At 66.1% G+C, this 44,982-nt stretch carries 31 protein-coding genes (1 of these 31 only partly in view); 17 read left to right on the plus strand and 14 right to left on the minus strand.

Annotated features, from left to right (window positions below):
- Both JNG39_RS18750 and JNG39_RS18755 read left to right on the plus strand, forming a co-directional pair.
- Window positions 1-1,423 carry the 3' portion of a TonB-dependent receptor gene (locus JNG39_RS18750; RefSeq protein WP_368313491.1) on the plus strand. The gene continues 1,070 nt to the left of window position 1, outside the view, so 1,423 of the gene's 2,493 nt are visible here — the last part of the coding sequence; its start codon lies off the left edge, out of view; its stop codon occupies window positions 1,421-1,423.
- Window positions 1,423-2,898 carry a CehA/McbA family metallohydrolase gene (locus JNG39_RS18755; RefSeq protein WP_368313492.1) on the plus strand — a complete coding sequence of 492 codons (1,476 nt, stop codon included), beginning with the start codon at window positions 1,423-1,425 and terminating at the stop codon, window positions 2,896-2,898. The genes JNG39_RS18750 and JNG39_RS18755 overlap by 1 nt, the downstream gene beginning before the upstream one ends.
- A gap of 57 nt (window positions 2,899-2,955) precedes the next feature.
- Here the strand turns inward: JNG39_RS18755 and JNG39_RS18760 are convergent, their stop codons facing one another.
- The gene (locus tag JNG39_RS18760; protein WP_368313493.1) at window positions 2,956-3,669 is read right to left on the minus strand and encodes a ComF family protein; all 714 of its coding nucleotides are present in this window, start codon (window positions 3,667-3,669) and stop codon (window positions 2,956-2,958) included.
- A gap of 15 nt (window positions 3,670-3,684) precedes the next feature.
- On the minus strand, window positions 3,685-3,891 hold the full coding sequence (locus tag JNG39_RS18765; protein WP_144916619.1) for a hypothetical protein: 207 nt from the start codon (window positions 3,889-3,891) through the stop codon (window positions 3,685-3,687).
- A gap of 135 nt (window positions 3,892-4,026) precedes the next feature.
- Here JNG39_RS18765 and bioB point away from each other — a divergent pair, with 135 nt between their 5' ends.
- The 5 genes from bioB to bioC are packed head-to-tail and all read left to right on the plus strand — an operon-like array spanning window position 4,027 to window position 8,659.
- Window positions 4,027-5,031, plus strand: a complete 1,005-nt coding sequence (gene bioB, locus JNG39_RS18770; protein ID WP_368313494.1) for a biotin synthase BioB — start codon at window positions 4,027-4,029, stop codon at window positions 5,029-5,031.
- Complete coding sequence (locus tag JNG39_RS18775; RefSeq protein WP_368313495.1) at window positions 5,028-6,239, plus strand: aminotransferase class I/II-fold pyridoxal phosphate-dependent enzyme; 1,212 nt, start codon at window positions 5,028-5,030, stop codon at window positions 6,237-6,239. Before bioB ends, JNG39_RS18775 begins: the two co-directional genes overlap by 4 nt.
- A 22-nt stretch (window positions 6,240-6,261) precedes the next feature.
- Entirely contained in the window at window positions 6,262-7,005 is a 744-nt protein-coding gene (locus JNG39_RS18780) for a sulfurtransferase (protein ID WP_368313496.1), read from the plus strand.
- The gene (gene bioH / locus JNG39_RS18785; RefSeq protein WP_368313497.1) at window positions 7,002-7,772 is read left to right on the plus strand and encodes a pimeloyl-ACP methyl ester esterase BioH; all 771 of its coding nucleotides are present in this window, start codon (window positions 7,002-7,004) and stop codon (window positions 7,770-7,772) included. Before JNG39_RS18780 ends, bioH begins: the two co-directional genes overlap by 4 nt.
- Complete coding sequence (gene bioC, locus JNG39_RS18790) at window positions 7,769-8,659, plus strand: malonyl-ACP O-methyltransferase BioC (RefSeq protein WP_368313498.1); 891 nt, start codon at window positions 7,769-7,771, stop codon at window positions 8,657-8,659. Before bioH ends, bioC begins: the two co-directional genes overlap by 4 nt.
- 104 nt (window positions 8,660-8,763) lie before the next feature.
- On the opposite strand, the gene JNG39_RS18795 is transcribed toward bioC, so the two are convergent.
- Both JNG39_RS18795 and JNG39_RS18800 read right to left on the minus strand, forming a co-directional pair.
- Window positions 8,764-9,648, minus strand: coding sequence for a DUF72 domain-containing protein (locus JNG39_RS18795; protein WP_368313499.1), 885 nt, complete (start codon window positions 9,646-9,648; stop codon window positions 8,764-8,766).
- Window positions 9,649-9,695: 47 nt separating this feature from the next.
- A complete protein-coding gene (locus JNG39_RS18800; RefSeq protein WP_368313500.1) occupies window positions 9,696-10,250 on the minus strand; it encodes a DNA-3-methyladenine glycosylase I in 555 nt (184 codons plus the stop codon).
- A 92-nt stretch (window positions 10,251-10,342) separates the two neighbouring features.
- Here JNG39_RS18800 and JNG39_RS18805 point away from each other — a divergent pair, with 92 nt between their 5' ends.
- Window positions 10,343-11,230 (plus strand): DMT family transporter, encoded by an 888-nt coding sequence (locus tag JNG39_RS18805; protein ID WP_368313501.1) that lies wholly within the window; start codon window positions 10,343-10,345, stop codon window positions 11,228-11,230.
- On the opposite strand, the gene JNG39_RS18810 is transcribed toward JNG39_RS18805, so the two are convergent.
- Complete coding sequence (locus JNG39_RS18810) at window positions 11,219-12,166, minus strand: threonine/serine dehydratase (protein WP_368313502.1); 948 nt, start codon at window positions 12,164-12,166, stop codon at window positions 11,219-11,221. The genes JNG39_RS18805 and JNG39_RS18810 overlap by 12 nt on opposite strands.
- Window positions 12,163-13,155 carry an aldose 1-epimerase gene (locus JNG39_RS18815; protein WP_368313503.1) on the minus strand — a complete coding sequence of 331 codons (993 nt, stop codon included), beginning with the start codon at window positions 13,153-13,155 and terminating at the stop codon, window positions 12,163-12,165. Before JNG39_RS18815 ends, JNG39_RS18810 begins: the two co-directional genes overlap by 4 nt.
- Window positions 13,156-13,228: 73 nt before the next feature.
- On the opposite strand from JNG39_RS18815, the gene pepN reads away from it, so the two are divergent.
- The 5 genes from pepN (at window position 13,229) to JNG39_RS18840 (ending at window position 23,595) form a co-directional block, all read left to right on the plus strand.
- Window positions 13,229-15,877: an aminopeptidase N gene (gene pepN / locus JNG39_RS18820; RefSeq protein WP_368313504.1), complete on the plus strand. Its 2,649-nt coding sequence runs from the start codon at window positions 13,229-13,231 to the stop codon at window positions 15,875-15,877.
- 496 nt (window positions 15,878-16,373) lie between these two features.
- Window positions 16,374-18,248, plus strand: a complete 1,875-nt coding sequence (mnmG, locus tag JNG39_RS18825; protein ID WP_368313505.1) for a tRNA uridine-5-carboxymethylaminomethyl(34) synthesis enzyme MnmG — start codon at window positions 16,374-16,376, stop codon at window positions 18,246-18,248.
- 168 nt (window positions 18,249-18,416) lie between these two features.
- Complete coding sequence (locus tag JNG39_RS18830; RefSeq protein WP_368313506.1) at window positions 18,417-19,169, plus strand: RDD family protein; 753 nt, start codon at window positions 18,417-18,419, stop codon at window positions 19,167-19,169.
- Between the two features lie 101 nt (window positions 19,170-19,270).
- Entirely contained in the window at window positions 19,271-21,601 is a 2,331-nt protein-coding gene (locus JNG39_RS18835) for a Tex family protein (protein ID WP_368313507.1), read from the plus strand.
- Window positions 21,602-21,783: 182 nt separating this feature from the next.
- On the plus strand, window positions 21,784-23,595 hold the full coding sequence (locus tag JNG39_RS18840) for an autotransporter domain-containing protein (protein WP_368313508.1): 1,812 nt from the start codon (window positions 21,784-21,786) through the stop codon (window positions 23,593-23,595).
- A 93-nt stretch (window positions 23,596-23,688) separates the two neighbouring features.
- Here the strand turns inward: JNG39_RS18840 and JNG39_RS18845 are convergent, their stop codons facing one another.
- On the minus strand, window positions 23,689-24,537 hold the full coding sequence (locus tag JNG39_RS18845) for a DUF1481 domain-containing protein (RefSeq protein ID WP_368313509.1): 849 nt from the start codon (window positions 24,535-24,537) through the stop codon (window positions 23,689-23,691).
- Between the two features lie 371 nt (window positions 24,538-24,908).
- Between JNG39_RS18845 and JNG39_RS18850 the strand changes: the two genes are divergently transcribed.
- Complete coding sequence (locus JNG39_RS18850) at window positions 24,909-25,328, plus strand: hypothetical protein (RefSeq protein WP_368313510.1); 420 nt, start codon at window positions 24,909-24,911, stop codon at window positions 25,326-25,328.
- A gap of 88 nt (window positions 25,329-25,416) precedes the next feature.
- Here JNG39_RS18850 and JNG39_RS18855 read toward each other — a convergent pair whose 3' ends face one another.
- From JNG39_RS18855 to JNG39_RS18865, 3 genes are all read right to left on the minus strand, one after another.
- Window positions 25,417-28,449: a TonB-dependent receptor gene (locus JNG39_RS18855; protein WP_368313511.1), complete on the minus strand. Its 3,033-nt coding sequence runs from the start codon at window positions 28,447-28,449 to the stop codon at window positions 25,417-25,419.
- Between the two features lie 450 nt (window positions 28,450-28,899).
- Window positions 28,900-31,956 carry a TonB-dependent receptor gene (locus JNG39_RS18860; protein WP_368313512.1) on the minus strand — a complete coding sequence of 1,019 codons (3,057 nt, stop codon included), beginning with the start codon at window positions 31,954-31,956 and terminating at the stop codon, window positions 28,900-28,902.
- 522 nt (window positions 31,957-32,478) lie between these two features.
- A complete protein-coding gene (locus tag JNG39_RS18865; RefSeq protein WP_368313513.1) occupies window positions 32,479-35,487 on the minus strand; it encodes a TonB-dependent receptor plug domain-containing protein in 3,009 nt (1,002 codons plus the stop codon).
- 517 nt (window positions 35,488-36,004) lie between these two features.
- Between JNG39_RS18865 and JNG39_RS18870 the strand changes: the two genes are divergently transcribed.
- Window positions 36,005-36,607 carry a helix-turn-helix domain-containing protein gene (locus JNG39_RS18870; RefSeq protein ID WP_368313514.1) on the plus strand — a complete coding sequence of 201 codons (603 nt, stop codon included), beginning with the start codon at window positions 36,005-36,007 and terminating at the stop codon, window positions 36,605-36,607.
- Window positions 36,608-36,667: 60 nt separating this feature from the next.
- Here the strand turns inward: JNG39_RS18870 and glyS are convergent, their stop codons facing one another.
- Together glyS and glyQ are read right to left on the minus strand one after the other, a co-directional pair.
- The gene (gene glyS, locus JNG39_RS18875; protein WP_368313515.1) at window positions 36,668-38,812 is read right to left on the minus strand and encodes a glycine--tRNA ligase subunit beta; all 2,145 of its coding nucleotides are present in this window, start codon (window positions 38,810-38,812) and stop codon (window positions 36,668-36,670) included.
- Window positions 38,802-39,716 carry a glycine--tRNA ligase subunit alpha gene (gene glyQ, locus JNG39_RS18880; protein WP_368313516.1) on the minus strand — a complete coding sequence of 305 codons (915 nt, stop codon included), beginning with the start codon at window positions 39,714-39,716 and terminating at the stop codon, window positions 38,802-38,804. The genes glyS and glyQ overlap by 11 nt, the downstream gene beginning before the upstream one ends.
- A gap of 67 nt (window positions 39,717-39,783) precedes the next feature.
- Here glyQ and JNG39_RS18885 point away from each other — a divergent pair, with 67 nt between their 5' ends.
- Together JNG39_RS18885 and JNG39_RS18890 are read left to right on the plus strand one after the other, a co-directional pair.
- Window positions 39,784-41,598: a GspE/PulE family protein gene (locus JNG39_RS18885; RefSeq protein ID WP_368313517.1), complete on the plus strand. Its 1,815-nt coding sequence runs from the start codon at window positions 39,784-39,786 to the stop codon at window positions 41,596-41,598.
- The gene (locus tag JNG39_RS18890) at window positions 41,595-42,332 is read left to right on the plus strand and encodes a glutamine amidotransferase (RefSeq protein WP_368313518.1); all 738 of its coding nucleotides are present in this window, start codon (window positions 41,595-41,597) and stop codon (window positions 42,330-42,332) included. The genes JNG39_RS18885 and JNG39_RS18890 overlap by 4 nt, the downstream gene beginning before the upstream one ends.
- Here the strand turns inward: JNG39_RS18890 and JNG39_RS18895 are convergent.
- Together JNG39_RS18895 and JNG39_RS18900 are read right to left on the minus strand one after the other, a co-directional pair.
- On the minus strand, window positions 42,321-42,953 hold the full coding sequence (locus JNG39_RS18895; RefSeq protein WP_368313519.1) for a rhomboid family intramembrane serine protease: 633 nt from the start codon (window positions 42,951-42,953) through the stop codon (window positions 42,321-42,323). The genes JNG39_RS18890 and JNG39_RS18895 overlap by 12 nt on opposite strands.
- Window positions 42,954-43,007: 54 nt before the next feature.
- Window positions 43,008-44,609, minus strand: a complete 1,602-nt coding sequence (locus JNG39_RS18900; RefSeq protein ID WP_368313520.1) for an AAA family ATPase — start codon at window positions 44,607-44,609, stop codon at window positions 43,008-43,010.
- Window positions 44,610-44,982 lie beyond the last annotated feature (373 nt).

The following is a 44,982-nucleotide window of genomic DNA, read 5'->3' on the forward strand; positions in this document are numbered from 1 at the left end:
CTCGCTCATCGCGCAGGACAGCGCCAAGCGCCTCGGCCTCATTCCCGGCGCCACCGCGTTGCAGTTGCGCTACGTCGACAACCCCTCGCAGGTGTTCGACGTCGCCAACCAGAACGGCAACGGGCTGGTCGTCACCGGCGGCATCCGCGGCGTGACGGCGCCGGTGAACGAGTTCGACAACGATACGCGCCTGCTGCGCAAGTTCGAGATCGGCGACCAGACCCACGACGTGACGCTGGGCTACTACCACGCCAACTTCACCCAGCGCTTCGACCGCTATTCGTCGACCGTGCTGCTCGACGTGCGCGACAACGCACGCCTGCTCGACCTCGTGGGCGTGGACGCCAACGGCCAGGTCCTCGGCTCGCTGACCGACCACGGCTACTACCGTTATGGCTACGAGTGGGAAAACGCCAGCGGCAAGTCGGATACCAACGCGTTCTATCTCTCCGATGAATGGCAGGTCACACCGCAGCTTCGCATCGACGGCGGCGCGCGCTACGAACACGTGAACGTGCAGGGCTATACCGAAGGCAAGGCCACCGTGGACATCGGTGGCTCGCCGGCGGCGTCGCAGGTACTGACCGGCAACGGGCAGTTCGCCCACTACGACCAGTCGTTCGACAAGACCGGCTGGACGCTCGGCGCCAACTGGCAGTTCTCGCCACGCCAGGGCCTGTTCGCCCGCTGGACGTCGACCTTCCGCCTGCCCAACCTCAGCACGTACATCACCAGCCCGACGGCCACGCCGGTGCTGCAGACGATGGACCTGGGGGAAACCGGCTGGAAATACAGCGACCGCCACCTCGACCTGTACGCAACCGCGTTCTATACCAAGTACGACAACGTGGCCTTCAGCAACTACGTGTTCGATCGCAACGGCAACACCTCGACGGCCCAGACCGGCTACGCGGACACCAAGACCTACGGCCTCGAACTGGAAGGCACGATCTACCCCACGTCGTGGTTCGACGTGCAGTTCAACGCGACCTATCAGGATCCGAAATACAAGGGCCTGCGCTACACCGAGCTGGTGAACAATGCTCCCGTGCTGCGCGACTACGAGGACGATCAGCTCATCCGTGTGCCCAAGGTGAGCTACCGCATCGTGCCGGGCGTGAACCTGTTCGACAACCGCCTGCGCCTGCAGGTGACGTACGAATTCGAAGGACGCCGTTACGTCGACACGGCCAACTCGGTGGTGCTGCCGTCCTACCATGTATGGGGCGCCAGCGCCCGCTACGACGCCACGCAGCAACTGTCGTTCTACCTCTATGCGGACAACATCAACAACTCGCTGGGCCTTACTGAAGGCAACCCGCGAGCCGGTGAGCTGGCCAGCGCCGATGCCGGCGCCAACACGTTCATCGCGCGACCGCTGCTGGGCCGCTCGTACCGCGCCGCCGTGATGTACCGTTTCTGATGCGCGCGCTGACCGCTATCGCCCTCGCCTGCTTCGCCGCCACCGCGGCGGCGGAGCGGGCACCGGATCTCGTGCTGCGTGGCGAGCTGACCGGCAAGGACCATCACACGTATCGCGAAGCGCCCTTCGACGTGCCCAAGGGCACCTCGCGGATCACCATCGACGTGGACTACACCGGTCGCGACGAACACACCACCATCGACCTGGGCCTGCTCGGCCCGGGCGGATTCGTCGAACAGGACGGCTTTCGCGGGTGGAGCGGCGGCAACAAGCATCGCTTCACCGTGTCGGCCACCGATGCCACGCCCTCTTACCTGCCGGGCGCCATCGAGCCGGGCCGCTGGCGACTGGAACTGGGCATTCCCAACATCCGTCCGTCGTCGACATCCACCTACACCGCGAAGGTGTGGTTCTCGCGCGACGACGAAGGCTTCGGCCCCGAGCACGGGCTGACCGAGCAACCGCTCGACACGCGTGACCGCTGGTACCGTGGCGACCTGCACATGCACAGCGTGCACAGCGACGGCGGCTGCCTCAACGCGTCGGGCACGAAGAAGGTGCCCTGCCCGCTGTTCCTCACCGTCGACAACGCGTCCAAGCGCGGCCTGGATTTCATCGCCCTCTCCGAACACAACACCATGTCGCAGGTGTCGGAGATGCGCGCCATGCAGCCCTATTTCGACACGATGCTGCTGATCCCCGCCCGCGAGATCACCACGTTCGAAGGGCATGCCAACCTGTTCGGCGTGTCCGAGCCGATCGACTTTCGCCTGGGCACGAAAGACGTACCCGACTGGAACGCGCTGCTCGCCGCCGTGGCGAAGGCCCATGGCGTGATCTCGATCAACCACCCGATGCGGCCCAACGACGAGACCTGCATGGGCTGCGGCTTCACCCCGGCCGGACCGGTGGACATGCGCGGTTTCCAGGCGATCGAGGCGGTGAACGGTACCGACACCGAGCGCAAGGACAGCGGCATTCCATTCTGGGAAAAGCAACTCGACGCCGGTCTGCGCATCACCGCCATCGGCGGCAGCGACAGCCACGACGGCAGCAGACCCGGTATCGGCACGCCGACCACGGTGGTGCATGCGCGTGCACTGTCGATCGAGGGCATCCTCGACGGCATCCGCGCGGGGCACGTGTTCGTGGATATCGAAGGCACGAGGGAACGCATGCTCGAGGTGCGTGCGCGTGCGGGAACGCACGAGGCGGGGATGGGCGATGCGATCGCCGTCGCTCGGGGCGAGGCGATGCACGTGGAGGTGCGCACGGCCGCGCTGTCGGGCCAGAAAATGGTGGTGACCGTGGATGGACGGCGTGTCGAACTGCGCGGCAGTGATGTGATCGGTGCCGATGGCTCGCAGTCGTTCGATTGGACCGGCGACGGCAAGGCGCACTGGCTGCGCGTGGACGTGCGCGATGCGCAAGGGCATCTGCTCGTGCTGGGCAATCCGGTGTACGTCAATCGCTAAAACCGAACACTCCGCCGTGGGCACCGGCCTGCGCCGGTGCCTACGGCGAGGCACGGATCAATGCGATAGCGCCCCCAGCCCGGTCCGGGCCAGGGCCCAAACGTCCACCCGCTCGACTCCGGCATCTCGTAGCGCGCGAACACAAGCACCCAACGTCGCCCCGGTCGTCATGACATCGTCCACCACCGCGACATGCCGAACATACGGCAACCGCCTCACCGCGAACGCACCACGCACGTTGCGCGCCCGCTCCACCGCATCCAGCTCGCTCTGCGCCTCCGTCATCCGCACGCGTTCGAGCGCATCGGCGCACACGGAAATACCGAAACGCCGCGCCAGCGGCTTCACCAGTTCCAGGGCCTGGTTGAATCCTCGCGCGCGCAACCGCGACACATGCAGCGGCACGGGCACGATGGCCTGCGGTAACTCATCCGGGGGATCCGCGCGCAACCAGCACTGCGACAGCGTCCGTCCGGCGGCGAGTTGTCCATGGAACTTGAACCGGCTCTCCAGCCGATCCACGGGCTGGGCGTAGCGAAACGGCACCCAGATAGCGTGCCAGGGAGGCGGGTTGCGCTGGCATGGCCCACAGATGGCCGTCTCGCGCGGCAGCGGCAAGGCACAGCGAAGGCATCGCGTGGTGTTCAGGGGGAGGGACGCCAGACAGCCGGCACACAGCTCGGTGCCGTCGATGCCCCGATCGCCACAGGCCATGCAACGCGGCGGGAGGACGAAACGCCCCACCGCCGCCAGCCAGTCACGCGCATCCATGCGTCGGAAAGCGCCTCAGTCGCGCCGACGGAACATCGCCGCGTCGACGATCGACCACAGGTGGATGATCCAGCCCAGCCAGATCACCCACAGCACCGCCGCCAGCACGAACATGATGAGCGCCTTGAAGACCCGGCCCTGCACCAGTTGGCCCAGGCCCGGGATGAAAAAGCTGCAGATCGCCGCGAGCACGTTGCCGCCGCTGCCCTGACCCTCGCTCATGGAAATGCCTCCGTCGGTAGGTAGCCCGATGGTAGGGCGGCGGCGGCCGGTCTGATGTAAACCATAGAAACGTCATTCAGGTTGACAACAGCGTGTCCCCTGCCGACACTTCGCGCCTTCGACCCGGGAGTCCCCATGACCGCAGCCATCCGCCACGACTGGTCCCGCGAGGAGGTCGAGCACCTTTTCGCCCTGCCCTTCAACGACCTGCTGTTCCAGGCGCAGACCGTTCACCGGCAGTACCACGATCCGAACGCCGTGCAGGTATCGACCCTGTTGTCGATCAAGACCGGCGGTTGTCCCGAGGATTGCGCCTACTGCCCGCAGGCGGCCCGCTACGCCACCGGCGTGAAGGCCGAGAAGCTGATGAGCGTGGAAGCCGTGCTCGCCAAGGCACAGGCTGCCAAGGATGCGGGCGCCAGCCGCTTCTGCATGGGCGCCGCCTGGCGCTCGCCGAAGGACCGCGACGTGGCCAAGGTGGCCGAGATCGTCGGCGCGGTGAAGGCGCTGGGCCTGCAGACCTGCGCCACGCTGGGCATGCTCACCGGCCCGCAGGCCGAGACGCTCAAAAGCGCCGGCCTGGATTACTACAACCACAACATCGACACGGCGCCGGACTACTACGGCGAGATCATCCACACCCGCGACATGCAGGACCGCCTGGACACGCTCGAACACGTGCGTGCCGCGGGCATGAAGACCTGCTGCGGCGGCATCGTGGGCATGGGCGAGTCGCGCGCGCAGCGCGCCGGCCTGCTGCAGACCCTCGCCAACCTGCCCGAGCACCCCGAATCGGTGCCGATCAACCGCCTCGTGCAGGTGGCCGGCACGCCGCTGGCGGGCACGGATGAACTCGATCCCTTCGAATTCGTGCGCAGCATCGCCGTGGCCCGCATCCTCATGCCCGCCTCGGTGGTTCGGCTGTCGGCGGGGCGGGAATCGATGGACGACGCCCTGCAGGCGCTGTGCTTCGCCGCGGGCGCCAACTCGATCTTCTACGGCGAAAAGCTGCTCACGACGGGCAATCCCGACGTGGAGCACGACCGTCGCCTGTTCGGGCGCCTCGGCCTGAAGCCGATGGAAGTGGCCTTCGAACCCGGCACCGTGCACGCGGATATCGTCGAACCCGCCGTCGCATGAGCCGTCCCGGTCTCCGCGCCCGCGTGGAGGCCGCACGCGCGCTTCGCCAACACGAAGGGCTGTTGCGCCGCACGCGCATCTGCGACGTGCTACCCGGCGGGCGACGGGTCGTGGAAGGCCGCATCCTGTCGGATTTCTGTGGCAACGACTACCTGGGTATCGCCGGCCACCGCGATCTCGTCGCCGCGCTGACCCGCTCGGCCAGCGTCGAGGGCGTGGGCACCGGCGCGGCGCACCTGGTCAGCGGCCATCGTGGCGAACACGCCGCGCTGGAAGAAGAGCTGGCCGAGTGGACCGGGCGTGAGCGCGCCTTGCTCTTCTCCACTGGCGTGATGGCCAACCTCGGCACGCTGCAGGCGTTGCTCGGTTCCGCGGTACACGGTCGCGAGGAGGCGCTCTGCGTGCAGGATCGCCTCAACCACGCCAGCCTGATCGACGGCGCGACACTCGCCCGCGCCGAGTTGCGGCGTTATCCCCACGCTGATGCCGAGGCCGCGGCCCGCCAGCTGGACGCCCGCCCCGGGCTGCCCGCGTTGCTGGCCACCGACGGCGTGTTCAGCATGGACGGCGACGTGGCGCCCCTGGCCGCACTGGCCCGGGCCTGCGCCGAACGCGATGCCCTGCTCTACGTGGACGATGCCCATGGCCTGGGCGTATTGGGCCCGCAGGGCGCCGGCTCGGTCGCCGCGGCGGGCCTCAGTCCGCGCGAAGTGCCCGTGCTCATGGGGACGCTGGGCAAGGCCCTGGGCTGCGCCGGCGCCTTCGTGGCGGGCGACGCCGACCTCATCGAGGCCGTGACGCAGTTTGCCCGCGCCTACGTCTATACCACCGCCATGCCCGCCGCGCTGGCGGCCGCCACGCGCACGGCCCTGCACCTGGTGCGCACCGACCGCGAGGGGCGGCGGGAGCGCCTGCGCGCCAACGTCATCCGCTTTCGCGCCGGGGCCGCGCAACTGGGCCTGGCCCTGACGCCCTCGGACACGGCGATCCAGCCACTGGTGATGGGCTCCGCCGAGGCGGCCACCGAGGCCGCGAGGCAGTTGGAAGCGGCGGGATTCCTCGTGGTGGCGATTCGCCCGCCCACCGTGCCACGCGGTTCCGCCCGCCTGCGCATCACGCTCTCGGCATCCCACACGCCCGATCGTATCGACGCCCTGCTCGACGCCCTGGAACGGCTCCCGGTGCCCCGCGGGGCCGCGGCCGTATAATGGGCGGCCGCAGGCCCCACGCATGTCCATGTCGATCCTCAACATTTCCGCCTACAAGTTCGTCGCCCTCGACGAACCCGCCACGCTGCGCGAGGCCATCGCGGCCCGCTGCGAGGCATGGGCACTCAAGGGCACCATCCTGCTCGCGCCGGAGGGCATCAACCTGTTCCTCGCCGGCCCGCGCGAGGCGGTGGATGCCTTCATGGCGTGGTTGCGCGGCGACGCCCGCTTCGCCGACATCGTGCCGAAGGAGAGCTGGTCCGACGAGGTGCCCTTCGGTCGCATGCGCGTGCGCCTGAAGAAGGAAATCATCACCATGCACGCGCCGGCGATCCGCCCCGAGGCGGGCCGCGCGCCCCACGTGCTGCCCCGCGACCTTCGCCGCTGGCTCGATGCCGGCCGCGACGACGAGGGTCGCGAGGTGGTACTGCTCGATACGCGCAACGATTACGAAGTGGCCGCCGGCACGTTCGAGAACACCGTCGACTACGGTCTGTCGAGCTTCACCGGATTCCCCGATGCCGTCGCCGCCGACCGCGCGCGCTTCGACGGCAAGACGGTGGTGTCGTTCTGCACCGGCGGCATCCGCTGCGAGAAGGCGGCCATCCACATGCGCGAGATCGGCATCGAACACGTCTTCCAGCTGGAAGGCGGCATCCTGAAGTATTTCGAAGAGGTCGGCGGCGCGCATTGGCGCGGCGACTGCTTCGTCTTCGACGGACGCGGCGCCGTGGATCCTTCGCTCGCACCGAGCACCGCGCCATGAGCGGGCTGTACATCGAGCGGCGCGGCCGGGGCGATATCCCGCTGGTGATGCTCCACGGCTGGGCCATGCACGGCGGCATCCTGGCGCCGCTGGCCGACGCCCTCGACGCACGCTTCGACATGTACGTGGTCGACCTGCCCGGCCACGGCCATTCGCGCGACTCGAAGGTTCCGCTCGATCCGCTCGCCTGTGCCCGGGCCATCGCCGACGACGTGCCGCCCGCCGCTTGGCTGGGCTGGTCGATGGGCGGCCTGGTCGCCCTGGTGGCCGCGCTCGAACTGGGGAACCACGTACGTGCCGTCGTGCCCGTCTGTTCCACGCCGCGCTTCGTGCGCGCGGACGATTGGCCGCAGGGCAACGACATCGCCATGGTGCAAAAGCTCGCCGCCGATCTCGACGCCGACTACAAGGCCACCGTCGATCGCTTCATCGCCCTCGAGGCACTGGGCAGCGCCGATCCCAAGACCGAAACGCGCAAGCTCAAGGACGAAGCCTACGCGCGCGGCGAACCCGATCCGCGCGTGCTCATGGAAGGCCTGCGCCTGCTCGAGGCGACCGACCTGCGTCCCCGTCTGGGCGAACTGCGCCAGCCCAACCTGTGGATCGCCGGACGCCGCGACCGCATCGTGCACCCCGAGGCCATGCGCTGGTCGGCGCAGGCCGCCGACGGCCGTTTCGAGGAAATCAACGCCGGGCACGCGCCCTTCATCGGACACGCCGACGACCTCGCGCGCGTCATCACGCTTTTCACCGAACCCCACGCATGAGCGATTTCCATTTCGACCGCCGCCAGGTCCGCCGCAACTTCGGCCGCGCCGCGGGCACCTACGAAAAGCACGACGCGCTCCAGCGTGAGGTGCAATCCACGCTGATCGACCGTCTCGAGGTCTACACGCCGGCGCCCGAGGTGGTGCTCGACGTGGGTGCCGGCACCGGGCGCGGCAGCGCGGCGCTGAAGAAGCGCTACCCCAAGGCGCAGGTCATCGCCATGGACCTCGCCCTGCCGATGCTCCGCCAGGCGAAGCACAACGCGGGCTGGCTCAAGCCGTTCTCGCGCGTGGCCGCCGATGCGTACACGCTGCCGGTGCACGACCGCAGCGTCGACATCCTCTTTTCCAACCTCTGCTTCCAGTGGTGCGAAGACCTGCCGCGCCTGTTCGCCGAGTGCGCGCGCGTCCTCAAGCCCGGCGGTCTGCTGACGTTCTCCACGTTCGGCCCCGATACGCTCACCGAGCTGCGCAGTGCATGGGCGGCGGCCGACGAGCATGCGCACGTGGCACGCTTCCTCGACATGCACGACGTGGGCGATGCGATGCTGGCCCAAGGCCTGCGCGATCCGGTGCTGTTCGCCGAACGCTATACGCTCACCTATCCGACACCACGCGCCTTGCTCGACGAGTTGCGCGGGCTGGGAGCGAACAACGCCGATGCCGACCGCTCGCGCGGGCTGACCGGCAAGCAGCATTACCGTCGCATGATCGAGGCATATGAGGCGATACGTAGCGACGGGACGATTCCTTCCACGTGGGAAGTGGTGACGGCTTACGCGTGGGGTGCGCCGGAGGGACAGTCGCGCCGGGAGGGGAGCGGCGAGGTCGCCAGCTTCCCGATCGACAAGTTGCGTGGATCGCGTCGGAAGACGCCGTTCGGCTGAGTCGGCGTCGCTCACCCTGAGCTGGCGCTCAGAATCCCCGCGTACGCAGGGACGACGGTGAGGCCATCCGTCGCTCCTGCGCACGCAGGAGCCCAGGGCCTCGGTCATCCCGAAGCACGATGCCTCGCCACGAGCTTTTCCAACGCCTCGGCATCGCCCGGCGCCTTCACCTTCGCATCGTTGTCGAAGTACACGTAGACATCCCGCGACGCCCGCTTCGGCGGCGCCTTGCGCGAGATGCGTGGATCGCCGGCGGCCTGCGCGCCGCGCGCCCACGCACTCGCTCGCCGTGCCCACGCCTTCAACGCTTTCTCCCCATACCCGCTGGCATACAGCTGGATGTCGCCGTGCAGCCGCACGTAGACGAAAGCCGCCGTCACGTCGAAATACCGCGGAAACTTGCCCGCCGCATCGGCCACCACGAACCCGATGCCGTGCTTGCGCAATAGCTCGACGAAGGCTGGGTCGACGAAGCTCTCGTGACGAATCTCCACCGCATGGCGCAACCGCCGCGACCGATCCACCGCCAGCCAGGCACGCTTCTTCAGTTTCGCGTCGTGGCGACGCCCCAGTGCCGCCGCATCCCTCGTGGTACGCGGCAGTTGCGCGAAAAAGGCATCCATGAGATCCGCGTCGAAGCGGAAGTTCGGCGGGAACTGCCACAGGATCGGCCCCAGCTTTTCCCTCAGCGCCAAGACGCCGGACGCGAAGAAGTTCGCCAGCGGGGCGTCCACATCGCGCAGCCGCTTCACGTGGGTGATGAACCGTGGCCCCTTTACCGCGAAAACGAAACCTCGAGGCGTATCGTCATACCACTGGCGGTAACTGTCCGGGCTCTGCAACGAATAGAACGATCCGTTGATCTCGATCGTCCGGAAACGGCGCGAGGCAAACTTCAGCTCATCGCGTTGCACGAGATCCTTCGGATAGAACACACCACGCCAAGGGGCATAGCGCCAGCCGGAAATGCCGATGCGAACGGTAGCCATGAGGCCATGGCATCGCGCGAGCCGTGCATGCACGGTGAACGCTTCCGTCAACCGCGTTCACGACGGAAACAGCCGTCCACGTGATCATCGACCATGCCCGACGATTGCATCACGGCGTAGCAAATGGCGGTACCCGCGAACTGAAACCCGCGTTCGCGGAGCGCTTCGCTCATGCGATCGGAACGGAAGCTCCTGGAAGGCATCTCGTCGACGTGCCGGACCCGGTTGACCACGGTCCGGCCATCGACGAACGACCAGAGGAACGCGGCCAGGGATCCCTCGGCATCGATGAGGCGCAGCGCGGCCCGGGCATTGTTGCGCACGGACGCCAGCTTGAGCCGGTGGCGGATGATGCCGCGATCCGCCGCGATACGCGCCATGGCCTCGTCGTCGAGCGCCGCGACGGCGGCGATATCGTAATCGAGGAACGCGCGTCGATAGTCGGCACGCTTGGGCAGGACGGTACGCCAGGCCAGGCCGGCCTGCGCGCCCCGCAGAACGAAAAGTTCGAACAGCCTGCGGTCGTCGTGCGTAGGCACGCCCCATTCGGTGTCGTGGTAGACGCGTTCGGCGTCGGTCGTATCGGCCCATTCGCAGCGCATCGGCGGCACCCCTCGTCCTTTCCTCGGAGCGAACGAGAATATCGACGCGTTTTCCGTCAAGATGTCCGCTTTTCACGGTGTCCGGCGTACGCATGAACGAACCCAAGCCATCGCAGGGCGCTGTCGTCGCGATGGGCGTCACCGTCATCATCTGGGCGAGCAGCTGGATCGTGATGAAAAGCGTGCTGGCCTATGCCGGTCCCTTCGATTTCTCCGCGTTGCGCTACGGCATCGGTTGCGTGCTGATGTTCGTGGTGTTGCTGGCGATGCGCCGCCCGCTGGCTCCACCGCCATGGGGCGGCACCGCGCTCGTGGGCCTCACCCAGACGGCCGCGTTCCAGGGCCTGGGGCAGTTGGCCCTCACCACCGGAGGCGCGGGCCACGTGGTGCTCCTGGCGTATGCGATGCCTTTCTGGGCGGTACTGCTGGCGTGGCTGATCCTGCGCGAGAAGCCCACGCCAAGGCACTGGCTGGGACTCGCCTTCGCCGCCGTCGGCCTGCTCGCCGTCATCGCCCCGTGGGAAGGATTGGGTAGCGTGCGGAGTACGCTCTATGCCTTGCTCGGCGGCATGTGCTGGGCTGTCGGCACGGTGATGAGCAAGCGCATGTTCCAACGCCACCACTGCGATCCGCTGAACTTCACCACCTGGCAGATGCTCTTCGGCGCCGCCGCGCTCACCGTGACGGCCCTGTGCGTGCCGCAACGTCCGATCGCATGGACGCCCGCCCTCGTCGGCGGCCTGGCCTATTCCGTCGTGTTCGCCACCTGCCTGGCATGGACCCTGTGGCTGGTGGTGGTACGCCGGCTGCCGACCGCCGTGGCCGCCTTGTCGGCACTGGCGGTGCCGGTGCTCGGCGTACTCATGGCCTGGGCCTTCCTGGACGAGCGGCCCACGCCGAACGAATGGATCGGCATGGCCTTCATCGCGGCCGGCCTCTTCGCCGTCAGCGGCGCGCGCCTTGCACGCTCACCACGGTAAGGCGTCGAGATCGACGTTGCCGCCGGTCAGCACCGCGCCGACACGGTGGCCGGCGAAGCGGTCCGGGTAGCGCAGCAAGGCGGCCAGCACCGTCGCGCTGGACGGCTCGACCACGATCCGCAGCTCCGACCAGAGCAACCGCATCGCGGCAACCACCTCCGTGTCGCTCACCCGCAAGACGGACACGCGGTGCTCGCGCAAGACGCGGAAATTCGGTTCGCCCACGAGGGTACGCAAGCCATCGCAGACGGTTTCGGGCGTGAACGGACCCACACGCGCGCCGGCTTCCAGCGACCGCGCCGCGTCGTCCGCACCTTCCGGTTCCGCGGCGAACAGGCGCAGCCTCGCATCGATGGCATGCGCTGCGATGGAACACCCCGCCGCGAGCCCGCCGCCGCCCACCGGAAACAGCACGGTATCGATATCGGGGTGTTGCCTCAGCAACTCCGGCACCACCGTGCCCTGTCCCGCCATCACGCGGGGATCCGCATAGGGATGGACCAGCGTGGCGCCCGTCGCGGCCTGCACCTGGGCCGCCTTCGCCTCGCGCGCCGCCGTGGTCGGCTCGCATCGATGCACCGTGGCCCCCGCGGCGACGATGGCATCGACCTTCGCCTTCACCGCGCCCTCGGGCACCACCACATGGGCGGGGATACCGCGCGTGCGCGCGGCCATCGCCAGCGCATTGCCGTGATTACCCGACGAATGCGTCACGACGCCACGCCGGGCGTCTTCCTCGTCCAACGACCACACCGCATTGGTGGCGCCTCGAAACTTGAAGGCGCCGCCGCGCTGGAGGTTTTCGCACTTGAAGCGCACCGCCGTGCCGACTCGCGCGTCGATGAGATCGCTGCGCAGGACCGGCGTGACCGTGGCATGCGGCGCGATGCGGGCGGCGGCATCGCGGATGTCGTCCCAGGTGGGGATCGCATTCATCCACCGAACTCCACGCCGCAGACGAAGCGGCGCTCGGCACCGGGAGCGAGCGTGATCGCGTCCTGGCAATCCTCGCGGTTGAACGCGTTGGGGATGCATTCCATCGGCTCCAGCGCCACCGACTTGCGCGCGTCGCGCTCGGCCGTGTCGGAGGTGAAGGCGAGCATGACGCCTTTTTCCTGCCATACCGCGATGCGGCGACCGGTGGCCGGATCGCTCAGGTGCGTGCGTGCGCGGCCGTCGGCATCGCGCGCCAGTGTCGCGTACGTGTTGTTCAGCTCGGTATGGCCGATCGCCCGCGCCTGGCGGAAATCCAGCGAGGCATCCGCTTCGCCGATCGGCTGCCAGGCCGCCGGACCCGGCACCGGGATGAAGCCCTCGTCGGCGACGATGATCTCGTCGGCGGGAATCTGCAGCACCCATCCCTCGATGGGCGTGTCGGACAGGCGGAAGTACGGATGCCAACCGAAGAAGGTCGGCGCATCGCGGTCGCCGACGTTGCGGGTACGCGCGTCGACGGTCAGCCCCTTCCCGTCCAGCGTGAACGTCACGGCGACATCCAACGCGAAGGGATAGCCCGGGCGCGCTTCCGGCCGGATCGCCTGCGTGGCGAACGTGACCGTCGCGGCATCGTCGCCCCCCGCGTCGTCCCGCACGTCGAACCGCTCGCCGCGCAGGAAGCCGTGACGGCTCGCGCGATCCTTGCCCACGACGCCCGGCTGCAGATCGTAGGCCTGGCCTTCGAAGGTATAGCGCGAATCCTCCACCCGGTTGGCGAACGGCGTCATGATCGCGAAGCGCGAGCCCTTGTGCGGCACCAGTTCGGCTTCGTCGCGAAAGCCGTCGGCGATATCGTGGCCGTCCAGCTTGATGGACAGCACCGTGGCGCCATGGCGGGCGATGCGTACCTCGCGGTGTGCGACGGTATCGGTCAGCACGACCAGTTCCTGGGCTCCGAGGGAGTCACGCGTGACGGTGAAACGGGGCATGGGGCGGTTTCCTTTTGGCGAATCCGACCGCATGTTAGCCTGCCAGCCAGTCATTTGAGCCTTCTCTGACGCCATGAGCGACCGTTCGGACACCCCCACCGCCCCCATCCTCCTCACCGACTACCGCCCGCCGGCGTGGACGGTGGAACACGTGGAACTGGCCTTCGACCTGGGGATCGACCGCACCGAGGTCGCCGCCCGCCTCGAGGTGAGGCGCGAGGCCGACGAACCCATCCGCCTGAACGGCGAGGGGCTCGAACTGCTCGAGTTGACGGTGGACGGGCGCCGGCTCGGCGAAGGGGAGTACATGCTTGCGAACGGCGTGCTCGAACTGGACATCGAGGGCGAGCGCGGCACCATCGGCACGCGGGTCGCGCTGAAACCGGCCGAGAACACCGCGTTCGAAGGCCTCTACCTTTCCGGCAGCCGTGAAGCGGGCTTCCTGCTCACCCAGTGCGAGGCCGAGGGCTTCCGTCACATCACCTTCTTCCCCGATCGTCCCGACGTGCTGTCGAAGTACACGGTGACCCTGCGCGCCGACAAGGCGCGCTTCCCGGTACTGCTCGCGGGGGGCAATCCCGATGGCGAGGGCGACCTTCCCGACGGTCGCCACTGGGCCCGTTTCGTCGATCCGCACCCCAAACCCAGCTACCTGTTCGCCCTGGTCGCCGGGCGCCTGGAACGCATCAGTCGCGATCACATCACCGCCGACGGCCGCACCGTGGCGCTGCACATCTGGGCCGAGCCCGACGCGATCGACCGCTGCGATTACGCGATGGACTCGCTCGTGCGCTCCATGACCTGGGACGAGCAGGCGTACGGTCGCAATTACGACCTGGACGTGTTCCACGTCGTCGCCACGCACGACTTCAACATGGGCGCGATGGAGAACAAGGGCCTCAACATCTTCAACGCGAAATACCTGCTCGCCGATCCCGATTCCAGCACCGACGACGAGTATCGCCACGTCGAGGCGGTGGTCGCGCACGAGTATTTCCACAACTGGAGCGGCAACCGCGTCACCTGCCGCGACTGGTTCCAGCTGAGCCTGAAGGAAGGCCTCACCGTCTTCCGGGAGCAGAGCTTCTCGGCCGACATGAACTCGGCGCCGCTCAAGCGCATCGAAGACGTGGCCCTGCTTCGTCGCGCGCAGTTCCCCGAGGATGCCGGTCCGCTGTCGCATCCGGTACGCCCGTCGCAGTACAGCGAGATCAACAACTTCTACACGGCCACCGTGTACGAGAAGGGTTCGGAACTGGTGCGCATGCTCGCCGGCCGACTGGGCCGGGAAGGCTTCCGCAAGGGCATGGACCTCTACTTCGACCGGCACGACGGCCAGGCGGTGACCATCGAGGACTACCTCAAGGCCCTGGGCGACGCGAACGGCGTCGACCTCATGCCCTACCTCGCCTGGTACGAACAATCGGGCACGCCGCGCCTGAGCGCCGAAGCCCGGCACGACGCGGAAAATCGCCGTTACCGCCTCACCCTGCGCCAGCGCACGCCTCTGGGCACGAGCCAGGGCGCGCGCAAGCCGCTGCCCATTCCCGTGCGCCTGTCGCTGTTCGATCGCGACGGCCGCGCGCTTCCGCTGCGCATGGAAGGTGAAGGTGCCGCGGGCGGCACCGAGCGCACCGTGGTGCTCGACACGGCCGAACAGGTGTTCGTCTTCGACGATGTCGCGCAGGCCCCGGTCCCGTCGCTGCTGCGCGGCTTCTCCGCACCCGTGATCCTCGAGTACGACTACACCCCGGACGAACTGGCGATCCTGCTCCGTCACGATCCCGACGGCTTCAACCGTTGGGAAGCGGGCCAACAGCTCGCCGGCCTCGCCTTCGACGATTGCCGCGACGGTCGCGATGCCGGGCCGGCCATCACCGCGTGGACGGGCGCGCTGGCGGATCTCTTCGCCGAGAGCGCCGTGGACGACGCGCTACTCGCCGAGCTGCTCACGCCACCCGGTGAGATCGAGCTGGTGGAGCGCCAGGCCGAGCGCGATCCCCAGCGCATCCGCGACGCCCGCCAGCGCATGCTCGGCGCCCTCGCCGAGCGCATCGGCGCGACGCCACTGCGTGCCCGCTACGAGTCGCTGCGCGCGGGCACCAGCGCGGCACTGGACGCCGCCAGCCAGGCCCGGCGCCAACTCAAGCGGCGCGTGCTCGATCTGCTCGCGCTGATAGCGCCCGAAGAGGCCCGCACGCTGGCCCGCTCGCAGTACGACGACGCACCGGGTATGACCGACCGCCTCGCCGCGCTCTCCACCCTGGCGCTATCGGACGCGAACGCCGCCATGGAGCCCATCGCGCACTTCCGCCGGCGTTACGAGGGCAACGCACTGGCCCTCGACAAGTGGTTCGCGATGCAGGCGCAACTGCCGGGCGAAAACACGCTCGCACGCATCCAGGCCCTGGAAGGCGATCCGGCGTTCACGCTGAAGAATCCCAACCGCGTCCAGGCACTGATCGGCACCTTCGCCCGCGCCAATCCCACGGGCTTTCATCGTGCCGAAGGCGCGGCGTATCGCTGGCTGGCCGATCGCCTGCTGGCCCTGGATGCGCTCAATCCACAGGTAGCGGCGCGCGTGGCCACCGCCTTCAACGGCTGGAAGCGGCTGGAGCCGGTGCGACGCGAAGCGGCCCATGCCGTGGTGGCGGAACTGTCGGCGCGGAAGGATCTTTCGCGTGACCTCACCGACATCCTCGCGAGGGTGGCGCTCGGTTAAGCGTGCGCTGCATCACAGCATGAAAGTGCGGGTGATCAAGAAAGTGACGCTCCGCGTCACCCATTGCCGAAATCGAGCAGGTTGTTGACAAAAAAGTCACGCACGGTTCATTGGAACGGTGTAGTGTTGCCCTCAACGAACGAAGCCGCACCCAAGGGCGCGGCTTCTCGTGCCAGTCATACGGTTTCTGGCGCCCGGCAGCACGGTCATCCTGGATTCCCCCTGTTCCTGAGACCGCCGGGCGCCAGATCTCATTCGTCGACCGAATGGGGCGTCCCTGCCCGCCATTCCGCTTCCTTCCCCCGGCACACGGCCGAACCCCTGTCGTCCAGCCTCGGCGCGCGGATGATCGCGCTGCGTCCGCCCGGGTGAAGTGCCGGCACCATCAAGCACGAGTCATGCCATGGTTGCCGAAAAGGGGTTCACGCTGCGGCGCAACGTCGTACCCCGCGCCGGCGTAAACTAGCCCATCGGCCCCTCGATGCCCTGACCCAAGATGCTTCATCAAGAATCCTACGACGTGATCGTGGTCGGCGGCGGCCACGCCGGTACCGAAGCCGCGCTGGCCGCGGCGCGTGCCGGCGCTCGCACGCTGCTGCTGAGCCATAACATCGAAACCATTGGCCAGATGAGCTGCAACCCCGCCATCGGCGGCATCGGCAAAGGGCACCTGGTCAAGGAAATCGACGCCCTGGGCGGCGCCATGGGCCGCGCGGCCGATCGCGCAGGCATCCAGTGGCGCACGCTCAACGCCTCTAAGGGGCCGGCCGTGCGCGCCACGCGTTGCCAGGCCGACCGCGCCCTCTACAAGGCCACCATTCGCTCCATGGTGGAAACCCAGCCCAACCTGTGGCTGTTCCAGCAGGCGGTGGACGACCTGATTCTCGCGGGTGACCGCGTGGCCGGCGTGTGCACCCAGATGGGCCTGGATTTCCATGCACCCGCCGTCGTCCTGACGGCAGGCACCTTCCTTGCCGGGAAGATCCACATCGGTCCGGCTCAGTACGCGGGCGGCCGCGCCGGGGATCCCCCCGCCTCCACGCTGGCGTCGCGCCTGCGCGAGCTCCCGGTCGCCGCCGACCGCCTGAAGACCGGCACCCCGCCGCGCATCGACAGCCGCAGCATCGACTTCTCCGTGCTCGACGAGCAGCCGGGCGACGATCCGATGCCGCATTTCTCGTTCATGGGGTCGCCCGCCGACCATCCGCGCCAGGTGAGTTGCTGGATCACGCACACCACCGAAGCCACGCATGACCTCATTCGCGGTTCGCTCGACCGCTCGCCGCTTTACAGTGGCCAGATCGAAGGCGTGGGCCCCCGGTATTGCCCGTCCATCGAAGACAAGGTCGTTCGTTTCGCCGAGAAGACCTCGCACCAGATCTTCGTCGAGCCCGAAGGCCTCGACACGTTCGAGATCTATCCCAACGGCATCTCCACGTCGCTGCCCTTCGACGTGCAGTACGCGCTGGTGCGATCGATACCCGGCTTCGAAAACGCGCACATCACGCGGCCGGGCTATGCGATCGAATACGACTACTTCGATCCGCGCGGCCTGCACCCGTGGCTTGAGACGAAGAATGTCCCCGGCCTGTATTTCGCCGGGCAGATCAACGGCACCACGGGTTACGAGGAAGCAGGCGCGCAAGGCCTCATCGCCGGCATGAACGCCGCGCTGGCCGTGCGCGGCGACGCGCCCTGGTATCCCCGACGCGACGAAGCCTACGTCGGCGTGCTGATCGACGACCTCACCACCAACGGCACCATTGAGCCGTATCGCATGTTCACCTCGCGAGCCGAATACCGGCTGCACCTGCGCGAAGACAATGCGGACCTTCGCCTGACCGAACAGGGCTACGCGCGTGGCGTGGTATTCGAGGATCGCTTCCGTCGCCTCGAGGCCAAACGCGAGGCCACCGAGCGCGAGACGGCGCGCCTGCGTGGCCTTTGGGCCGCCCCCACGAATACGCTCGGCGCCGCCGTGGAACGCTCGCTCGGCGTCGCCGTCAGCCGCGAGACGCATGCGCTCGACCTGCTGCGCCGCCCCGAATTCGATTACGCCGCCATCACCGCCGTGCCCGAGCTGGGTCCGCCGGTGGGCGACGCCGAAGTGGCGTTGCAGGTGGAAGTGCAGGCGAAGTATTCCGGCTACCTCGAGCGCCAGCGCGACGAGATCGAGCGGCAACGCAAGCACGAGTCGACGGCCATTCCCGATGGCTTCGACTACGACCGCGTGCGCGGGCTTTCGGCTGAGGTCTTGCTCAAGCTGAAGCACTCGCGGCCCGCGACGATCGGCCAGGCCTCGCGTATCAGCGGCGTGACGCCGGCGGCGATCTCGCTGTTGCTGGTGCACCTGAAGCGCCGCGCGGCCTGATTCGCCGATACGATCGGCTCCCACCCTTCGGTAGCAGGGCATCCCGTAACCCTGCCTGCCAGGTGAGTGGGGACCGACGCGGGGCCTCCATGCCAACCGGCAGTCGGCCGCGTCACGCCCCATCTGGCATCATTTGCCACCAGTGAACCCCCTTACGGAAGGTCAACCATGCAAGTCTGGATCGGACGCAACGGCGAACGCTTCGGCCCCTACACCGACGACGAAGTGCGCCAATGGCTTCGCGACGGCACCGTTCGCACCGACGAACTCGGCTGGTACGAGGGCATGACCGACTGGCGCCCGATGGGTGAGCTCTTTCCCGAGGCTCGCCCCGAAGCCTCGGTCGCGCCGCCGTCGCCCCCGCCTTTCCTCGGCATCAACGAAGCCGCCGCACCCGACTACGCCACGTTCTGGAGCCGCGTGGGCGCCTGGGTCATCGACTACATCGTGCTCATGGTGCCCTTCACGATCATCAGCATGGCCATGGGCCTGGGCAGCCTGATGACCGAATTCCTGTCCAGCTTCGAGCGCGACCAGACCGCGGCGTTCGCCGCGTACGCCACCGCCGTTCGCCCGATCAGCCTGGTGCTGGTGATCGTGGGGTACCTCTACTACGTCTTCTTCGAGAGCTCCAAGTGGCAGGCCACGCCCGGCAAGATGGCGCTGGGCATCCGCGTCACCGACGTGCAGGGCCGCCGCCTCACGCCGGCCCGCGCCGCGGGACGCAATGCGATCCGGCTGGTGAACGTGCTCAGCTCGCTGGTGCCCTTCGTGTTCTACATCGTCGCCGCCTTCACCCAGCGCAAGCAGGGCGTGCACGACCTGCTCGCCGGCACCTACGTGCTCGTCGGCCGCGCGAGCCAGGCGGTCGAACCCGCGCCATCGGCGCGCCCGGGCAACCACGGCAGCTTCGACGCCTGACCTTCCCTCCCCGGCCATCCCGGCCGGGGCGTTCCCCGCGCTTGCTATCATCGACGGCCCGGCCCGACGTACCGGCCGGCTGAGCAACGCACAGGAACGACATGCAGAGCATCGAACAACGTATTGCCCAGGACATCGCCGCCAAGCCCGACCAGGTGCGCGCGGCGGTGGAACTGCTCGACGGCGGCGCCACCGTGCCCTTCATCGCGCGCTACCGCAAGGAAGTCACCGGCGGCCTCGACGACACGCAGCTGCGCCTGCTCGAAGAGCGCCTGCGTTACCTGCGCGAACTGGAGGACCGCCGCGCGGCCATCCTCGACAGCATCGCCGAACAGGGCAAGATGACCGACGCCCTCAGGGCCGACATCCTCACCGCCGACACCAAGGCCCGGCTGGAAGATCTCTACCTGCCCTACAAGCCCAAGCGCCGCACCAAGGCGCAGATCGCCCGCGAGGCCGGCCTCGAGCCGCTGGCGCTGGGCCTTCGCGACGACCCATCGCAGGATCCGGAAACCTTCGCCACCGGCTTCGTCGACGCCGACAAGGGCGTGGCCGACACCAGGGCCGCCCTCGACGGCGCCCGCGCCATCCTCATGGAAACGATCGCCGAAGACGCCGCCCTCGTCGGCGAACTGCGCGACTGGCTCTGGGACAAGGGCCAGATCCGCGCCACCGTGGTGCCCGGCAAGGAAAACGAAGGCGCGAAGTTCCGCGACTACTTCGACCACGTGGAACCCGTGTCGAAGATTCCCTCACACCGCCTGCTTGCGCTGATGCGCGCGCGCAACGAGGGCGTGCTGGAAATCGACCTCAATCCCGGCCTCGACGCCGACCAGGGCCATGCCGAAGGCGAAGGCCGGGTCGCCGCGCGCGCGGGCATCGTCAACCAGGGCCGCCCGGCCGACGCGTGGCTGCGCGAAACCGTGCGCCTCACCTGGCGCGTGAAGCTGCACCTGCACCTCACGCTCGACCTGTTCGGCCGCGTGCGCGAACACGCCGAAGACGAAGCCATCCGCGTGTTCGGCGAGAACCTGAAGGACCTCCTGCTGGCCGCCCCCGCCGGCACGAAGACGGTGATGGGCCTCGACCCCGGCATCCGCACCGGCTGCAAGCTGGCCATCGTCGACGCCACGGGCAAGTTGCTCGCCTACGACACCATCTATCCGCACGAACCGCGCAACCAGTGGGATCAATCCATCGCGCGCATCGCACAGCTGTGCAAGCAGCACGGCGTGAACCTCATCGCCATCGGCAACGGCACGGCCTCGCGCGAAACCGACAAGCTCGCCGGCGAGGTGATCCGCAAGCACGCCGACCTCAACCTCGCCAAGATCGTGGTGAGCGAGGCCGGTGCGTCGGTGTACTCGGCCTCCGAATTGGCGGCGAAGGAATTCCCCGACCTCGACGTCTCGATCCGTGGCGCGGTGTCCATCGCCCGCCGCCTGCAGGATCCCCTCGCCGAACTGGTGAAGATCGAGCCCAAGGCCATCGGCGTGGGCCAGTACCAGCACGACGTGAACCAGGTGAAGCTCGCCCGCGCGCTCGATGCGCGCGTGGAAGACTGCGTGAACGCCGTGGGCGTGGACGTCAACACGGCCTCGGCGCCCTTGCTGGCGCGCGTGGCGGGTCTGTCGTCCAGCGTGGCCGAGAACGTGGTCAAGCACCGTGATGCCAACGGTCCCTTCCCCAGCCGCAAGGATCTCCTCAAGGTGCCGCGCCTGGGCGACAAGGCCTTCGAACAGTGCGCGGGCTTCCTGCGCATCACCGGAGGCAGCAATCCGCTGGATGCCAGCTCCGTGCATCCGGAGGCCTATCCCGTCGTTGAGCGCATCCTCAAGCAGTGCGGTCGCGAGGTGAAGCAGGTCATCGGCGACAGCGGGTTCCTTCGTGGCCTCAAGGCCGAGGATTTCACCGACGAGACGTTCGGCCTGCCGACGGTGCGCGACATCCTCAAGGAACTGGAAAAACCCGGCCGCGACCCGCGCCCGGAATTCGTCGCGCCGAGCTTCGCCGAAGGCGTGGAAGACCTCAAGGACCTGCGCGAAGGCATGGTGCTGGAAGGCCGCGTCACCAACGTGGCGGCCTTCGGTGCCTTCGTCGACATCGGCGTGCACCAGGACGGCCTCGTGCACGTCTCCGCGCTGTCGCACACCTTCGTCAAGGATCCGCGCGACGCGGTGAAGGCCGGCGACATCGTCAAGGTGAAGGTCATGGAGATCGACATCCCGCGCAAGCGCATCGCCCTGAGCATGCGTCTGGACGACGTGCCCGGGGAAGCGCGTGGCGGACGTCCCGCCCAACGCGACGATGCTTCCGGCGGCGGTCGCCGCGGTGGACAGGGGGGCGGTCGCGGTCCGATGCCGCCCAAGCCGGCCGCCGCGCCGGCCAACAGTGCCTTCGCGGACGCGTTTTCCCGCGCCCTCAAGAAGTAGGCCCTTTCGGCAAGAAACTTCTCAAAGCCCAGGGTTCGTCGGTGGAAAACCGGGAACCCTGGGACGATCGCCTACAGCCCCGTACAGGCCGCGATCGGCGAGCTTATCGCGGCGCAGCATGCGCCCGCGTATGGCTTTCCATTACCGTAACGATTCTCTAACACCCCCAGGGAGTGATCCACATGCGCATCCGCCATCTCGCCGGCGCCATCGGCGCCGCCCTCCTGTTCAGCGCCGGGGCGCACGCCGACGGTTTCCAGCAGGTCGTCTCCTTCGGCGATAGCCTGAGCGACAACGGCAACGTCTCGATTCTTGTCGGCTCCCCCGTGACCTCGCGTTTCACCACCAATCCCGGCACCGTCGCCGTGGAGAACATCGCGACGTACTTCAACCTCTCGCTGACGCCGTCGCTCCAGGGCGGCACGGACTACGCCTACGGTAATGCGCGCGCGGCCGTCGCCAATCCCATCGCCGGCCCGCTGGTCGCGACGCCGACCTCCGCCCAGATCCAGTCCTACCTCGCCGCCAACGGCGGCAAGGCCAACCCCAACGCCCTCTACACGATGTGGATCGGTGCCAACGACCTGCTCGCCGCCGTGCAGAACCCGGCCAATGCCCAGGTGACCGTGGCCACCGCCGCGGCCAACGAAGTCGGCCAGATCCAGGCCCTGCAGGCCGCCGGCGCGAAGACCATCGTCGTGTTCAACCTCCCCGACGTGGGCAAGACGCCCGCCGCGATGTCGCAAGGTGCGGCCGCCTCGGCCGGCCTTACGCAGCTGAGCCAGCTCTACAACGGCATCCTTTCCGGCGGCCTGGCCTCCGCGCAGCGCGGCATCGTGCCGATCGACACCTACACGCTGCTCAACGAAGTCATCGCCAACCCGTCCACCTACGGCTTCAAGAACGTCACCGTGCCGGTGTGCACCACGTCCAGCTCGCTCAGCTGCTCGCCGGCCACGCTGCGCGATAGCGACGTCAACAGCTACCTCTTCGCCGACGGCATCCATCCGACCGCCGCCGCGCATGCGCTGCTCGGTCAGTACGCGGTGTCGGTCATCGAGGCGCCGCAGAAGATCTCGCTGCTGGGCGAAGCGGGCCTGGCCACGAACGCGGCGCACGTGCGCTCGCTGCGCAACCAGATGATGTCCGACAACTTCGGCGCGGACTCCCGCTTCTTCGCCTCGGTCGATTACGGCCAGCAGAAGTTCAAGGACACCGGCACCTCGCCGAAGACCGACAGCGATAACGTCAACCTCACCGTCGGCGCCGACGCCAAGGTCAACGAGAACTTCAACGTGGGCGTCGCCCTCGGCCTCGGCCAGACCGACGCCAACTTCCAGGGCGGTGGCGGCTACAAGCTGCAGGACGTCGCCGGTTCGGGCTATGCGTTCTACCACGCGGGCGGCGGCTATGTCGGCGGCTTCGTCAGCTTCGGCCAGCTGAGCTTCACCGACATCGATCGCCGCATCGACCTGGGCGCGGCGCGCCGTACCGAAACCGGCAAGACCGACGGTTCGCACGTCGGCGGCGGCCTGAGCGGCGGCTGGTGGTTCGGCAACGAATCGCTGAAGACCGGTCCGTTCGTGAGCGTGGAGTGGGAACAGCTTCGCGTGTTCGGCTACACCGAATACGGCAGCACCAGCACGGCGATGCAGTTCGGCAAGCAGACCCGCAATGCGCGCATCGAAACCGGCGGCTGGCGCCTGCAGGGTTCGTGGCAGTCGGGCAGCACCACGCTGCATCCGTTCGCCGAAGTGGCCTACAACCACGACGGTCGCGCCGACGATCGCTTCGTCACCGCCGGCCTCACCAACATGTCGGGCCGCTTCAGCGTGCAGGGCTTCTCGCCCGACAAGAACTGGGTCACCGCCGACCTGGGCCTCTCGGCCGACTTCAGCCAGCGCTGGAGCGGTTGGGCCGCGTACAGCGGTCGTTTCGGCGATGATTCGCAGCGTTACAACAGCCTCAACCTCGGTGTGAAGATGGCGTTCTGAGCGACACGGTCCCACAAACGAAAAGAAGCGCCGACACTCTGTGTCGGCGCTTCTTTTTTTACCCCATGGATCAGTTTGGTGGCCGGAGCAACCTTACTTTTTGCCGCCGGCCTTCGAGAACATCGCCTCGGCCTGGCTCTTCAGGCTGTTGGCTTCGTCATCGCCGAGCACGTCGACCTTGCCACCCGCTTCCTTCTCCTTCAGTACCAGCTCGCCGGCATCGTTCCAGCCCGCGCGCTCGGTGGAGGTCGGCTTGCCATCCTTGCTCGGCTTCTTCTCCTGCACGATGACCCACGGCTTACCGTTCTTGTAAGCGTAGTTCGTCGAGGTGAAACCCTTGTCGCCGTAATCGACCAGTTCGATGACGAACTGGACATCGTTGCCCTTCTTGAAGATCTGCCAGCCGCGCGACTCGCCTTCCTTCAGCGCGGTGCCCTGGGTCATCTTCAGGCCACCGATGTTCTTCTTCAGGCTGTTGAAGCCCGCGAGTTCCTTCTCGCCCGGGGTGGCTTCACCCACGAGCTGGATGTTGGCGACGTTCTTCGCACCCTTGGTGAGCACCGGCGTCTTCAGCGGCGACGAGTAATGGCGATCGCCATCCTGCAGCGACACGTCGACGATGTACATGTCGTTCGGATTCAGATCCGCCGCGTTGAAATCGAGCTGGAAGGGCTGCGGGATCGTTACCGGAGCGATCGTCTTCGTCGCGAGCGGCTGCGAGCCCTGGGCGGAGACGTCGACCAGTTTGAGCTCGAGCTTGGCGTCCGGAGAAAGCTGCTTGCCCGCATCGCGCAGGGTCACGGTACCCGTGACGTTGTTGGCCGGGGCGGAAGCGTCGGGCGTACCACCGTTGGCGGCCTGCTGGCCGTTATCGGAAGAGCCGCCGCAACCGGCAAGGGCCAGCGTGGCCACGGATGCGAGCGACAAGAAAAGCCTGCGCATGGGTCTGAACCTCAGTAACGGATCGGAAAAAAGGTCACGCAGGATACGCACGCGCATGGAGCGCCATACCTTGCGGGGGGAACCTTGGAGCATACCGGCAAATTGGCGGATGGAAAAGTCAAGAGTAAAAAAGCGTATACATCTGAAATTTGTGATCCACATGGCGCGACACGCCGTATCGTTGCCGAATGAGTGCAAAGCCTTCATCCGCCTTAACTATCAATAACTTGCAGAGCATCAGAAGAGGCGGCATCCGCGATAGGTTCCATGTCAGGTATTTCAGCCCCTTATCGGCAAAGTCCGGCGCGCCTCTTCCAACGCCGAGGCATGATCGGATGCCGAGAAAGGCTCGGCATTGCCAAGAGACCTCCATGATCCTGAAATCGATCGTCGTGGGAAGCTTGATGTCGTTATCCGCTCTGGCGGCTACCGGCGCGCAAGCGGCAGTAAGCCAGGGCTCGTCGTTCGTTTACTTCGACGCCGACGGCAACCTGGTCGGCCATCAAATCACGTGGTGTGAAAGCAACATCACTCACGCGGGCAATGTCCACACGCCCTATCAGATCCTGCTCACATGGGACTGCAAGTTCCACACGTCTTCGGGCGAATCCATCTATCCCGGCACGGCCGTCGTTTTCTCTAGCCTTCCACCCAACGTAAGCATTCCTCAGGCATGCGCCCAGACGAATGGTTATTGCCTTCCAGGGCCGGGTCCCGATGTCATGGTGGGTAAAACCTGGACCTACCTTCCCGGGAGTGGATACGACGAACGGGGCAATCCCACCGATTGAGTCGCCGAGCCGGCGGCCTCGCAGGAAACGAAAAGCGCCGCCCGATATGGGCGGCGCTTTCTTTATTACGACAACGACTTTCGATCAATTAAAAGTCGTAGGTCACACCGAAGCGAACGTAGCGCGGGGTCTCCCACGAACGCGGCAGCTTGTAGTAGCCGTCGCTGAAGTCCGGCTCGAGGCGGGTCGGCTTCTGTTCGTTGAAGACGTTGTACACGTTCACGTTGAACGCCAGCTTGTGGTCCGCGAACGACGGACGATATTCCGCGTTGAGCGAGAAGATGTGCGTCCACGGCGTGTCGCCAGCCGAACCGGCCGGAGCCGGCAGGCCGTTGCAGTAGTGGTAGTAGTTGCCCGGGTAGGCCGGAGCGGTCTGGTCCGGGCCGTAAAGACCCTGGCAGGAGCTCGGAGCGCCCGAGGCCATCGTGAAGATGCCCGAGATGTTCCATTCCGGGTTGATCTGCCAGGTACCGAAGGCCTTGAGCTGATGACGATGGTCGTTCGGCAGACGGCCGCCCGAGTATTCCATCAGGTAGGGGTAGTCCCAGTCCTGCGTGGCGGCGATGTCGGCCTGACCGATGTCCGACTTCACCTGACCTTCCGTGTTGCCGTAGCTACGCGAGAAGGTGTAGGTGACGCGGCCCCACCACGTACCGTCGAACGGATGCTCGAGGTAGGTATCCAACGCGTAGTACTTACGCATGACGTGCGGGAAGCCGAAGTCGTCGTTGGTGATCTTGACCTGCTGGTACCCGCCGGCCGCGTTCGGCAGCTGGAAGGTAGCGGCGGAACCGGGGTTGAAGAAGTAGCAACCGCGCAGACCGGTGAGATCGGCACCCTGCAACGTCGCCTGTTCCTCGAACACGTCCGTGTCGCAGACGTCGTCGATCGCGCGATTCAGCTTGCGATACGTCGCCTTCATGCCGAAGGTGTACTTGTCGCCGAGCGCCTTGTCGAAGCCGAGGATGTACTCATCCTGGGACTGCGCCTTGAGGTTCTTCGCCGTCACCGTGTTCGCGTCCGGAGCCTGGCCGAATTCGCGGTTGGCGGAATACGGAACCTCGGGACCCTGATACGTGTTGATCGGGGTGAGGCCGGTGGGCTGACCCAGGGCGTCGATGCCGGTGTAGGTGTAGTACGTGTTGGTGTACAACGAACCGGACGCACCGCGCAGCGCGACGCTGGTCGGAAGGGCGAGATAGTAACGACCCGCGTTACCGTAGATCTTGAGGGTAGAGTCGCCGAACACGTCCCAGCTGAAGCCCAGACGCGGAGCCCACTGCGGGCGGGTCTGGCGAATGAACGCGGCACCGTCCGGGTTGTAGTTGGTGAACTGGTCGTTACGCAGGCCGATCTTCACCAGCCAGCGATCGTTGACCTGCCACGAATCCTCGATGTACTGCGCACGCTGCTCGACGCGGATGGACGCGTTGGTTTCCTGGATGTACTTGGAAACGAAATAGCCGTTCTCACCGCCCGGATAGTTGGCCGGCGCGTCGACTTCGCCGTCGGCGATATCGGACGTCGGATCGTTCTGGCGACCGTAGTCCCACGCATAGCCGGACGTCGGCGCCATCAGCGAGCTGTCGTTGAGATCCTGCGTGCGCTGGTTATCGATACCCGCCGTGATCGTGTGATCACCCAGCTTGTACGTCAGGTCGATGCGGTAATTCGCGCCACGGGTCTGGTGGGACGGATCGGCCACATGAATGATCGTGTTCTGGTTCGTGATCGGACGACCGCCATTCAGCGCAGGATTCTGCTTGCCGGCATCGCTCGAGATGAGCGGAGTGATATCCGCGTACGGGTTGTAGGGATCACGATAGATGTCCGTGACCTGCTTGCCGTACTGAGCCGAGACCGTGAAGTCGTCGGTGATGTAACCGGTGTACTTCGCGATCCACATGCGTGCCGACGACTTCGTGGACACGGCCGGGGCGACGTAATCGCCACGCTGGAAGGTGTCGTAGTCGTAGTCGTAGTTGGAACCGCTGAACTCGTGCTTGGTGGAAGCGCCGGTCAGTTCGAGGATGTGGTTATCGGTGATGTTCCAGTCAAGCTTGGCGTACCACTTCGGATCCTTGTAGGTGCGCTTGGTCTGCTGCGACGTCTCGACCGACTGCGTGTTCGTGTCTTCCGTACGGTCACCCTCGACCGACGCGAACATGAACAGCTTGTCCTTGATCAGCGGGCCGCCCACGTAGGCGCTTTCCACCGCTTCCCAGCCCTTGTTGGCGCTGCGATTCTGGTAAAGGGTTCCGTTCGTTTCGCCGCCCGGATAGGCATTGCCGAAGTACGTGTTGCGCGGCGTGCCACGAGCCCATTCCGGCGTATAGAGGATCTGGGCGCCGAAATGCCACTCGTTCGTGCCGCGCTTGCCGATCTGGTTGATCACACCGCCGTCGGAGCGACCATAAGCGGCGCCGTAGCCGCCGGTCAGCACTTCCTGCTGTTCGATGGAGCCATACGGCAGTTCGATGCCGCCGAGCCCGTTGAGCGGGTCGGTGACGTTCATACCGTTGATGTAGTAAGCGTTTTCAGCAACGCTCGCGCCGCCGAACGACGACAGGCGCTGACCGTTCTGGCCGACGAAGTCGGAGCTGCCCTGGACCACACCCGGAGCCAACTGCGCGATGGCGTCGGCGTCACGCGCCAGCGGCAGCTTGGCCAACTGAGCCGAGGTGATAACCGTGCGCGAGTCGACGCCAGTCACGTCGATCGACGGCAGAGCGTTTGCGGAAACGGTCACACCGGAAAGATCCTGCGCGTTGCCCGCCGTGGCGGCGGCATTCGCGAACGAAACCTCCGTACCGGAACCCACGCGGATGCCGACGTTTTCACGAGTGGAGACGGTCGCACCGTCGGCCATCAGCGATACGTTGTAGGTACCCACCGGCAGGTTGCTGACCGTGTAACGACCGGACTGGTCGACGGTGACCGTACGTGTCACGCCCGAGGTGCTGGTCACGGTGACGGTCTGACCCGGCGTGGCCTGGCCGAAGATCGTGCCGGAGGTGGACTGAGCGAGAACGGCGCCGGTGCCGCCGAGGCCAACCGCCAGGGCAACCGCCAACGCGGAACGACGCAGGGCCGATGCCTGCAGAATGCTGCGAGAACTCATGTGCAAATCTCCCCAGATCGGCCCGAACCGGGCCTGAAAAACGAGCAACCCGGCACAGGCCGGAAAAATAAAGGCCTTGGCGGTGCACGTTTCCGGGGTGATTCCTCGCCGCCAACTCCTCCCAGAGTGGCGCCGTCCCCATGAGACCTGCTCCCGACAAGTCCGTCGACTCTTGCTGTACGCGATCGACTTCACGGTTTGTGAAACCAATCCGACAGGATTCGCCGATGCCGAACATAGGGGCAGGCGGGCGGCCGTGTCAACAAATTATTTACAAGGCATTGGCCCGAAAATAAGGATCTGGCGGGAGAGTGGGCTGCTCATCGGCCGGAAAAGGCCACCGGTGGGCCGGTGGCAATTCGGGGAGACGTTATTGCGGCTGCCGTCCTGGCTCGTTTTTTTTGCCGGGTAAAAATGTCCGGGGAGGGTCCCTCCTCCCCGGCGTGCCGCTTAGAAGTCGTAGCGGACGGTGAAGCGCATGGAACGCGGATCGGTGTAGTTCAGCTCGCGGTTGTAGGTCTGGCTCACCACATCGCGTTCGGACGCGTAACGGGAGTTATAGGCCGTCGGCGTCTGCTTGTTGAGCACGTTGAGCACGTCGAACTGGAAGGTGAGGTTCTTGTCCAGCCAGGTCGGCGTGTACGCGACATTGAGGTTGACCAGGTACAGCCACGGCGCCGAGCCGTGCGTGCCGCGGTTGGAGCGCTCGTAGCCCGCCGTGCCCGGCAGGCCGCAGAAGTAGTAGTACGAACCCTTGTACAGACCCTTGTCCTGGGTCGGGTAGAAGCTCGTGCAGTTACGCGGGCGGCCCGAGATGATCTGCGCGTTGGCACCGAAGCGCCAGTCGTCGTTGAGCTGGTAGTAGCCGAACGCCTTGATCTGGTGCGTATGGTCGTTCGGCAGGCGGCCGTTGGCGCCCTGCATGAGCTGCGGCAGGTCCCAGTCCTGGGTGACCGACACGTCCGCCTGGCCGCCCGTACCCGTATCCAGGTCGGAGGCCAGCTGGCCTTCGGTGTTGCCGTAGCTGCGCGAGAACGTGTAGTCGATGCGGCCGTACCACTTTTCGGCGAACGGATGCTCCAGGTAGAGGTCGAGCGCGTAGTACTTGCGCTTGAGCTTGCCCAGGTTCAGCTGGTCACGGGTGTAAGTCACCGTGCTGAACGTGCCATCGTCCTCTTCGATGTTGAAGGTGTTGGCCTGGCCCGGGTTGAACAGGAAGCAGCGGCCGCCCAGCACCGGGGTGCAGGTATCGTCGATCGCGCTGCGCAGCTTGCGCCACGTGATCTTGGCGCCCCAGTTCCAGGTGGGCAGGAAGGCGTGGTCGACGCCGGCGATGTACTCGTCCTGGAAGTGCGACTTCAGGCCCTTGGCCGCGACGGTGCGCGGGTCCGGTGCGGTGCCGCACTCGAGGTTGGTGGACACGACGTTGCCGCCGCACGAGTAACCCTGCGCCTGGTTGACGGCGATCGGCGCCAGCCCCTGCGGGATGCCGTCGACGACACCGGTGTAGGTGAAGTACTCGTTGGTGCCCAGCGAACCGGACGCCGCGCGCACGGCCACGTTGTTGGGCATCGCCAGGTGGTAGCGGCCGGCGTTGGCGTAGACCTTCAGCGTGGAGTCGCCGAAGACGTCATACGCGAAGCCCAGGCGCGGTGCCAACTGGTGGCGCTGCGCGGCGTACTTGTCGCCGTCGCCGTTGAAGTTGCTGAACTGCTCGTTGCGCAGGCCCAGCGACAGCAGCACGCGGTCGGTGAGCTGCCAGCGGTCTTCCACGTACTGCGATTCCTGCTCCGTGCGGACGCGGGCGGCCGTGGTCGTGTAACCGCGATAGACGTAGTAACCGTCGGTACCGAAGCCACCCGCGGGGCCGGGGGCACCCACGCCGTGCGGGGCATCCACCGCCGTAGCGCCCGTGGCCACCTTGCCGTAGTACCAGCCGTAGCCGCCCGGCAGCGACGTGCCGGTGTACGACTCGGCGATCTGCCGGTCCGCACCGAACTTCACGTCATGGTCGCCGATGCGGTACTCGAGGTCGACGCGCCAGCCGTGGGTCTTGTCCTGGGCGCCCGGCACGCGCACGCTGCTGGCATAAGCCTGGCAGCCCGCGTAGTTGAAGCCCGGCACACGCACCTGTTGGGACGCGGAGATGTACGGGCATGCGTCGTTGTAGTTGAAGGGCAGCTGCAGATGGTCCTGCTTCTGCTTGCCGTACAGCGCCGACACCGTGAAGTCATCGGTGATGTAGCCGGTGTACTTGCCGATGTACAGGTCACCGCCATCCTTGGTGTACACGCCGCTGTTCTGCGTGCTGCCGTGAGTGTCGTCGGCGTAGTTGAAGCCGTAGGTGTTGGAGGTGTACTCGGACTTGTCCGACACGCCCGTCAATTCGAGATGGTGGTTGTCGGTGATGTTCCAGTCGATCTTCGCCGTCCAGCGAGGGATCTTGTACTGGTATTCATTCCAGCCCGTGCGGGCGACCGAGGTCGACGTGATGTTCGAGGCGACCGCCTGGCCTTCGCGCTTGGTCATTTCCGCGTCGACGTAGAAGAACAGCTTGTCCTTGATCAGCGCGCCGCTGGCGTAGGCGCCGTAGGTGCTGCGGAAATAGGTGTTCTTGCGGTTGTACTGGTAGATCGTGCCGTCGGTGGAGTTCGGATAGAAGCCCGTGTCCGGGTAGTAGCTGTTGCGGGCCTCGGCGCGCGCGAACTTCGGCTCCCAGATCGTGTAGACGCCGAAGTGGAAGTCGTTGGTGCCGCGCTTGGTCACCACGTTGATCACGCCGCCGGTGGAGCGGCCGAACTCGGCGCCGTAGCCGCCGGTGAGCACCTGCTGCTGGTCGATCGCGTCGAACGGCAGCTGCGTGGTGCCGATGGCCGTGAGCGGGTTGGTGACGGCATAGCCGTTGATGAAGTAAGCGTTTTCCGAAGCCGCCGAACCGCCGAAGCTCGGCACGCCGCCGGAGTTGGCGACCGTATAGCTCGAGTTGGCGATGACGCCCGGCGCCAACTGGGCGGCGGCGAGCACGTCACGCGCGATCGGCAGCTTGTTCAACTGCTCCGCGGTGAGCACCGTGCGCGTATCGACCGACGACACGTCGATCGAAGGCAGGGCCGTGGCCGTGACGGAGACGCCTTCGAGCGTGCTGGCGTCATTGGCCTTTGCGGCGCCGCCGAACGACACGTCCGAACCGTTGGAGATGGTCACCGACACGTTGTCGCGCGTGCTGACCGTGGCGCCGTCGCGCTGCAGCGTGACGGTGTAGGTGCCGGGCGGCAGCTGCGTGACGCGATAGCGGCCGTCGCTTTCCACCGTGATGGTGCGGCTGAAGCCGATCTGCGGGTTGCTGACGGTGACCGTGGAGCCGGGCTGCCCTTCGACGGTGCCGAAGATCGAGCCGGACGTGTTGGACTGCGCCAGCGCCGCTCCCGAAACGGAGGCCAATCCGATGGCCAGGGCCAGCACGGTACGACGGCCCAACATCGAGGCCGGGTAAGTACGCGAATTCATCAAAGTGGATCTCCCCTGAAAACCGCTCGCGCGTGTTTTTGCGACATTGCGGCAAATCGACCCCGCCCCGGCCTGCGCCAGGTGAAAGCATTTCGGTGTCGAAAACATCATCAATCGCGGCGAATCCGCTGTATCCGGTTCGCCGCCCCCAAGCGCGCCGCTCCTCCCGGGCGACGCGGAAGTAACATATACGTAACGCATGTAATTACGGCAAGCCGCAATTTCACCGATCTTTGACGATGGATAATTGCGACGACAGTAAAGTCTTCGACAGCGGAATTAAAAATCTCATGGGACGTAAGGAGTTGCGAACGATGACGACTCGTGACTTCCGGCACTTATGGAATCTGACTTAGGAAACATTCCTAGACGAATCGCATCCCGACGCCTCTGCGCAGGGCCAAAAAAAGGCCCCCGTGCTGGGTGCACGGAGGCGATCCGGGGAGTCACTCTGCACGTCACCGTCAGGGCGCGTCCCGCGCCCAGCGGCTCTTTTTATTGTCGGTTTTCGGTTACGAGGACTTACATCGAGAAGTCGTACCGGGCCGTCAGGCGGATGCTGCGCGGCGTGGAGTAGCTCAGCGGACGGCCATAGGTCGGGCTGAGCGGGCCGTCGGCCGTCTGGTAGGTTTCGTCGATGTTCTGCACCTTCTGCTGGTCGAAGACGTTGAAGACGTCCACCTTCAGCGCCAGGTCGTGGTTGAAGTACGACGGCCGGTATTCCGCGCTCAGCGACAGCTGGTAGGTCCACGGCAGGCGGCCACGCGATCCACGCGGAGCCTCCTGGCCGTCGCAGTAGAAGTACGACGAGCCGTAGTTATAGATATCCGGCGGGCGGATGCCGAGGCAGTTCTTCGGACGGCCCGACACCGCCGTGAGGTTCGCGCCGAAGAGCCACTCGGGATTGACCTGCCAGAAGCCGTACGCTTTCAGCTGGTGGCGGCGGTCGCTGGGCAGCGGACCGTTCGAGCCGATCATCAGCTCGGGGAAGTCCCAGTCCTGCGTGACCGACGGATCCAGCTGGCCGATGTCGGACTTCAACAGACCCTCGGAGTTACCGAAGCTGTGCGACCAGACGTATTCGGCGCGGCCGAAGAACTCCTGGTTGAACTGGTGCTCGACGTAGAGGTTCACCGCCAGGTACTTGCGCTTGAGGTCCGGGAAGCCGAGGTCGGCCTTGGACAGCGCCACGTTCTCGTACGTGCCGTCGTTGTTGAGGTCGATGGTGAACGTGTTGCCCTTGCCCGGGTTGAACAGCAGGCAGCCGGGAATCGACGCGTCGGGGCTGATCGTGATGTTGTTGCGCTCGGCCCATGCCTCGATCGGACGGGTATCGCACATGTCGTCGATGATGCTGCGCAGCTTGCGGTAGGTGGCCTTCGCGCCCACGGTCCAGTCGGTGCCCAGCTGCTTGTCGAAGCCGAGGATGTATTCGTCCTGGTAATAGGCGCTGAGGTTCTTCGCCGACAGGGTCTTCGGGTCGGGCGCGCTGCCGTCGGCACCGTTGGCGAAGTGGATGTCGGAGATGGGCGTCGGGTTGATCGGCGTGTTGGTGATCGGATCGACGCCGCCATAGGTGAAGTACTGCCGTTCGAACAGCTGCGGACCGGCGCCGCGGATGGCCACGTTGGACGGGATCGCGAGATGGTAACGACCGGCGTTCGCGTAGATCTTCAGGGTGGAGTCGCCGAACACGTCCCAGGTGACGCCCAGTCGCGGCGCCAGCTGGTGGCGCTGCTTCACGAACACCACGCCGTCGGTGTTGAAGTTCTTGAACTGCTCGTTGCGCAGGCCGAGGTAGGCCAGCCAGTTCTGCGAGATCTGCCAGTGGTCTTCGATGAACTGGGCTTCCTGCTCCACCTTCACGTTACCCGCGGCACGGAAGATCTGGCGACGGGCGATTTCGGTAGAGCCGGGCGGAATGGCCAACTCGGGGAAGCCGGCGATCTGGCCGCTGGCCGGCGGGTTGCTGTACGTCCACAACGCGCCACCCTGCACGGCGAGGCCGCCAAAGGACTCGGCCGTCTGGTTGTCGATACCCGCACGCAGGTCATGGTCACCCAGCGAGTACTGGATGTCGAAGCGCCAGTTGCGCACCTTGTCCTTCGCGCCCGGGACGATCAGGTTGCCCTGCACCGGCGCGCAACTCACGCGCTTGAGGGCCGCCGGCACGTTGCGGTTGTCGATGATATTGGGGCAGGTGACACCTGCCGCGCCGGCGACGTCGTCGACGTGGTCGGTCACGCTGCGGCCGTAAAGGGCATCGATCGTGAGCGAATCGGTGATGTAGCCGGTGTACTTGCCGATGTACATCTTGCCGCCCGGCGTGGAATTGGCCACGCCGATGTTCTTCTGGTGCTCGGTGCCGAGCACGCCGGTGCGCGAGCGCGTGGCGTAGTCGTACGAGTAGATCGTGGTGTCGTTGAGGTTGGAATCGCCGATGCCGGTCAGTTCGAGGATGTGGCTGTCGGTGATGTTCCAGTCGATCTTGCCGATCCAGTGATTGGCCTTCAGCGGACCGTCGAACGCCGTCTGCGTCAGCACGTTGGTGACGCCGGCCGAGTTGTCGTTGCGCACCACGTCGGCGGCGGCATAGACGAAGAGCTTGTCCTTGATCAGCGGACCGCTGAAGTACAGGCCGTAGAGCAGTTCGTCGGTCTTGTTGCGCGCGCGGTACTGGAAGATCGTGCCGTCGGTCACGTTGCCCGACGTCTGCGGATAATAGATGTTGCGCGGATCGGCCTTGAGCGCGCGCGGGCTCCACTGCACCTGCGCACCGGCCTTCCAGGTGTTGCCGCCACGCTTGGTGGTGAGGTTGACCACGCCACCGGTGGAGCGGCCGTACTCGGCGCCGTAACCGCCGGTGAGGATCTGCTGCTGGTCGATCGCATCGAACGGAAGCGTGGCGAAGCCCAGGCCGGTCAGCGGATTCGTGACCGCGAAACCGTTGATGTAGTACTGATTCTCGGCGGCCGACGCGCCGCCGAACGAGATCACGCCGCCGTAGCGGGAGTCGCCGGTCACCACGCCAGGGGCCAGCAGCGCCGCGGCATTGACGTTCGAGGCGACGGGGATGCGCTGCAGCTGTTCGGCGGTGAGCACCGTACGCGAATCGACCGACGAGACGTCGATGGCCGGCAGTGCCGTACCGCTGACGCTGATGCCCTCCAGGCTGGTGGCCGCACCGGTCGACGCGGCGGCGACGAAGGACACGTCGGTACCGGTGCCGATGTTCACCTGCACGTCGCGCGTGTCGGTGGCGGCGCCGTTACGGACCAGGCTGACCTTGTAATGGCCGACCGGCAACGACGTGGCGCGGTAGCGGCCGTCGGCAGGCAACGGCAACTCACGGGACAGGCCGGTGTCCACGTTCTCGATGCGAATGGTGGCCCCGGCGGCGTTATCCGCATGACCGAAGATCACACCGGATGCGTTGGACTGCGCGTGCGCCGTTCCGCCGGCCAGGCTGAGGCCCAGCGCCACGGCGAGCGCGGTGCGGCGGACGTGGCCGCCGTTGTACATGGATTTCATTCGTGTCTCCCCAAGACAAAATCGCATCCCCTCGATGCGAATCGTAAGTTCTTGCGAATCTTCGTTGGCAGGTCCGGCCGGATAAGGAACCCCGGTCCATTCGTTATGGTGGTGCCCGCCCCCCTATGGCACCGACGGCGAGGAATTTCGCCGGGTGCGGCGCACGTATATCGCAGTTATTTACGCGCCTACAACGGGCAAAAATGCGGTACGCGACAATAATTTACGACGGATCTTAACTTTAAAATCACGCTTCAATCGCATCCCGATCAAGCACTTAGGCGCGTAAAAAATGTGACCAATGGCACATGACTGATCATTGAGATAGGAAAAATTCCTAGCTTCCGACCAAAAACACCGGGGTTTTCACGGCCTTCCGTTCGGCCATCGATTCACGAAACTTCTCAAACGCAAGGTGTTCGAAAGGAAGGTCGCTGTACACCTAAGTGGGCCTTCGTGCGTTTGTGCGCGAAACGCCGGGGGGCGGCTCGTCATACCTACCGAGGTTCCAAAGCGCATGAACGACAATTCAATGGGTTCCATCCTGGCGGACATCGCCGGAAACGGGTCGGAGACCAGCCGTGGGGCCGCCATCGTCCCACCGTCCTCCTTCGCCAGCCGGGTTCGCCAAGTCATCAAGATGTCCGGTAGCGTGAGCGAGATCGCACGCCGCTGCGGCTTTTCCGAAGGCGTGGTGCGGAGCTGGCGCGACGGCAACACCGACCCGTCCCGCGGTCGCTGCGTCACCATGGCAAAGACGCTGGGCCTGTCGCTGGTCTGGCTCGCCGCCGGGGAAGGGCCGATGATGCTCGACGGCAGCGGCGAAGGCACCGTGGCACGCATGGAGAGTTCCGAGTCCACGCGTACCCGCGAAAGCCAGCACGCTTCCGTGGCCAGCCCGCTGGACGCCTCACGCCTCGCGGCGGCGATGAAGCTGCTGCAGTCGGATATCGAGATGACGGGAAGCCGTTTTTCGCCGGTTCGCCATGCCGATCTGGTGGCGGAGATGTATTCGATCCTGGGACGCTCGGGCGAATCGGATTACGCCGATCGCATGATCGCGTTCCGCCATACCCTGATGTCCCGGATCAACGACGACCAGGGCGCCGCGGCGGCCTGAACCGGGGTATGCCGGGCCGCGGATGCCCCGCCATGGCGCGGGGCGTCCGGTTTGCCCGCGTCAGAGACGCGAGATGTCGGCGATCTCGCCGAACGTCGCCTTGAGCTGCGCCAGCAGCGCGAGCCGGTTGGCACGCACGACCGGGTCTTCGGCATTGACCAGCACATCGTCGAAGAAGCGGTCGACAGGCGCCTGGAGCGCCGCCAGGCGCGCCAGCGCGCCGGTGTAGTCGCCCCCTCGCCACATCCCTTCGGCATCGCGGCGGGCTTCGCCCAACGCCGCGTGGAGCTCACGCTCGGCGTCCAGCTCGAAATGCGCGACATCGACGGTGGACGGGATCGCCGACGCGCCGGCCTCTTCGGCCTGCTTGCGCAGGATGTTGGCCACGCGCTTGTTGGCGGCGGCAAGGCTCGCCGCCTCGCTGCGACGGGCGAACTCACCCACCGCACGCAGGCGGCGATCGAAATCGGGCAACGTGGCCGGCGCCACCGCCAGCACCGATTCGAACTGATCGACACTGAAACCCTGCTCGGTGTAGTAGCCGCGCAAGCGTTCCAGTACGAAGGCGTGCACCTCGTCGCCCAGTTCGCGCCGGCGGGCGCCGATGTCGACCACCGGCGGCTTGCCGTCCTTGCCCGGCTTCACCCCGGCCACGAACGCGGCTTCGGGCACCAGCTCGAAGGCTTCGGTAAAGGTGGCGCGCAGGTCGATATCCAGGTTGCCCTCGATGAGGGTGCGGGCCAGGCCCAACGCCGCGCGACGCAGGGCGAAGGGATCCTTGTTGCCGCTGGGCTTGAGCCCCACGGCGAAAATGCCCGCCAGCGTATCGAGACGCTCGGCGACGGCGAGTACCTGTCCCACCTTGCCCGAGGCGATGGCATCGCCGCCGAAACGCGGCTGGTAGAAGCTGTCGAGGGCGTCGGCCACGTCGACGTCGATACCCTGGCGGGTAGCGTAGTAACGTCCCATCACGCCCTGCAACTCGGGAAACTCGCCGACCATGCGGGTGAGCAGGTCGCACTTGGCCAGGGCCGCCGCATGGGTGGCCTTGCCGGCGTCGATCCCCACGCGGTTGGCGATGATGCGCGCCAGTTCGGCCACCCTGACGGTCTTGTCCCAGAGGCTGCCCAGCGATTGCTGGTAGGTGACGCTCTTCAGCGCATCCTGATAGTCGGCCAGCGGCGCGTTGAGGTCCGCGTCCCAGAAGAACTTGGCGTCGGCGAAGCGGGGGCGGATGACGCGTTCGTAGCCCTTGCGGATTTCCGCCGGATCACGGCTCTCGATGTTGGCCACGCCGATGAAATGCTCGGTCAGGCGACCGTTCCCGTCGAACACGGGAACGAACTTCTGGTTCGTCTCCATGGTGGTGACCAGGGCTTCGGGGGGGACATCGAGAAACTCACGGCCGAAGGTGCAGGCGATGCCGACCGGCCATTCGGTGAGATTGGCGATCTCGTCGAGCAGGCCGTCGGACAGGCGGGGCCCGCCCCCGGTGGCGACGCGCGCCACCTCGGCGCGAACGCGCTCGCGACGCTCCGCCGGATCGGCCATGACCTTCGCCTGGCGCAGGGCGTCGAGCCAGCTGTCGGCGTCGGCCACGTGAACGGGTTGGGGGTGGTGGAAACGGTGGCCCTGGCTGAGCCGGCCGCTCTTCACGCCCAGCACTTCGCCTTCGACGATCTCCGCACCGTGCAGCATCAGCAACGTGTGCACCGGGCGCACGAAGGTGTCGTCGCGATCGCCCCAACGCATGGCCTTGGGGATCGGCAGCGCTTTCAGCGACTCGCCGACGATCTCGGCGAGCAGCGACGCGGTCGGCTGGCCCGGCTTCACCGCGCGGAACACGAACCATGCCCCCTTGTCGGTTTCGAGCTTCTCCAGGGCGGAGACCTCGACGCCGCAGGATTGCGCGAAGCCGATGAGCGCCTTGCTGGGCTCGCCACCGGCACCGAGGCTGGCGGCGACGGCGGGGCCCCGGCGCTCCACGTTCTGTTCGGGCTGGGCCACGGCCACGCCCGGGATGTGCACCGCGAGGCGTCGCGGCGACGCGTAGGTCCGGGCCGCGGCGTAATCGCCGGCCACGCCACGTTTCTCCAGGCCTTCGACGATGCCCCGCGCGAACGCGGCGGCGAGATCGTCGAGCGCCTTGGGCGGCAGTTCTTCGGTGCCGAGCTCGATGACGAGCGGCAGGCGCTTATCGGCCATGGACGGCCTCCTTGCTGTTCTTCAGGCCGGGGAAACCGAGTTTTTCGCGCTGGGCCACGTAGGCCTCGGCCACGCTGCGGGCCAGCGTGCGCACGCGCAGGATAAAGCGCTGGCGCTCGGTGACGCTGATGGCACGGCGCGCGTCGAGCAGGTTGAACGCATGGCTGGCCTTGCAGACCTGCTCGTAGGCCGGCAGCGGCAGGCCCGCGGCGATCAGCTTTCCCGCCTCGCCCTCGCACACGTCGAACCAGTGGAACAGCTCGGGCACGTTCGCGTGCTCGAAGTTGTAGGTGCTCTGCTCCACCTCGTTCTGGTGGAACACGTCGCCATAGGTGACCACGCCGTGCGGTGCATGCGTCCACACGATGTCGTAGATGCTGTCGACGTTTTGCAGGTACATCACCAGGCGCTCGAGGCCATAGGTGATCTCGCCCGTGACGGGACGGCATTCGAGGCCGCCGGCCTGCTGGAAATAGGTGAACTGGGTGACTTCCATGCCGTTCAGCCAGACCTCCCAGCCGAGGCCCCAGGCGCCCAGCGTGGGCGATTCCCAGTTGTCCTCGACGAAGCGCAGGTCGTGCACGAGCGGATCGATGCCCAGCGCCTTGAGCGAGCCGATGTAGCGCTCGAGGATGTCGTCGGGGTTGGGCTTGAGCACCACCTGGTACTGGTAGTAGTGCTGCAGGCGGTTGGGGTTGTCGCCGTAGCGGCCATCGGTAGGTCGGCGGCAGGGCTGCACGTAGGCGGCGGCCCAGGGTTCGGGTCCGAGCGAGCGCAGGAACGTGGCGGGATGGAACGTACCCGCGCCGACCTCGGTGTCGAGGGGCTGGACCAGCACGCAGCCCTGCTCCGCCCAATAGCGGTTCAGGGTCTGGATCACGTCTTGGAAGGTGGGCGCGGACATGGTTCCCGGGTCCTTGAGAAAGCGGGCTAGTATAGCGGCGTCGTCTTTCATGAGGGATCGCCTGGCCATGGCAGTCAATCCGCAATCGGGGTCACTGCTGGGGCGTCGCGGGCGGCTGGAACTCGAAGAGGTACTCGCCTCGCTCGTCGTCGACGGTTTTATCAGCGGCGACGATGCCAAGCGGGCCCGCGCGGGTGCGCGTGGCGGCAAGACGGCCATCGAGCTGAACCCCCTGGTGTTGATCGCCAACGCGCGGCTGGACAACCTGCGCGATCCGGGCCGCCCCCTGAGCCTGGAGGGCCTCGTGGAATGGCTCGCCGGCAAGGCCGGCCTGCCCTACCTCAAGATCGACCCGATGAAGGTCAACGTGGCCCAGGTCACGCAGGTGGTAAGCAGCGCCTATGCCCAACGCCACCGCATCCTGCCGGTAAGCGCCTCCCCGTCCGAGGTGGTGTTCGCCACGGCCGAGCCCTTCGACACGGCCTGGGCGAACGACCTGGCCCACATGCTTCGACGCGACGTGCGCCGGGTGGTGGCGAGCCCCATCGACATCAACCGCTACCTGCTCGAATTCTATGGCGTGCAGCGCTCGATCCAGCTCGCGCAGGACGCCAAGGGCAACGAGCCGTCGAAGATCATCAACTTCGAGCAGCTGGTCGAACTGGGCAAGGGCGGCGAAGTCGGCGCCGACGATCGCCACGTGGTGCACATCGTCGACTGGCTCCTGCAATACGCTTTCGAACAACGCGCATCCGACATCCACCTCGAACCACGGCGCGACGCGGGTCAGATCCGCTTCCGCATCGACGGCGTGATGCAGAAGGTGTTCGAGCTGCCGCCGCCGGTCACCACCGCGGTGACGGCGCGCGTGAAGATCCTTGCCCGGATGGACGTCGCCGAGAAACGGCGCCCGCAGGATGGCCGCATCAAGACCCGATCCGCCGGTGGGCGCGAGGTGGAGTTGCGCATCTCGACCATGCCGACCGCCTTCGGCGAGAAGGTGGTGATGCGTATCTTCGACCCCGACCTCGTCATGAAGGACTTCTCCCAGCTCGGATTCTCCGACGAGGAAGCCCGCGTCTGGCGATCGATGGTCGAGCGGCCACACGGTATCGTGCTGGTGACCGGGCCCACGGGTTCGGGCAAGACCACGACGCTGTATTCCACGCTCAAGCACCTGGCACGCCCCGAACTCAACGTCTGCACGGTCGAAGACCCCATCGAGATGGTGTCGCCCGAACTCAACCAGATGCAGGTGCAACCATCGATCGACCTCGACTTCGCGGCGGGCGTGCGCACGTTGCTGCGACAGGATCCCGACATCATCATGATCGGCGAGATCCGCGACCTCGAGACCGCGCAGATGGCAGTGCAGGCCTCGCTGACCGGTCACATGGTGTTGTCCACGCTGCATACCAACGACTCGCCCAGCGCCATCACCCGCCTGCTCGACCTGGGCGTGCCGCACTACCTCATCCAGTCCACCCTTGCCGGCATCGTGGCACAGCGTCTGGTCCGAACGCTGTGCCCGCATTGCAAGCGTCCCGCCGAGCAGGATGCCGACGCCTGGTCAGTGCTCACCCATGGCTGGGAACTGTCGTTGCCCACACGGGTCTATGAGCCTGTCGGTTGCCTGGAGTGCCGTAAGACAGGCTACCTGGGCCGAACGGGCGTCTACGAGATGATGCCGTTGTCCGCGCGCGTGCGTGGCGGCATCACCGCATCGCTCGATCTCGCCCGGCTCACCGACATCGCCTTGCGCGAAGGCATGAAGCCGTTGCGCATTTCCGCCGCGGCGCAGGTTGCCGCCGGCCTCACTACGGTGCGCGAGGTACTCAACGTGCTTCCGCCCTCGGACATCGACGACGCACTACCCGCATGAAGCCCGTCCTTATCGTTCGCACCGGCCGCGCGCCCGACGTCATCAGCGCGCGCCACGGCGATTTCCCTCGCTGGTTCCAGCTCGGCCTCCGTTTGAAGAGTCCCCGTATCCGCGTCGTCGACGTCGAACACGGCGATGCGTTGCCGCCCCCGTCCGAATGCGCGGGTGCCGTCATCACCGGATCCGCGTCGATGGTCACCGAACGCCTGCCCTGGAGCGAGCGCACCGCCGGCTGGATCCGCGCCGCCATGGATGTGGATCTCCCGATGCTCGGCGTCTGCTACGGGCACCAGTTGATGTCCCATGCCTTGGGCGGCCGCGTGGATTACTTACCCGGCGGCCGTGAAATGGGGACCGTGAAACTCTCCACGCATGCTCACGCCGCGGGCGATCCCCTGGGCGGCGTCCTGCCGGACACCTTCAACGCACATGCCACGCACGAGCAAAGCGTGCTCGAGTTGCCGCCCGGCGCGGTGACGATCGCCTGGTCCGACCGCGATCCGAATCACCTGGTCCGATATGGCAAGCATGCGGTGAGCACGCAGTTCCATCCGGAATTTTCGGCCGAGGTGATGCGCGCCTATATCCGCCGCAAGCACGACGTGCTTCGCGACGAAGGCCACGAGCCCGAAGCGCTGCTGGCCGCCGTCACCGCTACGCCCGTGGCAACGAGCCTGCTTCGTGGCTTCGTGCGTGAGCACCTGGGCATGGCCCGCGAGCCATCACCCGCGTAGGCGACGTTCGATCGCTCCGCGAGATACCAGGGCGAAGACGATGCCGAACAGGAATCCTCCGATGTGGGTCCACCACACCACGGCACCGTAGCTCGCGCCCGCATAGCTGAAGAGCAACTGCACCAAGGCCCATATGCCGATGAGCACGAAGGCGGGCACGCGCACGAATTCGAGATAAAGACCGAGCGGCACCACCAGGCCCAGGCGTGCGCGCGGAAACAACGTAACGTAGGCACCGACCACGGCAGATACCGCACCACTGCACCCGATGATCGCCACACGCGCGCCGGTGAGCGAAATCGCACCGATGAGATTGGCCACGATGCCTCCAAGCAGGAAGAGGAGCAGGAAGCGCGGTGAGCCGAGGCTACGCTCGGCGGGCAGGCTGAAGATCACCAGGAACAGCAGGTTGCTCAAGAGATGCAGCCAACCGCCGTGAATGAAGATCGCGGTGAACAGGCGCAGCAGCGCCGGGTCGCTTACCTGCTCCCACAGGGGAAGGCCGGCGGCGAAGAGATGCGCGGGAACGGTCCCCCAATGCAGCATGATCCAGATACGCTCGCTGCGGCCACTCAAGGCCAGGGCGACGAACGAGACGACGCACACGACGACGACCAGCATCGTTGCCCAGCACAACCGCGAACGGCGGCGGGTATCCACGTGAACGAACATGGCTCAGGGCACGCCGCGTGCGAGGTGCGGGCCTTCCGTTTCCAGCGACGACAACGCGAACATGGTTTCCGGCCCGACCACGCCATCGGCGGCGATACCGAAACGTTCCTGCACGCTCCGCACGCGCGATTCCACGGCGCGATCAAACGATGCTCCGACGGCTGAACTCGGACTGCCACCCGGCGGCAGGTGGGATAGCAGCCAGCTCACACCCTGACCGCTGTCGCCCCGCGAAAGCTTGGCCGGCACGGTGGGATCGATGCGGAAGACCGCATAGAACCGGCCGTTCCATATGTGCGAGAACGCGTCGCGGGTAAGCTCGACATATTTGCCGCCAAGGTAGAGCCTGACGGCTTCATCGCCCACGCCTACCATCAAAACCTGCTGATTGCCGTTGGCTTCGTCGAGCTCCAGCACCATCGGACGATCAAAGCGACGGAGCTGGTCAAGCGAACCTCTCCCACTGACGCAGGCGAGTCCGGGGAAGATGGTCGCGTCGCAATGGATCGCGTTGGTCACCGACGTTTCCTTCGACGTGACCTGCCAGCGTGCCAGTAACTCGCCCCATACGCGCAGTTTGCCGATATCCCCAGGCGGCAACGCGTCCTTGAATTTCGCCAAGGCCTGATCGGGTGTCGCGGTAACGAGGTTCTTCGGCCGCGAGGGGCTGCGGCCGGAGAGGAACCAGGTGGCGGTTCCGCCGACGAACAAGAGGATGGCCAAGCCGCCCACCAACAGCAGGGCCTTGCGGTAGCGACGCAGCCAGTAGCGGGCATACTGCGGGAGCACCTCACGGGCGACGAAGCCCAGGGCGCGCTCGCCGATCGACTGCTCGCCGCGCTCCGCCGCCCGTTCCAGGGCCCGGTGGGCCAGCGCATTGAGCCGTTGCGGGTTGCCCTTGCCGTCGTCCCTGAGACTCCGCAGGCCCAGGCGGCTGAATGGCATGCGCGAGGTACCCGCGACGTGCAGGCGGTGCCTGACGTAGCGCTCGCTCTCTTCGGCATTGAGCGCGGCCAGAGGCAAGCGACTACGAATGCGGTCCGCGAGCGCCGGCTTGTCGTGGGCGGATAGGCGGTCGCGAAGACTCGGCGCGCCCGACAGCACGAGGTGAAACGACGTGCCCTGCTTTTCGCATCCCGCCATCAGACGGTCGATATCATCCAGATGACTGTCGGAAAGCGCGTCCGCATCATCCAGGATCAGCAGAAAGCGCTTGTCGACATGGTGCGCCAAGCGCCCCAGTCCGGCAGCCAGACCGTCGACGAGATGGTCTTCGGTATTGGCTTCGGCACTCAAAGGCAACGGGAGACCGAATCCGGCATACATGGACCGAAGCCAGGCGACCGTGCCTTGGGCGTAATCGTCCGCGGTATGGCGAGTGGCGGTTACGCCATGGTCCGCCGCATCGGCCTCGATCAGCATGCAGAGCAGGCTCTTACCCATGCCGGCCTCTGCGGTGATCAACATCGCTCCGGTAGCCGTCGAGCCCAGTTCGTATTCAACATGCGCAAGAATCTCGCGCTCGCGCGTGAACAGGCACGCGAAGCGGAGATCCGGTGTTTCGCCGAACGGCGATTCGCGCAGCCCAAAGGTCTCAAGGTACATGGGCTTAGGGTAACCGATTGATCGCGGGGAAGGATTGGAGGCCGATAAGGAATCCCGACGCGGTAGTACAAAGAAAAACCCGGCCTCAACGAGACCGGGTTTCTAGGATAAAGCGCCTGGCGGTGACCTGTGGCGGGTCGTGCCCGCTGGGCACTGGAGCGGATAAAGAAAAAACCCGGCCTCAACGAGACCGGGTTTCTAGGATAAAGCGCCTGGCGGTGACCTGTTGCGGGTCGTGCCCGTTGGGCACAGGAGCGGGTAAAGAAAAAACCCGGCCTCAACGAGACCGGGTTTTTGGATAAAGCCCCTGGCGGTGACCTACTCTTGCATGGCTTGAGCCACACTACCATCGGCGCATGCGCGTTTCACTTCT

Source organism: Luteibacter sp. CQ10 (assembly GCF_040900725.1).
In the GTDB taxonomy this organism is placed as follows: Bacteria; Pseudomonadota; Gammaproteobacteria; order Xanthomonadales; family Rhodanobacteraceae; genus Luteibacter.

Bases quoted from the DNA above. Each gene is read 5' to 3' on its own strand.
- mnmG (WP_368313505.1), top strand. From the start codon at position 16,374: ATGCTTCATCAAGAATCCTACGACGTGATCGTGGTCGGCGGCGGCCAC.
- JNG39_RS18885 (WP_368313517.1), top strand. From the start codon at position 39,784: ATGGCAGTCAATCCGCAATCGGGGTCACTGCTGGGGCGTCGCGGGCGG.
- JNG39_RS18900 (WP_368313520.1), bottom strand. From the start codon at position 44,609: ATGTACCTTGAGACCTTTGGGCTGCGCGAATCGCCGTTCGGCGAAACA.
- bioH (WP_368313497.1), top strand. From the start codon at position 7,002: ATGAGCGGGCTGTACATCGAGCGGCGCGGCCGGGGCGATATCCCGCTG.
- JNG39_RS18870 (WP_368313514.1), top strand. From the start codon at position 36,005: ATGAACGACAATTCAATGGGTTCCATCCTGGCGGACATCGCCGGAAAC.
- JNG39_RS18890 (WP_368313518.1), top strand. From the start codon at position 41,595: ATGAAGCCCGTCCTTATCGTTCGCACCGGCCGCGCGCCCGACGTCATC.
- JNG39_RS18855 (WP_368313511.1), bottom strand. From the start codon at position 28,449: ATGAGTTCTCGCAGCATTCTGCAGGCATCGGCCCTGCGTCGTTCCGCG.
- JNG39_RS18835 (WP_368313507.1), top strand. From the start codon at position 19,271: ATGCAGAGCATCGAACAACGTATTGCCCAGGACATCGCCGCCAAGCCC.
- JNG39_RS18800 (WP_368313500.1), bottom strand. From the start codon at position 10,250: ATGCGCTGCGAATGGGCCGATACGACCGACGCCGAACGCGTCTACCAC.
- glyQ (WP_368313516.1), bottom strand. From the start codon at position 39,716: ATGTCCGCGCCCACCTTCCAAGACGTGATCCAGACCCTGAACCGCTAT.
- JNG39_RS18830 (WP_368313506.1), top strand. From the start codon at position 18,417: ATGCAAGTCTGGATCGGACGCAACGGCGAACGCTTCGGCCCCTACACC.
- JNG39_RS18775 (WP_368313495.1), top strand. From the start codon at position 5,028: ATGAGCCGTCCCGGTCTCCGCGCCCGCGTGGAGGCCGCACGCGCGCTT.
- JNG39_RS18850 (WP_368313510.1), top strand. From the start codon at position 24,909: ATGATCCTGAAATCGATCGTCGTGGGAAGCTTGATGTCGTTATCCGCT.
- JNG39_RS18760 (WP_368313493.1), bottom strand. From the start codon at position 3,669: ATGGATGCGCGTGACTGGCTGGCGGCGGTGGGGCGTTTCGTCCTCCCG.
- JNG39_RS18780 (WP_368313496.1), top strand. From the start codon at position 6,262: ATGTCCATGTCGATCCTCAACATTTCCGCCTACAAGTTCGTCGCCCTC.
- JNG39_RS18840 (WP_368313508.1), top strand. From the start codon at position 21,784: ATGCGCATCCGCCATCTCGCCGGCGCCATCGGCGCCGCCCTCCTGTTC.
- JNG39_RS18805 (WP_368313501.1), top strand. From the start codon at position 10,343: ATGAACGAACCCAAGCCATCGCAGGGCGCTGTCGTCGCGATGGGCGTC.
- JNG39_RS18755 (WP_368313492.1), top strand. From the start codon at position 1,423: ATGCGCGCGCTGACCGCTATCGCCCTCGCCTGCTTCGCCGCCACCGCG.
- JNG39_RS18765 (WP_144916619.1), bottom strand. From the start codon at position 3,891: ATGAGCGAGGGTCAGGGCAGCGGCGGCAACGTGCTCGCGGCGATCTGC.
- glyS (WP_368313515.1), bottom strand. From the start codon at position 38,812: ATGGCCGATAAGCGCCTGCCGCTCGTCATCGAGCTCGGCACCGAAGAA.
- JNG39_RS18810 (WP_368313502.1), bottom strand. From the start codon at position 12,166: ATGAATGCGATCCCCACCTGGGACGACATCCGCGATGCCGCCGCCCGC.
- JNG39_RS18895 (WP_368313519.1), bottom strand. From the start codon at position 42,953: ATGCTGGTCGTCGTCGTGTGCGTCGTCTCGTTCGTCGCCCTGGCCTTG.
- JNG39_RS18795 (WP_368313499.1), bottom strand. From the start codon at position 9,648: ATGGCTACCGTTCGCATCGGCATTTCCGGCTGGCGCTATGCCCCTTGG.
- bioB (WP_368313494.1), top strand. From the start codon at position 4,027: ATGACCGCAGCCATCCGCCACGACTGGTCCCGCGAGGAGGTCGAGCAC.
- pepN (WP_368313504.1), top strand. From the start codon at position 13,229: ATGAGCGACCGTTCGGACACCCCCACCGCCCCCATCCTCCTCACCGAC.
- bioC (WP_368313498.1), top strand. From the start codon at position 7,769: ATGAGCGATTTCCATTTCGACCGCCGCCAGGTCCGCCGCAACTTCGGC.
- JNG39_RS18815 (WP_368313503.1), bottom strand. From the start codon at position 13,155: ATGCCCCGTTTCACCGTCACGCGTGACTCCCTCGGAGCCCAGGAACTG.
- JNG39_RS18865 (WP_368313513.1), bottom strand. From the start codon at position 35,487: ATGAAATCCATGTACAACGGCGGCCACGTCCGCCGCACCGCGCTCGCC.
- JNG39_RS18860 (WP_368313512.1), bottom strand. From the start codon at position 31,956: ATGAATTCGCGTACTTACCCGGCCTCGATGTTGGGCCGTCGTACCGTG.
- JNG39_RS18845 (WP_368313509.1), bottom strand. From the start codon at position 24,537: ATGCGCAGGCTTTTCTTGTCGCTCGCATCCGTGGCCACGCTGGCCCTT.